The 57,479-nt window shown below is 59.1% G+C and carries 53 protein-coding genes (1 of these 53 running past the window's edge); 28 read left to right on the forward strand and 25 right to left on the reverse strand.

Annotation, left to right across the window (positions count from 1 at the left end):
* The 4 genes from relA to D8U18_RS18435 form a co-directional block, all read left to right on the forward strand.
* Positions 1-2,207, forward strand: a 2,207-nt coding sequence (gene relA, locus D8U18_RS18420; RefSeq protein WP_131108143.1) for a GTP diphosphokinase, incomplete at its 5' end; no start/stop codon positions are given.
* Positions 2,208-2,333: 126 nt separating this feature from the next.
* On the forward strand, positions 2,334-3,167 hold the full coding sequence (gene mazG / locus D8U18_RS18425) for a nucleoside triphosphate pyrophosphohydrolase (RefSeq protein WP_056853121.1): 834 nt from the start codon (positions 2,334-2,336) through the stop codon (positions 3,165-3,167).
* Between the two features lie 28 nt (positions 3,168-3,195).
* Positions 3,196-3,738 (forward strand): DUF2058 domain-containing protein, encoded by a 543-nt coding sequence (locus D8U18_RS18430; RefSeq protein WP_056853120.1) that lies wholly within the window; start codon positions 3,196-3,198, stop codon positions 3,736-3,738.
* Positions 3,739-3,924: 186 nt separating this feature from the next.
* On the forward strand, positions 3,925-4,872 hold the full coding sequence (locus D8U18_RS18435) for a hypothetical protein (RefSeq protein WP_131108144.1): 948 nt from the start codon (positions 3,925-3,927) through the stop codon (positions 4,870-4,872).
* 67 nt (positions 4,873-4,939) lie between these two features.
* Here D8U18_RS18435 and D8U18_RS18440 read toward each other — a convergent pair whose 3' ends face one another.
* The 6 genes from D8U18_RS18440 to D8U18_RS18465 form a co-directional block, all read right to left on the reverse strand.
* Positions 4,940-5,128: a hypothetical protein gene (locus tag D8U18_RS18440; RefSeq protein WP_056853118.1), complete on the reverse strand. Its 189-nt coding sequence runs from the start codon at positions 5,126-5,128 to the stop codon at positions 4,940-4,942.
* Positions 5,129-5,513: 385 nt separating this feature from the next.
* A complete protein-coding gene (gene fabB, locus D8U18_RS18445; RefSeq protein ID WP_007974551.1) occupies positions 5,514-6,734 on the reverse strand; it encodes a beta-ketoacyl-ACP synthase I in 1,221 nt (406 codons plus the stop codon).
* Between the two features lie 11 nt (positions 6,735-6,745).
* Positions 6,746-7,261, reverse strand: coding sequence for a 3-hydroxyacyl-[acyl-carrier-protein] dehydratase FabA (fabA, locus tag D8U18_RS18450; protein ID WP_003227150.1), 516 nt, complete (start codon positions 7,259-7,261; stop codon positions 6,746-6,748).
* A 247-nt stretch (positions 7,262-7,508) separates the two neighbouring features.
* Positions 7,509-9,410: an ATP-binding protein gene (locus D8U18_RS18455; RefSeq protein ID WP_131108145.1), complete on the reverse strand. Its 1,902-nt coding sequence runs from the start codon at positions 9,408-9,410 to the stop codon at positions 7,509-7,511.
* The gene (locus D8U18_RS18460; RefSeq protein ID WP_130907414.1) at positions 9,407-10,339 is read right to left on the reverse strand and encodes an ABC transporter substrate binding protein; all 933 of its coding nucleotides are present in this window, start codon (positions 10,337-10,339) and stop codon (positions 9,407-9,409) included. The genes D8U18_RS18455 and D8U18_RS18460 overlap by 4 nt, the downstream gene beginning before the upstream one ends.
* A 1-nt stretch (position 10,340) precedes the next feature.
* The gene (locus D8U18_RS18465; RefSeq protein ID WP_131108146.1) at positions 10,341-12,464 is read right to left on the reverse strand and encodes a TonB-dependent receptor; all 2,124 of its coding nucleotides are present in this window, start codon (positions 12,462-12,464) and stop codon (positions 10,341-10,343) included.
* A gap of 196 nt (positions 12,465-12,660) precedes the next feature.
* Here D8U18_RS18465 and D8U18_RS18470 point away from each other — a divergent pair, with 196 nt between their 5' ends.
* The 10 genes from D8U18_RS18470 (at position 12,661) to D8U18_RS18515 (ending at position 21,254) form a co-directional block, all read left to right on the forward strand.
* Positions 12,661-13,686 carry an NAD(P)H-dependent glycerol-3-phosphate dehydrogenase gene (locus tag D8U18_RS18470; RefSeq protein WP_130904803.1) on the forward strand — a complete coding sequence of 342 codons (1,026 nt, stop codon included), beginning with the start codon at positions 12,661-12,663 and terminating at the stop codon, positions 13,684-13,686.
* A 30-nt stretch (positions 13,687-13,716) separates the two neighbouring features.
* On the forward strand, positions 13,717-14,064 hold the full coding sequence (locus tag D8U18_RS18475; RefSeq protein ID WP_056853113.1) for a DUF4389 domain-containing protein: 348 nt from the start codon (positions 13,717-13,719) through the stop codon (positions 14,062-14,064).
* Positions 14,061-14,516, forward strand: a complete 456-nt coding sequence (sixA, locus tag D8U18_RS18480) for a phosphohistidine phosphatase SixA (protein WP_056853112.1) — start codon at positions 14,061-14,063, stop codon at positions 14,514-14,516. Before D8U18_RS18475 ends, sixA begins: the two co-directional genes overlap by 4 nt.
* A gap of 191 nt (positions 14,517-14,707) precedes the next feature.
* Complete coding sequence (locus tag D8U18_RS18485) at positions 14,708-16,363, forward strand: AMP-binding protein (RefSeq protein WP_131108147.1); 1,656 nt, start codon at positions 14,708-14,710, stop codon at positions 16,361-16,363.
* A 31-nt stretch (positions 16,364-16,394) separates the two neighbouring features.
* Entirely contained in the window at positions 16,395-16,838 is a 444-nt protein-coding gene (locus D8U18_RS18490; protein WP_056853110.1) for a hotdog fold thioesterase, read from the forward strand.
* Positions 16,839-16,951: 113 nt separating this feature from the next.
* Positions 16,952-17,758, forward strand: coding sequence for an alpha/beta hydrolase (locus D8U18_RS18495; RefSeq protein WP_056853109.1), 807 nt, complete (start codon positions 16,952-16,954; stop codon positions 17,756-17,758).
* On the forward strand, positions 17,755-18,609 hold the full coding sequence (locus D8U18_RS18500) for an alpha/beta hydrolase (RefSeq protein WP_056853108.1): 855 nt from the start codon (positions 17,755-17,757) through the stop codon (positions 18,607-18,609). Before D8U18_RS18495 ends, D8U18_RS18500 begins: the two co-directional genes overlap by 4 nt.
* Positions 18,610-18,659: 50 nt before the next feature.
* Positions 18,660-19,319, forward strand: a complete 660-nt coding sequence (locus D8U18_RS18505) for a glutathione S-transferase N-terminal domain-containing protein (protein ID WP_056853107.1) — start codon at positions 18,660-18,662, stop codon at positions 19,317-19,319.
* A gap of 8 nt (positions 19,320-19,327) precedes the next feature.
* On the forward strand, positions 19,328-20,134 hold the full coding sequence (locus D8U18_RS18510) for a DUF4892 domain-containing protein (RefSeq protein ID WP_056853106.1): 807 nt from the start codon (positions 19,328-19,330) through the stop codon (positions 20,132-20,134).
* Positions 20,135-20,201: 67 nt separating this feature from the next.
* Positions 20,202-21,254, forward strand: a complete 1,053-nt coding sequence (locus tag D8U18_RS18515; RefSeq protein ID WP_130904799.1) for an AI-2E family transporter — start codon at positions 20,202-20,204, stop codon at positions 21,252-21,254.
* A gap of 135 nt (positions 21,255-21,389) precedes the next feature.
* Here D8U18_RS18515 and D8U18_RS18520 read toward each other — a convergent pair whose 3' ends face one another.
* The gene (locus D8U18_RS18520) at positions 21,390-22,706 is read right to left on the reverse strand and encodes a putative porin (RefSeq protein WP_131108148.1); all 1,317 of its coding nucleotides are present in this window, start codon (positions 22,704-22,706) and stop codon (positions 21,390-21,392) included.
* A gap of 282 nt (positions 22,707-22,988) precedes the next feature.
* Here D8U18_RS18520 and D8U18_RS18525 point away from each other — a divergent pair, with 282 nt between their 5' ends.
* Positions 22,989-24,113, forward strand: coding sequence for a GNAT family N-acetyltransferase (locus tag D8U18_RS18525; protein ID WP_056853103.1), 1,125 nt, complete (start codon positions 22,989-22,991; stop codon positions 24,111-24,113).
* Between the two features lie 140 nt (positions 24,114-24,253).
* On the opposite strand, the gene D8U18_RS18530 is transcribed toward D8U18_RS18525, so the two are convergent.
* From D8U18_RS18530 to D8U18_RS18545, 4 genes are all read right to left on the reverse strand, one after another.
* Positions 24,254-26,086, reverse strand: a complete 1,833-nt coding sequence (locus D8U18_RS18530) for an ABC transporter ATP-binding protein (RefSeq protein ID WP_130904798.1) — start codon at positions 26,084-26,086, stop codon at positions 24,254-24,256.
* A gap of 92 nt (positions 26,087-26,178) precedes the next feature.
* Complete coding sequence (locus tag D8U18_RS18535) at positions 26,179-26,736, reverse strand: peptidylprolyl isomerase (RefSeq protein WP_056853101.1); 558 nt, start codon at positions 26,734-26,736, stop codon at positions 26,179-26,181.
* A 3-nt stretch (positions 26,737-26,739) separates the two neighbouring features.
* Complete coding sequence (locus D8U18_RS18540; RefSeq protein ID WP_056853100.1) at positions 26,740-27,543, reverse strand: alpha/beta hydrolase; 804 nt, start codon at positions 27,541-27,543, stop codon at positions 26,740-26,742.
* A gap of 14 nt (positions 27,544-27,557) precedes the next feature.
* On the reverse strand, positions 27,558-28,481 hold the full coding sequence (locus D8U18_RS18545; RefSeq protein WP_056853099.1) for a LysR family transcriptional regulator: 924 nt from the start codon (positions 28,479-28,481) through the stop codon (positions 27,558-27,560).
* A 50-nt stretch (positions 28,482-28,531) separates the two neighbouring features.
* Between D8U18_RS18545 and D8U18_RS18550 the strand changes: the two genes are divergently transcribed.
* From D8U18_RS18550 to D8U18_RS18565, 4 genes are all read left to right on the forward strand, one after another.
* Entirely contained in the window at positions 28,532-28,861 is a 330-nt protein-coding gene (locus tag D8U18_RS18550; RefSeq protein WP_130904797.1) for a 3-phosphoglycerate kinase, read from the forward strand.
* A 150-nt stretch (positions 28,862-29,011) separates the two neighbouring features.
* Positions 29,012-29,611, forward strand: coding sequence for an FMN-dependent NADH-azoreductase (locus D8U18_RS18555; protein WP_056853097.1), 600 nt, complete (start codon positions 29,012-29,014; stop codon positions 29,609-29,611).
* A 263-nt stretch (positions 29,612-29,874) separates the two neighbouring features.
* The gene (locus D8U18_RS18560) at positions 29,875-30,753 is read left to right on the forward strand and encodes a carboxylate/amino acid/amine transporter (protein ID WP_056853096.1); all 879 of its coding nucleotides are present in this window, start codon (positions 29,875-29,877) and stop codon (positions 30,751-30,753) included.
* Positions 30,750-31,250, forward strand: coding sequence for a MepB family protein (locus D8U18_RS18565; protein WP_131108149.1), 501 nt, complete (start codon positions 30,750-30,752; stop codon positions 31,248-31,250). Before D8U18_RS18560 ends, D8U18_RS18565 begins: the two co-directional genes overlap by 4 nt.
* 21 nt (positions 31,251-31,271) lie before the next feature.
* Here D8U18_RS18565 and D8U18_RS18570 read toward each other — a convergent pair whose 3' ends face one another.
* Complete coding sequence (locus D8U18_RS18570) at positions 31,272-32,570, reverse strand: mechanosensitive ion channel family protein (protein ID WP_130904795.1); 1,299 nt, start codon at positions 32,568-32,570, stop codon at positions 31,272-31,274.
* Between the two features lie 192 nt (positions 32,571-32,762).
* Here D8U18_RS18570 and D8U18_RS18575 point away from each other — a divergent pair, with 192 nt between their 5' ends.
* Positions 32,763-34,103: a DEAD/DEAH box helicase gene (locus D8U18_RS18575; protein WP_056853093.1), complete on the forward strand. Its 1,341-nt coding sequence runs from the start codon at positions 32,763-32,765 to the stop codon at positions 34,101-34,103.
* Between the two features lie 166 nt (positions 34,104-34,269).
* Here D8U18_RS18575 and D8U18_RS18580 read toward each other — a convergent pair whose 3' ends face one another.
* Both D8U18_RS18580 and D8U18_RS18585 read right to left on the reverse strand, forming a co-directional pair.
* Entirely contained in the window at positions 34,270-34,545 is a 276-nt protein-coding gene (locus D8U18_RS18580) for a hypothetical protein (RefSeq protein ID WP_056853092.1), read from the reverse strand.
* 69 nt (positions 34,546-34,614) lie between these two features.
* Complete coding sequence (locus D8U18_RS18585) at positions 34,615-35,346, reverse strand: thioredoxin family protein (protein ID WP_130904794.1); 732 nt, start codon at positions 35,344-35,346, stop codon at positions 34,615-34,617.
* A 172-nt stretch (positions 35,347-35,518) separates the two neighbouring features.
* On the opposite strand from D8U18_RS18585, the gene D8U18_RS18590 reads away from it, so the two are divergent.
* A complete protein-coding gene (locus D8U18_RS18590; protein ID WP_056853090.1) occupies positions 35,519-35,908 on the forward strand; it encodes a hypothetical protein in 390 nt (129 codons plus the stop codon).
* 56 nt (positions 35,909-35,964) lie between these two features.
* Here D8U18_RS18590 and D8U18_RS18595 read toward each other — a convergent pair whose 3' ends face one another.
* From D8U18_RS18595 to D8U18_RS18605, 3 genes are all read right to left on the reverse strand, one after another.
* Complete coding sequence (locus D8U18_RS18595) at positions 35,965-36,834, reverse strand: DUF6279 family lipoprotein (protein WP_130908207.1); 870 nt, start codon at positions 36,832-36,834, stop codon at positions 35,965-35,967.
* A gap of 77 nt (positions 36,835-36,911) precedes the next feature.
* On the reverse strand, positions 36,912-37,634 hold the full coding sequence (locus D8U18_RS18600; RefSeq protein ID WP_056853088.1) for a TorF family putative porin: 723 nt from the start codon (positions 37,632-37,634) through the stop codon (positions 36,912-36,914).
* A 208-nt stretch (positions 37,635-37,842) separates the two neighbouring features.
* Positions 37,843-38,031 carry a hypothetical protein gene (locus D8U18_RS18605; protein ID WP_017337097.1) on the reverse strand — a complete coding sequence of 63 codons (189 nt, stop codon included), beginning with the start codon at positions 38,029-38,031 and terminating at the stop codon, positions 37,843-37,845.
* A gap of 348 nt (positions 38,032-38,379) precedes the next feature.
* Here D8U18_RS18605 and D8U18_RS18610 point away from each other — a divergent pair, with 348 nt between their 5' ends.
* The 4 genes from D8U18_RS18610 (at position 38,380) to D8U18_RS29235 (ending at position 41,552) form a co-directional block, all read left to right on the forward strand.
* On the forward strand, positions 38,380-39,216 hold the full coding sequence (locus D8U18_RS18610; protein ID WP_056853087.1) for a S1-like domain-containing RNA-binding protein: 837 nt from the start codon (positions 38,380-38,382) through the stop codon (positions 39,214-39,216).
* 150 nt (positions 39,217-39,366) lie between these two features.
* Positions 39,367-40,299: a DMT family transporter gene (locus D8U18_RS18615; RefSeq protein ID WP_130904791.1), complete on the forward strand. Its 933-nt coding sequence runs from the start codon at positions 39,367-39,369 to the stop codon at positions 40,297-40,299.
* A 91-nt stretch (positions 40,300-40,390) separates the two neighbouring features.
* Complete coding sequence (locus tag D8U18_RS18620) at positions 40,391-41,284, forward strand: LysR family transcriptional regulator (RefSeq protein ID WP_056853085.1); 894 nt, start codon at positions 40,391-40,393, stop codon at positions 41,282-41,284.
* 139 nt (positions 41,285-41,423) lie between these two features.
* Positions 41,424-41,552, forward strand: coding sequence for a PA1414 family protein (locus D8U18_RS29235; protein WP_007914492.1), 129 nt, complete (start codon positions 41,424-41,426; stop codon positions 41,550-41,552).
* A 138-nt stretch (positions 41,553-41,690) separates the two neighbouring features.
* Here D8U18_RS29235 and D8U18_RS18625 read toward each other — a convergent pair whose 3' ends face one another.
* The 5 genes from D8U18_RS18625 to speB form a co-directional block, all read right to left on the reverse strand.
* Complete coding sequence (locus D8U18_RS18625; RefSeq protein WP_130904805.1) at positions 41,691-41,942, reverse strand: acyl carrier protein; 252 nt, start codon at positions 41,940-41,942, stop codon at positions 41,691-41,693.
* Between the two features lie 194 nt (positions 41,943-42,136).
* Positions 42,137-43,516 (reverse strand): sodium:solute symporter, encoded by a 1,380-nt coding sequence (locus tag D8U18_RS18630; RefSeq protein WP_056853083.1) that lies wholly within the window; start codon positions 43,514-43,516, stop codon positions 42,137-42,139.
* Between the two features lie 189 nt (positions 43,517-43,705).
* Entirely contained in the window at positions 43,706-45,217 is a 1,512-nt protein-coding gene (locus D8U18_RS18640; RefSeq protein ID WP_241664338.1) for a cytosine permease, read from the reverse strand.
* Positions 45,218-45,268: 51 nt separating this feature from the next.
* The gene (locus D8U18_RS18645) at positions 45,269-45,691 is read right to left on the reverse strand and encodes a nuclear transport factor 2 family protein (RefSeq protein ID WP_056853081.1); all 423 of its coding nucleotides are present in this window, start codon (positions 45,689-45,691) and stop codon (positions 45,269-45,271) included.
* Positions 45,692-45,700: 9 nt separating this feature from the next.
* Entirely contained in the window at positions 45,701-46,651 is a 951-nt protein-coding gene (speB, locus tag D8U18_RS18650; protein ID WP_056853080.1) for an agmatinase, read from the reverse strand.
* 334 nt (positions 46,652-46,985) lie between these two features.
* On the opposite strand from speB, the gene D8U18_RS18655 reads away from it, so the two are divergent.
* Positions 46,986-47,879, forward strand: coding sequence for a LysR family transcriptional regulator (locus D8U18_RS18655; RefSeq protein ID WP_056853079.1), 894 nt, complete (start codon positions 46,986-46,988; stop codon positions 47,877-47,879).
* A gap of 5 nt (positions 47,880-47,884) precedes the next feature.
* Entirely contained in the window at positions 47,885-48,478 is a 594-nt protein-coding gene (locus D8U18_RS18660) for a DTW domain-containing protein (protein WP_056853078.1), read from the forward strand.
* A gap of 141 nt (positions 48,479-48,619) precedes the next feature.
* Here D8U18_RS18660 and D8U18_RS18665 read toward each other — a convergent pair whose 3' ends face one another.
* The 3 genes from D8U18_RS18665 to D8U18_RS18675 form a co-directional block, all read right to left on the reverse strand.
* On the reverse strand, positions 48,620-49,984 hold the full coding sequence (locus tag D8U18_RS18665; protein ID WP_056853077.1) for an HlyD family type I secretion periplasmic adaptor subunit: 1,365 nt from the start codon (positions 49,982-49,984) through the stop codon (positions 48,620-48,622).
* Between the two features lie 181 nt (positions 49,985-50,165).
* Positions 50,166-52,325, reverse strand: coding sequence for a type I secretion system permease/ATPase (locus D8U18_RS18670; RefSeq protein WP_131108151.1), 2,160 nt, complete (start codon positions 52,323-52,325; stop codon positions 50,166-50,168).
* A 133-nt stretch (positions 52,326-52,458) separates the two neighbouring features.
* Positions 52,459-53,817: a TolC family outer membrane protein gene (locus D8U18_RS18675; protein ID WP_056853075.1), complete on the reverse strand. Its 1,359-nt coding sequence runs from the start codon at positions 53,815-53,817 to the stop codon at positions 52,459-52,461.
* A 590-nt stretch (positions 53,818-54,407) separates the two neighbouring features.
* Between D8U18_RS18675 and D8U18_RS18680 the strand changes: the two genes are divergently transcribed.
* Positions 54,408-57,479: part of a retention module-containing protein coding region (locus tag D8U18_RS18680; protein WP_131108152.1), annotated on the forward strand (this coding region is incomplete at its 3' end). The annotated region continues 3,283 nt past the right edge of the window; the window shows 3,072 of its 6,355 annotated nt.

Raw genomic sequence — 57,479 nt, forward strand, 5'->3', positions numbered from 1 at the left:
ACGGCAGTATCAATCTCGAGGCTTGGCTCGATCATGCGGTCAGTGTCGATCTGGCGCTGGATCGCGAAGCCTTGAAAGAGGCTTGCGAGTTCGCTCGCGAGTCTGAGCAGCAGGCCAATGCGGCCAAGAATTTATGGTCGGAAGGCAACTCGAGTTTCCGTACCGGCCTTGAAATCGCCGAAATTCTCGCCGACCTCAAACTCGATCAGGATTCGCTGGTCGCTGCGGTCCTGTACCGAGGCGTGCGCGAAGGTCAGATCCCGTTGCCGGCGGTCAGCCAGCGCTTTGGTCCGGTGGTCGCCAAACTCATCGATGGCGTGCAGCGCATGGCGGCTATCAGCGACAGTCTGAGCCCGCGTAAATCCATGGTGATGGGCACTCAGGGGCAGGTCGAAAACCTGCGCAAGATGCTGGTGGCGATGGTCGACGACGTGCGTGTCGCCTTGATCAAGCTGGCCGAGCGCACCTGCGCGATTCGTGCGGTGAAAACCGCCGACGACGAAAAGCGCAACCGCGTGGCCCGTGAAGTCTTCGACATCTACGCGCCGCTCGCCCATCGTCTGGGTATCGGTCATATCAAATGGGAGTTGGAGGACTTGTCCTTCCGCTACCTTGAGCCCGATCAGTACAAACAGATCGCCAAATTGCTGCATGAACGGCGACTCGATCGCGAGCGTTTCATCAGCGAGGTGATGAGCCAGCTGAAAAACGAATTGCAGGCTACCGGCGTCGATGCAGACATCAGTGGCCGCGCCAAACACATCTACTCGATCTGGCGCAAAATGCAGCGCAAAGGTCTGGAGTTCAGCCAGATCTACGACGTTCGCGCCGTGCGTGTGCTGGTGCCGGAAATGCGCGATTGCTACACCGCGCTCGGCATCGTCCACACCCTGTGGCGGCACATTCCCAAAGAGTTTGACGACTACATCGCCAACCCCAAGGAAAACGGCTACCGCTCGCTGCACACTGCTGTGATCGGTCCGGAGGGCAAGGTGCTGGAAGTGCAGATCCGCACCCACGCCATGCACGAAGAAGCCGAGCTGGGGGTTTGCGCACACTGGAAGTACAAGGGCACCGACGTCAAATCCGGTTCCAATCACTACGAAGAGAAAATTTCCTGGTTGCGGCAGGTGCTCGAATGGCACGAGGAACTGGGTGACATCGGTGGCCTGGCGGAACAGTTGCGGGTCGATATCGAGCCTGACCGGGTCTATATCTTCACCCCGGACGGTCACGCCATCGACCTGCCGAAGGGCGCGACGCCACTGGACTTTGCCTACCGCGTGCACACCGAAATCGGTCACAACTGCCGCGGCGCCAAGATCAACGGGCGCATCGTGCCGCTCAACTACAGCCTGCAAACGGGTGAGCAGGTCGAGATCATCACCAGCAAGCACGGCACCCCGAGTCGTGACTGGCTCAACCCGAACCTGGGTTACGTCACCACCTCGCGGGCGCGGGCGAAGATCGTTCACTGGTTCAAGCTGCAGGCCCGCGACCAGAACGTCGCGGCCGGTAAAACCCTGCTTGAGCGCGAGCTCAATCGCCTCGGTCTGCCGGCGGTGGACTTCGACAAGCTGGCCGAGAAGGCCAACATGAAAACCGCCGAAGACCTGTTTGCCGCGCTCGGTGCCGGTGATTTGCGCCTGGCGCAGTTGGTCAACCTGGCGCAGCAACTGGTCGAGCCGGAACGCGGCAACGAACAGTTGGAACTCATCCCGCGCAAGGCGACCGGTTACAAGCCGGGCAAGCGCGGCGACATTCAGATCCAGGGCGTCGGCAACCTGATGACCCAGATGGCCGGCTGCTGCCAGCCGCTGCCAGGGGACGCAATCGTCGGTTACATCACCCAGGGCCGTGGCGTCAGCATTCACCGCCAGGACTGCGCATCGGTGTTGCAATTGGGCGGACGCGAGCCAGAGCGGATCATCCAGGTCAGCTGGGGGCCGGTGCCGGTACTCACGTATCCCGTCGATATTGTCATTCGGGCCTACGACCGTTCCGGTTTGCTGCGTGACGTTTCGCAGGTATTGCTCAATGAGCGGATCAACGTGCTGGCGGTCAACACCCGTTCGAACAAGGAGGACAACACGGCGCTGATGTCCCTGACCATCGAGATTCCGGGGCTGGATGCATTGGGGCGATTGCTGGGGCGGATTTCCCAATTGCCGAACATCATCGAAACCCGGCGTAACCGTACGCCGTGAAGAACGACGCCGATCAACTGTGGGAGCTGGCTTGCCAGCGATGGCATCACCTCGATTCTCCTCAGAGATCGAGTTGTCCGCATCGCCGGCAAGTCAGCTCCCACAGGTCTTGTTGAGACTGACCCGATGTATTCACTTGAAGACTTGCTTCATCTGATGAACCGCCTGCGCGACCCGCAGTACGGTTGCCCGTGGGACATCAAGCAAACCTACGCCACCATCGTTGCGCATACCCTTGAGGAAGCCTACGAAGTCGCCGACGCCATCGAGCGTGGTGACTTCGATCATTTACAGGGCGAACTCGGCGATTTGCTGTTCCAGGTGGTTTATTACAGCCAACTGGCCCGGGAGGAAGGGCGCTTCGAGTTCGACGGTGTGGTCGACAGCATCACCCGCAAACTGATCCGCCGGCATCCCCACGTGTTCCCTACAGGTGATCTCTATGCGCCGCTGGATGTGCCTCGGTTGACCGAAGAGCAAGTCAAGCAACGCTGGGAAGAGATCAAGGCCGAAGAGCGCGCGGAGAAATCTGCGGCACCGCTGCAGCTGTCGTTGCTCGATGACGTGCCCGCTGCATTGCCGGCGTTGTCACGCTCGGCAAAATTGCAGAAACGCGCAGCGCAGGTGGGTTTCGACTGGCCCGACGCTCTGCCGGTACTCGACAAGGTGCGCGAAGAACTCGATGAAGTCCTCGAAGCCATGTCGCAAAACGATCCCGAGGCGGTGGCTGGCGAGATCGGCGACCTGTTGTTTTCCGTGGTCAATCTTGCGCGTCATCTGAAGATTGACCCGGAAACCGCACTACGTGGCGCCAATGGCAAGTTCGAGCGACGTTTCCGTTTTATCGAACAGGCATTGCGCGACACCCACCGACCCATGGAAGATTGCACCCTCGAAGAGTTGGACGCCTTGTGGGGCGAAGCCAAACGTCAGGAAAAGAATTTGCCCAGCTGCGGTTGAGCAGTTGCCTAAGTGAGTAATAAGCACCATGAGCATTTCCCTTCGCGACCAGTTGCTCAAAGCAGGGCTGGTCAACCAGAAGCAGGCCAAGCAGGTCAGCAAAGACAAACAGAAGCAACAGCGTCTGGCCCACAAAGGCCAGGTCGAACTGGATGATTCCCAGCAGCGTGCAGCCCAGGAAGCCATGGCCGAGAAGGTCAAGCGCGATCAGGAGCTCAATCGCCAGCAGAAGGAAAAAGCCGAAGCCAAGGCCCGTGTCGCGCAAATCAAGCAATTGATCGAGGCCACGCGCCTGCCGAAGCTGACGACTGAGGATTACTACAACTTCGTCGATGACAAGAAGGTCAAGCGTCTGTCGGTCAATACGCTGATGCGCAACAAGCTCAGCAATGGTTCGCTGGCCATCGTGCATCATGCCGGTGGTTATGAAGTCATTCCCCGTGAAGCGGCGCTGAAGATCCAGGAGCGTGACCCTCAGCGCATTGTGCAGCTGAACGTGAAGACGGAAGAAGTCGCAGCCGAGGACGATCCGTACGCGGCATACCAGATTCCTGATGATCTGATGTGGTAATCCATCTGTCTTGTTAGCGAACTTACATGTTTGCTGGCAATTCACTTGATTTTTATATTGAGCCCGAAACATCGTATCGATACGATCTTTCGGGTTTTCTTTTGCCAAAAATACTTTACTTGCAAGTGAAGTTGCACAGCGGAGAAAACCCAATGGAATGAATTTTATGACATAAGGATATGTTTGATGTTGATCAATATTGCTTCGTTGCGCCAACCTACTTTTAAATCACAATTTTCCAAACAAAGACCGTCCTACCTATCCATCAATGATTACCTGACGAGCGAACTCGATGCGCGGGTTGATCATGTGCGCTGGAAAATAAAGGTCGCAGCCAAGGCCGCTCGCGAGCGGCATGCGGGTGCCGCCTGTCTGTTCTTTACCCTGCCCGAGTTCTTCTGGAACATACCCTGGCACGTCGTGCAGAGTGAGGAGGAACTTCACGAACTGAACTCCGCTTACCTTGAAAAGCTATCGGCTGCTGTCATGACGTTGATGGAGGATCTCCCGGTTGAGCATTATGGGAAAATCGTTTTGCTGGGAGGAAGTTGCGCAAGCCTTATAAAAATTGAGCAGAGCGACTCCAATCATTACGAGGCCATCAATTATCTGCTGGTCATCTCCAACAAAGAGTATGAGGTGGATAAACCGCTTATTTCGATGTGGCCAAAACGTTATGTGTCAGGTATCGATTTTGGCCGGCATGTCGGGACATCGGCGGGGTATTGGTACTTTAATCTTTTCGGTGACTTTGTTGTAAAGGTCAAGGCGCTCAGCAGTGTGCAAGCCGAACACAGTTACTTCGACAGTTATGAAGGAAGATTTTTGAACAATCTTGTTCCCGGCTGTCCGTTCGGCGTCAATCTGTGCCTTGATTATTCGCTGCTTAAAGAGGGCGAGCGAGACGAGGAGATTGAACTGAAAAATTCGAAGATCGATTTTCTGATTGCTTGCGGCATGGGCTTCGACTACAGCAAACGGCACCTGCCATCGATACAGTACTCCATCAGGAACGATGGTTTCGACGATGGGGAATGCGAGGTGGTCAGACATGATGCGGGACAGATCGTCGGGGTTGTCCCCTCAGTGGTGATCGATGGTGATGTTCATCTGGCTTCCATACGCATTGCGTAAAGTATCTGATTTCGTTGCAGCTCACCGTGAAGGAAAGGGCGAGCTGCAGCGAGGGCACGTTTCGTGTTCAGCCAGTCATGAGTTCGCGTTCATGTTCCAGCATTTCCAACTCGGCCTTGTAATTCTGGGCGTCGGTCTCGCTATGGAACATCCCCACCAGCAATTCCTGTTGATGTACATCCCAGATCCGGATACCGGCGGCTACGCCTTCATGGGACATTTTTGAATCGTCGCGTTCAGTTACTTTTACAGTCATCTGCTAGCTCCAATCTCTGTTATCTGCAGCAAGGCATGTGCAGGACTCTGTTATATGTTTTGGTAGCTTGCTAAGTAAACGACTGGCTTTGGAAAGGGTTTGTTGCAGAATTGGAAACAGTCCTGCAGCCCACGGAAACCGCGACATTCAGTCGCAGGGCGGATGGTTGCATGACAAAAGCTTCATCTTCCATCGACATATTTCATCCTGTGGGAGCTGGCTTGCCAGCGATAGCGGTGTGTCAGCCGATGCTGATGTTTGCTGTGCCGACGTCATCGCTGGCAAGCCAGCTCCCACAGGTAATATGTCAGCCTGGTTAATTCAAAAGGCAAAAAAAAACGCCCCGAACCAGTCGGGGCGTTTTCATGTGTGGCTCAGCGGGGAATTACTTGCCTTCCCAGCGCTTCAGTACCAGCGTGGCGTTGGTGCCACCGAAACCGAAACTGTTGCTCATCACAGTGTTGATGGTGGCGTTCTCGCGGGTCTTGGTCAGCACCGGCAGGTCGGCCACTTCAGGGTCCAGCTCGTCGATGTTGGCGGAGCCGGCAATGAAATTGCCTTCCATCATCAGCATGCAGTAGATCGCTTCGTGAACGCCGGCGGCGCCCAGGGAGTGGCCCGACAGGCTCTTGGTGGAGCTGATGGCCGGAGCCTTGTCACCGAACACTTCACGCACACCTTTCATTTCCGCGACGTCGCCGACCGGAGTCGAGGTGCCGTGGGTGTTCAGGTAGTCGATCGGGGTGTCGACGGTGGACAGTGCCTGCTGCATGCAGCGAATCGCACCTTCGCCGCTTGGGGCGACCATGTCATAGCCGTCGGAAGTCGCGCCGTAGCCAACGATTTCCGCGTAGATCTTCGCGCCGCGAGCCAGAGCGTGTTCCAGCTCTTCGACCACGACCATGCCGCCACCGCCGGCGATGACGAAACCGTCACGGTCGGCGTCGTAGGCACGGGAAGCTTTTTCAGGGGTGTCGTTGCGCTTGCTGGACAGGGCGCCCATGGCGTCGAACAGGAACGATTGGCTCCAGTGCTCTTCTTCACCGCCGCCGGCGAAAACGATGTCCTGCTTGCCCATCTGGATCTGTTCCATGGCGGTGCCGATGCAGTGCGCACTGGTGGCGCAGGCAGAAGCGATGGAATAGTTCAGGCCCTTGATCTTGAACGGAGTGGCCAGGCAAGCGGAAACGGTGCTGCTCATGGTCCGCGTTACGCGGTACGGGCCGACGCGCTTGACGCCTTTCTCGCGCAGGATGTCCAGCGCTTCCATCTGGTTCAGCGTGGAGGCACCACCGGAACCGGCGATCAGGCCGGTACGCGGGTTGGACACTTGCTCTTCGGTCAGGCCGGAGTCAGTAATGGCGTCTTTCATGGCCAGGTAGGCATAAGCTGCCGCGTGGCCGACGAAACGATAGATCTTGCGATCGATCAGTTCTTCGAGATTGAGGTCAATGGAGCCGGAAACCTGGCTACGCAGACCCATTTCAGCATATTCCGGGTTGAACCGGATGCCAGGGCGGCTTGCACGCAGGTTAGCGGAGACGGTCTCTTTGTCATTGCCCAGGCACGAAACAATGCCCAGACCAGTGATAACGACGCGGCGCATGCGAATAACCCTTAGAAGTTGTCAGTGGAGGTGAACACGCCGACCCGGAGGCCTTCGGCGGTGTAGATTTCGCGACCGTCGACAGTGACCGAACCGTCGGCGATGGCCAGGTTCAGCTTGCCCTTGAGGACGCGTTTGATATGGATGTTATAGGTGACTTTCTTGGCGGTCGGCAGGACCTGGCCGAAGAATTTCACTTCGCCCGAACCCAGCGCACGACCGCGGCCCGGCAGGCCTTGCCAGCCGAGGAAGAAGCCGACCAGTTGCCACATGGCATCGAGGCCCAGGCAGCCCGGCATCACCGGATCACCTTCGAAGTGGCAAGCGAAGAACCACAGGTCCGGATTGATATCCAGCTCGGCGACCAATTCACCTTTGCCGTACTTGCCACCCTCTTCGCTGATCAGCGTGATGCGATCAACCATCAGCATGTTCGGGGCGGGCAGTTGCGCGTTACCTGGGCCGAACAGCTCACCGCGACTGCAGCGCAGCAGATCTTCCCGGGTAAAGGCGTTTTGTTTGGTCATGCGAGCTCCTCAATAGTCCCATGCGGCAGGTGGGGCAAATCTTCCCGACCGTCCGAAGCATTCATGCCTCGAACCGGCAGCCTACTCATAGACTATTGCGTTGTGGTGAAAGTCACAGCACCAAGGACATGAATGTACACTTGTGCACTGAAATTTTTATTCAAGCCCCTTTATGGGCCTGTTCGGGTGTCTAAGACTGCCGCACTTTCGCCTTTGACGCCAGTCACAGATGGTCGAAAGGCCTGTACTACCGCACCCAGCGCTGCAGAATTTGCTGTAGATCATTACGTTTGAATGGCTTGGCCAGGTAATCGTTCATCCCCGCCGACAAGCAGGCTTCGCGGTCGCCCTGCAAGGCATTAGCCGTCAAGGCGATTATCGGCAAGTCGGTGCAGCCGGGTAACTGGCGAATCTGTCGGGTGGCTTCATAACCGTCGATGATCGGCAGGCGGCAGTCCATCAGGATCGCTTCGAAAATCAGACTTTCGGCACTGCGCACCGCCTGCGCGCCATCGGCAGCGACGCTGACAGTAAAGCCCAGACTGCGCAACATTGCTTCGATGACGGTTTGATTGACCGGGTTGTCTTCTACCAGCAGGACATTGCGGCCCTCACCGTCGCCATCGCCCGCAGGCATGCGTGAGGTCAGCGCCGGTAATGATTGTTGACAGAGTGCCAGCGGGATCTCGAGGGTGAACACCGAACCACGACCTTCTTCGCTCTGGGCACGCAAAGTCCCGCCCATGCGCTCCGCAAGCGTGCGGGCAATCGGCAGACCCAGGCCGGTCCCGCCGTAGCGTCTGGAAATTGAGCTGTCGGCCTGTTGGAATGCGTTGAACATCAATTCCAGACTGTCGGCCGGAATGCCGATTCCGCTATCGCGCACGCTGCAGGTAAACCACAGCAATTCATGATCCAGTGATTGCCACTGCGGTTCGATGGTTACGCGGCCCTGCTCGGTAAACTTCAACGCGTTGCCGACCAGGTTCACCAGAATCTGCCGGATCCGCGTCGGATCGCCTCGTACCTGCAATGCGCGCATGTCCTGAGGAATCTGCAACTGCAGCTCGAGCCCGCGTTGCGCAGCGCTGTGCTGGAAGGATTGGGCGCAGGCGCTGATCAGGTCGGCCAGGTTGAACGGGATATGCTCCAGCTCCAGTTCCGAGCGTTCGATACGCGAGAAATCGAGAATGTCGTTGATGACCTTGAGCAAATGTTCGGTGGACTCCGAGGCCAGTGCCGCGTACTCGACCTGTTCCTCGGTCATCTCGGTGGTTTCCAGCAATTGCAGCATGCCCAGCACACCATTCATCGGCGTACGCAATTCGTGGCTCATCATGGCCAGGAAGTCGGACTTGGCGTTGTTGGCCTTTTCCGCTTCTTCGCGGGTCTGGATCAATTGCTCCATGGCTTGCTGCTGTTCGCGGCTGGCCTGTTCGAGACCGCTGGCGAGATTGTTGATGTGTTGCGACAACGCGCCCAGTTCAGTGTCGTCGACGATCGGCAGCGGAGTCTTGTAGTCGCCTTCCTGAATCGCCTTGACTGCGTTGCCGATATCACGGATCGGTTGTGACAGGCTTGCGGCCAGGCGTCGGGCCAGCAGGAAAGTAAACAGCAGGGCGAACAGTGCCAGAATGGCCGCCTTGAGCAGGATTTCCTGCTGGCGCTGACTGAACGCATCATTGGACAGGCCGACGATCACCCGACCCAGATAGTCCTCGACAGGAGCGGTGGTGGCGACCTTGCTGTTCTGGAAAAAATCGTTGTGCAGCGGCACCCGTTGCAATCGCACGGGCGCCTGGAATACTTCGACCTGATGCGGTCGATTGTGGTTTGCCGACGGCTGCTCGACGTACACCAGGATCCGGTTGGCGCTGTCCTGGACCTCCAGAAAACGCACGTTGGGCGTGGCGAGTGTGGCTTTGAGCAGACTTTCCAGCGCTTCGTTGTTGCCGGAAATCACCCCGTATTCCGTGGCCGGAGCGAGCTGGTTGGCGATGAGTTGGCCGGTGTGGTTGAGCTCCTGACGCAGGTCCTGGATCCGCACGAACGTGAAGAAACTGATCAACAGCAAGGTCAACAGCAGGGCAGGGCCGAGGCTGATGATCTGGGTGCGGGTATTGATGTCCCAACGGCGACGGAAGGTCATGGGCGGCGTTCTCCTTCGGCCAGCAGGGTTGCAACAGAAGATTCATTGATCTGCTCAATACCTAGTGAACGAGCCACCTGCGGGTTACTTGAGACTTTGAAACGGTGCGGGTAATACGTGCGCGGCCAAGCGGCGGGTGGCTGGTCGAGCAATTGATCAAGCATCGCCAGCCAATCGTTTTGATCGCTGTAACTGCTGGCCAGGCTTCCAGCCTTGACGAATCCGGCGTTGGGGCCGATCAGCGCCAATTGTCGGGCATAGCTGCTGAGCAACAGGTTTTTCGCGGTTTTCGAGTTGTACAGATCAGGGTCATCGAGGCCGAGCAATACGTCGCTTTTGTTGAGCAGCGTTTGCAAGGGGCGACTGTCCTGGGTGTTGTCCCAGCGCTCGCTGACCACCTCAAGCCCCAGTGGCCGGGCGGCCTGGCGCAGTTCTTTCAAGAGGAACTCGCTGTGACTGTCATACAGCACGCCAATGCGTTTCACTTGGGGCAACAGGATTTGAATCAGGCGCATCTGGCGGTCCGCAGGTGGATCGCTCCAGAGCAGACTCAGCTGTGCAGGCACCGCGTCACCCAAGTGTTGCCGGGCTTGCAGACGGCTGATACGCAACACCAGGGTCGGCGGGCCTTGGCTGTCCTGCAGGCGCCAGTCGAGGCTCGGCAAATCGAGCAGGATCAAACGGATGTCCACCGGCAGTTTGCCCGGTGCCGGCAAAGTGGCCAACGGCTGGAAACGCACGTTATCGGCAGGTCGCAACTCGCGCAGGGCCTGAACGAAGGATTGCACCCCGGAGCTGTCTTCTGCCCCGGTCAACAGAATGTCCGCGGCGTTGGCCGAAAGGCTGCCGAGCCAGCCACTGACCACCAGGCACAGCATGGCCAGCAGATGGCCCAGGCCTGGCGTCTGGCGTGGCGGACAATAAGCCATCTTAAAGTGCCAGCTCCGCGCTGAAGTACATCACTTGGCGCTCGTCATAATTATTGTCAATGAAGGTGGTCGGTTGATGATCGAGGCGGTGCTGGAGCACGCCAGCCAATTCCAGGCTGGCTTTGCCCAGACGGATACGTTTGGCGATGCGCGTGTCGATCCGTTCGAAGCGGTAGCCGTTCAAGGCGTCGTCACCGTAGTAGAAAAGCGCGCTGTTCCAGCCTTTGCCCCAGTCGCGCATCCAGCCGGCGGAACCGCTATTGCGAGCCGTCTGTTGTGCGTCCTGGGGATTGCTCGCGTCGACATCGACGTAGGCGTAGGTAAAGCGCAAACGGTCAGCGTCGTCGACACGCCAGTCGAGCTGGGTTTCCGCTCCGGAAAATCGTGCGGTGTTGGCGTTACTGGCGATGAACTGATTGTTGCGCAGCGGTTCGCTGATCATGCCGGTGATTTCGTCATGGAACAGCTTTACGTCAAGAGCGAGCCTCTGTCCGGCGAAGTATCCGTTATAACCCAGTTCGCGAGAGCGCATATGTTCCTGGTCGAGATTGCCGGGGCCGCGGGTCTTGACGAAGTAACGGGCGCTGGACTGGCCATAGGCCGTCGGTTGCAGGTTGGTGACGCGGTAACTCCAGTTGACGCTGTTTTCGAACATGTCCGGCGAACGGATGGCTTCGGAGTACACCGCCCGCAAGCCATGGCGCGGGTTGATCAGGTAATTGACCGCCACCCGCGGCGTCAGTGAGTTGCCGATCAACTGCGTATCTTCGAACATCGCGCCGCCTTGCAGCAGCCAGTGTTCGCTGGCGCGCCACTCGAGTTGGCCGAATGCCCGCCACGTGGTGTCATCAAGGGTGCCATTGAAGTAAGTCTCGGAATCTGCCCGGTCGTAACGATAGTTCAAGCCACTGACCAGTCGCAGACTATCGGACAGACTCAGGGTGTCCTGCAGTTCAAGATCGTAGCGGGTCTCCCGGGTGCTTTGATCGATGTCGCCGCAAACGGTCTGCCGGGCACCATTTCGCCATTGATCGAGCGCCTGGTTGGCCAATGCTTGCTCGGTGGCCTCGCCGGGAGGGGCGCCGGGGCCGGTAAAACGTTCGATATTGCGTGCCAGGCGTTCGGTGTAGTTTGGGTTGAGCTGCCAGAGTTCGGTCAGTTGCGGACTGAACGAGATCTCGGCATCGCACGCGCGCCAGGTTTGCTGGCGATCCCAATGCTGGGCTGAGCTCTGGACATACAGACTGTGGTCGGGATTGATATCGAGGTTCCAACGCAACGAGCCGGCGTAATCCTTGGCGGTGACGTCAGAATTGTCGCCGGCACGGGTAATCCCCGAAAACACTGGACGGTAGGTATACGGCCGCTGATTACTGCCTTCTTTGGCGTTCAATTGCCAATCGATGCTTTGGCGTTCGTCGAGCGCTTGGCTGACGGCCAGATTGAAGCGATTCAAACGGCGGCTGTCGCGATAATCGGCGCCGTTGCGGTCGGTGTCGAAGCCGTCGTCCTGCTGGCCGGACAACGACAGGCGTAGATCTCCGTCATTCCAACCCACGCCCTGGCTGGCGTAAAAATCGTTGATGCCGCGTTGGCCACGAGTGACTTTCATCCGCGTGCCATGGCTGTCGGCCGGGTTGCGCGTAATGATATTGACCACCGCCATCAGCGCATTGGCGCCATAGCTGACGGTGTTCGGGCCGCGGAAAACTTCGATGCGCTCGATATCCTCCATGGCCACCGGAATGTCGCTCCAGTCCACCGTAGCCAGGCCGGCGCGGTACACCGAGCGACCGTCGATCAATACCTGCATGCGCCGCGCTTCGCTGGCGCTGGTGCCGTGATAATTCACCGTCGCCTGGTTGCCGCTGATGTTGCCGACCATCATTCCGGGCACCAATCGCAGCACTTCACTGATGTCCCGGGCACCCGTGGCATTGATCAGCGCACTGTCGATCACGGTCATGCTTCCCGGAACGGCCGCTGGCGACTGTTTAAGGCGCGTGGCCGTCAGCACCTGCGGCAACGGTTCGCTATCGAGGAACAAGTCGTCTGCCAGCAATGGCGAGCTGAAGACCAGCGCCAGCACCAACGGCGAGCGAGGTGAAGGAGAACCCAGTGACACAACACATCCTTGTCAGCAATTGATGGCGCGCATGTTAACCGAGGCCGATGACTTTTCCAGTCACGATGTCAGCATTTTCCTGGGGTTTTATCCTGCACCTTTCAACTTGCGCCGGTAATTGACACAGGGGCTGGCCGACACTGGGGCGCTCCGTATAATGCCGACATCGCCACTGGTATGGATTAACGGATTACATATGACTGAACAGCGCCCGATTGCGGTCCTGGGAGGCGGAAGTTTTGGTACCGCCGTGGCAAACCTGCTGGCCGAAAACGGTCACCAGGTCCTGCAGTGGATGCGTGACCCTGAACAGGCCGAAGCCATTCGGGTCAATCGTGAGAACCCGCGTTATCTCAAGGGCATCAAGATTCTGCCCGGCGTGACGCCGGTCACCGATCTGCAAGCCACCCTTGAAGCCTGCGATCTGAGTTTCGTTGCGCTGCCATCCGGCGCGTTGCGCTCGGTGCTGGCGCCGCACGCCGAGCGTCTGCGCGGCAAGATGCTGGTGAGCCTGACCAAAGGCATCGAGGCTCATACGTTCAAATTGATGAGCCAGATTCTCGAAGAAATTGCCCCGCAAGCACGCATCGGCGTGTTATCCGGGCCGAACCTGGCACGCGAAATCGCCGAACATGCGCTGACCGCCACGGTGGTTGCCAGTGAAGACGAGGAACTCTGCGAGCGGGTTCAGGCCGTGCTGCATGGCCGCACCTTCCGTGTGTACGCCAGTGCGGATCGATTCGGCGTGGAACTGGGCGGCGCGTTGAAAAACGTCTACGCAATCATTGCCGGCATGGCCGTGGCACTGGAGATGGGCGAAAACACCAAGAGCATGCTGATCACCCGGGCGTTGGCGGAAATGACCCGCTTTGCGGTCAATCAAGGCGCCAACCCGATGACTTTCCTCGGCCTGGCGGGCGTGGGCGATTTGATCGTGACCTGCTCCTCGCCGAAAAGCCGCAACTATCAGGTCGGTTTTGCCCTCGGTCAGGGCTTGAGCCTGGAAGAGGCGGTCAATCGCCTGGGTGAAGTGGCCGAAGGCGTGAACACCCTCAAGGTGCTCAAGGCCAAGTCCCAGGAGGTGGGCGTTTATATGCCGCTGGTCGCCGGGCTGCATGCGATTTTGTTCGAAGGGCGCACGCTGGAACAGGTGATCGCGCTGTTGATGCGTGGTGAACCCAAAACCGATGTCGACTTTATTTCCACCAGCGGTTTCAACTGAGCCCACCCCTTAACCGGAACGGAGTGAGACATGAACGATCAGAAAGTAGAAGCCAAGTACGAATCCATCCTGCTGCGGGTGTTGTGGATGGTGGTTTTTGTGCTGGTCTGGCAAGTGGCGCAATTCATCCTGGGTGCCGTGGTGCTGGTGCAGTTGATCTATCGTTTGATTTACGGCGCCCCGAGCGCCAGTTTGATGAACTTCGGCGACAGTCTGAGCCAGTTCCTGGCTCAGATCGGTCGGTTCGGCAGTTTTCACAGCGACCAGAAGCCTTGGCCGTTCGCCGATTGGCCGACGCCGCGTACGCCGGAAGGTGAAGCGCCGCACGTCGTGGCGCCAGCGCCGCATCCGGCCCGAGATGAGGAACCCAAGCTATGAAACTCTGGGTATTGCGTCATGGTGAAGCCGTACCACACGGCTCCCGCCCCCACGATTCGGAGCGGGAACTGACGGACCACGGTCGTGAAGAAGTATTGCGCAGTGCGGCACTGCTGATCGGCCAGCCGCTGACCGCGATCTACGCCAGCCCCTACCTGCGCGCACAGCAAACAGCGCAGTTGGTGCGCGAAGCGTTGGGTTTCGAACCGGAAATCCGCACTGTCGATTGGCTGACACCGGACACTGATCCGGACAAAGTGGCCGAGCAGATGGTTGCGGTGAGTGACGTACTGCTGGTCAGTCACAACCCGTTGGTGGGCAATTTGCTGAGCTATTTGCAACACGGTGCCGGACACCCACCGGAGCGGATCAGCACTGCCGGGCTGGCGGAACTCGAAGGCAGTGAACTGCTGGTCGGCTCGATGAGGCTCAACAGCGTCAAGCACCCATAGCCGTCTTTGATTTTTCTTATGCAGGAGCGAGGCTTGCCCGCGAAGCTTTTGGCAATTCAGAGGCTCCCTTCGCGGGCAAGCCTCGCTTCTACAGGCAGAGAGGGCTTGAAAAAAATCGTACAAAATAGCTAACCAAGCACTTGCTTGGTTGACTACGCTTGCTCCAGAACAAAAAAACAGGAGCGAGTCGCATGTCTGCTGCTTTTCGTTTGCCGCTGGACGTTTTCTACGAGCGTGAAGCCCGTCATCCACGCCAGCGCTTTTTGGTGCAGCCCGTTGGCGGTGGGCAAGTCGAGACCCTGACCTGGGCCGACGTCGGCCATCAGGCCCGCTGTGCAGCACATTGGTTGCGAGCGCGGGAGTTGCCACAAGGCAGCCATATCGCCCTGATCTCGAAAAACTGCGCCCACTGGATCATTGCCGACCTGGCGATCTGGATGGCTGGCCATGTCTCGGTGCCGCTGTACCCGAACCTGACGGCCGAATCCGTGGCCCAGGTGCTGGAGCATTCTGAAGCGGTCCTGGCCTTTATTGGCAAACTCGACGACTGGCCCGGTATGTCCCGAGGGGTGAGCCCGGACTTGGTGACGATCAGCCTGCCGCTGCATCCGCCTGGCACCTTCGATTTCAGCTGGGCCGATCTGCAACGCAGCTCACCGATCCAGGACGATCCCAAGCCTGCCGCCGATCAACTCGCGACGATCATCTACACCTCCGGCACCACCGGCATGCCAAAGGGCGTGATGCACAGTTTCGGCAACCTTGGGTTTGCGACCACACGTGGCACTTCGTTGTTCGGCCTCAACGAGTCGGACCGACTGTTGTCCTATTTGCCGTTGTGCCATGTGGCGGAACGGATGTTCGTCGAACTGGCCTCGATCTATACCGGGCAAACCGTTTTTTTTGCCGAGTGTCTCGATACTTTTCTCACCGACCTGAAACGTGCGCGACCGACGGCGCTGTTTGGCGTACCGCGGATCTGGACCAAATTCCAGATGGGCGTGTACAGCAAGATCCCGGCAAAACGCCTCGATTTTTTGCTCGGCTTGCCGTTTATCGGCAAGCGGGTAGGGCACAAGGTGCTCGCCGGGTTGGGGCTTGATGCGTTGCGCGTGGCCTTGTCCGGTGCCGCGCCGGTGCCACAGACCTTGTTGCTGTGGTACCGCAAATTGGGCCTGGACGTGCTGGAGGTTTACGGCATGACCGAAAGCTGTGGTTACTCGCACATATGCCTGCCGGGCCAGAACAAACCCGGCTGGATCGGCAAGCCATGCCCCGAGGTGGAAGTGCGCATTGAGGAATCGGGCGAAGTGCTGGTGCGCAGCGGCGCGACCATGCTTGGCTATTTCAAGGAACCGCAGAAAACCGCTGAAACCATCACCGAGGACGGTTTCCTGCGGACCGGCGACAAAGGCGAAGAGGACGCCGAAGGCAACTTGCGCCTGACTGGGCGTTTGAAGGAAATCTTCAAGACCAGCAAGGGTAAATACGTGGCACCGGCACCGATTGAAAATCGCCTGGCGGTGCATTCGCGCATCGAACAGGTTTGCGTGGTCGGCGATGGCTTGAGTGCGCCGTTGGGGCTATGCGTACTCTCGGCCGTCGGGCAACAGGAGGCGCGCGCGGGGTTGCATTCAAGCCTGGAAAAACTGCTCGAGGAGGTCAATGCCGCACTCGACAAGCACGAACGTCTGCGGCGTCTGGTGGTGGTCAAGGACAGCTGGGCCGTGGAAAACGGCTTCCTCACGCCGACCTTGAAGATCAAGCGCAACGTCATCGAAGCGGCTTACGGTGGGCAATTCGAAGAATGGAGCGAGCGCAGCGAAGCAGTGCTGTGGCAGGATTGAGTCACGAACAAAACCAACAAGGAATCCAGTGATGAGTTTGTGGCGCACCACCCCCAACATCGAACAGTTGAATGCAATCCAGAAGAACACTATTGGCGAAGTGTTGGACATCCGCTTCGAAGCCTTTGATGAAGAGTCGCTGACCGCGAGCATGGTCATCGACCACCGCACCCACCAGCCTTATGGCTTGCTGCACGGCGGCGCTTCGGTGGTGCTGGCTGAAACCGTCGGCTCCATGGCCAGTTACCTGTGCATCGACGCCAGCAAGTTTTACTGCGTGGGCCTGGAAATCAACGCCAACCATTTGCGCGGCCTGCGAAGCGGGCGAGTGACGGCGGTGGCCAAGCCGATTCACATCGGGCGCACGACCCATGTCTGGGACATCCGCCTGACCAGTGATGAGGGCAAGGCCAGTTGCGTGTCGCGCTTGACCATGGCGGTGGTGCCGTTGGGCGAGAATCCGCCGGCACGTTGAGAGCAGTCCATAGCTTTGACCGGACTGTCATCATTCCTGTCAGTTACGGTCATTGCTGTAGTACGTGGTCTTACGGACAATCAACACCTGTTTTCGCTCATGGATTTGCCGGTATGTCGCAACAGATATTTTTCGCCCACGCCAACGGGTTTCCTTCGGGTACCTACGGCAAACTGTTCGCGGCGCTGGCGCCCGAGTATCAGGTGACGCATCTGGAGCAGCACGCCCATGACCCGCGGTTTCCGGCGGACGACAACTGGTACAACCTGGTGGATGAGTTGATTCATCACCTGGAGCAGCAGCCGGAACCGGTTTGGGGTGTCGGCCATTCCTTTGGTGGCGTACTGCACCAGCACGCTGCGTTGCGCTGTCCTCATCTCTATCGCGGCGTGGTGATGCTTGATTCCCCCGTGCTGACCCGGACTGATCAATGGGTGATCCGTGCGGCCAAGCGTTTGGGTTTCATCGATCGCCTGACCCCGGCGGGTCGTACCCTGGGGCGGCGGGAAGAGTTCGCCGATCTCGACAGTGCCCGCCGCTATTTCGCCGGCAAAACCCTGTTTCGCAGCTTCGATCCGGAATGTTTCGACGCCTATCTGCAACACGGCTTGCACAAGGTCGGTGACAAGCTGCGCCTGCGCTTCGACCCGGCCACGGAAATCAGTATCTACCGTGGCGTACCCCACACCAGCCCCGGCCGCACGCGACAATTGAAAGTGCCGCTGGCGGTGGTGCGCGGGCGCAGCAGCCGGGTGGTGATGCGCCACCACGCCAGTTCGGTCGGGCGCATGCCTTTGGGAGAGTCCCTGACCATGCCTGGTGGCCACATGTTTCCCCTCGAACGTCCGCAAGACACCGCCCTGTTGCTGAAAAACCTGTTCAGCAAATGGGAAGGACGCCGCCCACAGGATTGCGCATGAGTCACGTCGTTGAAGAAGTCCGCCTGAGCCTGCCGCACATCGAGCTGGCGGCGCATCTGTTCGGCCCGGAAGACGGATTGCCGGTGATTGCCTTGCACGGCTGGCTCGACAACGCCAACAGCTTCGCCCGACTGGCGCCGAAGCTTAAAGGTCTGCGCATCATTGCACTGGACATGGCAGGGCACGGCCATTCCGGGCATCGCCCGCCCGGCGCGGGGTACGCCATGTGGGACTATGCCCACGATGTACTGCAAGTCGCCGAACAAATGGGCCTCAAGCGCTTTGCCCTGTTGGGGCACTCCATGGGGGCGATCGCGTCCTTGATCATCGCCGGGTCTTTGCCGGAGCGAGTCACTCATCTGGCCTTGATCGATGGCGTCATTCCGCCTACCGACAAGGGCGAAAATGCGGCCGAACGCATGGGCATGGCCCTGCAAGCGCAGCTGGATTTGCAAGAAAAACGCAAACCGGTCTACGACACCCTCGATCGAGCCGTCGAGGCTCGAATGAAAGGGTTGGTGGCGGTCAGTCGCGAAGCCGCCGAACTGCTGGCGCAACGTGGCTTGATGCCGGTGCCGGGCGGTTACACCTGGCGCACCGATAACCGCCTCACGCTGCCATCGCCGCTGCGTCTTACGACCGAACAGGCAATGGCATTCGTCAAGCGGGTGAGTTGTCCGGCAAAACTGGTGGTGGCCGCCGACGGCATGCTCGCCAAACATCCAGAATTGCTGGAGCGTCTACCCTTTAGCCGTGAACAGCTGCCTGGTGGCCACCATTTGCACTTGAACGACGAGTCCGGTGCCGACCTTGTCGCAGACTGTTTCAATCGGTTCTTCGCCATTCCTTGACTTGCACCAGGCAACTGTCGAGGCTGGTCGGGTTGAAATGGGAGACAACCATGATAGATCTGTACACCGCTGCGACCCCGAATGGCCACAAGGTCTCTATCGTGCTCGAGGAACTCGGCCTGCCCTATAAGGTGCATGCCCTGAGTTTCGACAAAAAGGAACAGAAGTCCGCGGACTTCCTCAAGATCAATCCCAATGGGCGTATTCCGGCGATCGTCGATCGCGCCAACGGCGATTTTGCCGTGTTTGAATCCGGTGCCATCCTGATTTACCTCGCTGAAATGACCGGCAAGCTTTTGCCAGCCGACCCCAAGGGGCGTTCGGTGGTATTGCAGTGGCTGATGTTCCAGATGGGCGGCATCGGCCCGATGCAGGGCCAGGCCAACGTGTTTTTCCGTTATTTCCCGGAAAAGCTGCAGGGTGCAATCGATCGCTATCAGCACGAAACCCGTCGCCTCTACGAAGTCCTCGACACGCGCCTGCAAGCCGTCGAGTTCCTTGCCGGCGACTACAGCATCGCCGATATCGCGACGTTCCCCTGGGTACGTGGCTACGAGTGGTCCGGTGTCTCGGTGGAAGGTTTGACGGCGTTGCAACGCTGGATGGCAACCATGGAGGCGCGTCCTGCGGTGCAACGTGGCTTGCTGGTGCCACAGCGCGCCGATGAAGCGAGTGTCATCAAGGGTGCCCAGGCCATGCTGATCCGATGAGTCTATCGATGCGTTCCCTCAGTCTGTTGGCACTGTGCAGTTTCAGTCCCGTGTTGTTGGCCGCTGATGTGCCTGGCAGTCAGGATTTGCCGATCGTGCCGCGCATGGCCGATGCGCAGATCGTCGACTATCGCGTTCCGGTCGACATCGAGCGAATTTACCCACTGGGTTCGATCCGCAAGATCAGCGGCCAGCTGCGCTTCGATGGCCAGGTCAGCGCCCGTGGCAATGCCACGTCAGTGACCTACGAGCTGCCACCGGAGCATTCATCCACCGAAGCATTCACGGCCGCCCGCGAAGCCTTGCAGAAACAGGACGCCCAGTTGCTGTTCTGGTGCCAGGCCCGTGATTGCGGTGAAAGCAGCCTGTGGGCCAACGAAGTCTTCGGCAACGCCAAGCTCTATGGCGCCGACAATGAGCAGGCGTACCTGCTGTTGCGCCTGGCTGCTCCGAAAGACAACACACTGGTGGCGCTCTACAGCATCACCCGCGGCAATCGCAAAGCCTACCTGCACGTCGAGCAGTTCGATGCCGCTGCGCCGCTGGGCGATTTGCTGCCGACCTCGGCGACCTTGCTGCGTGAACTCAAAAGCACCGGCGAACTCGACTTTCCCAAACTCACGGATGCACCGGATGACACCTGGCTGCGTTTGATTTCCCGTGGTCTGAACCTGGACACGACGTTGCGGGTCAGTGTTTCCGGGCCTGCTGCCGAAGCCTGGCGGCAGGCGCTGATCGCTCAGGGCGTGCGTGCGGCACGGCTGGAAACCGGCAGCGTCGAAGGCTCTGGCCTGCACATCCAGCTATTGCGCTAGGCTTTAACCCGGCGAACGCGCGTAACGCGTTCGCCAACTCTTTCGAACTGATTTTTTGAGACTTTAGATGATCAATAATGATCGGCTGTTGGTGCAGATCCTGCTCCTGGTGCTGTTTGGCGCGAGCTTTTGGGTGATGGCACCGTTCTGGTCAGCGTTGTTCTGGGGGGCGGTGCTGGCGTTTGCCAGTTGGCCACTGATGCGCTTGCTGACCCGTTGGCTAAATGGTCGCGAATCCCTGGCGGCGGCGCTGTTGACCGTGGGCTGGATGGTGCTGGTGGCAGCGCCTCTGGTCTGGCTGGGCTTCAACCTGGCGGACCATGTGCGCGACGCCACGGCGTTCATCAAGGATGTGCAGGTCGATGGTCTGCCGCAAGCGCCGGACTGGCTGGGCAGCATTCCGCTGGTGGGTGAGCGACTGCTGGGAATCTGGAACAGTGTCGATCAGCAGGGCGCGGCCATGATGGTGTCGCTCAAACCCTACTTCGGTCAGGTCGGTAACTGGCTGCTGGCGCGCAGTGCGCAGATTGGTGGCGGCATTCTCGAACTGACTTTGAGCATTGTTTTCGTGTTCTTTTTCTATCGCGACGGTCCGCGGCTGGCGGCGTTTGTCCATGGCTTGCTGGAGCGCCTGATCGGTAAACGGGCCGGGTACTACATCGAATTGGTGGCGGGCACGGTGCAGCGGGTAGTGAACGGCGTGATCGGTACGGCAGCGGCCCAGGCCGTTCTGGCGCTGGTCGGCTTCCTGATTGCCGGTGTGCCGGGGGCTTTGGTGCTCGGCATCGTAACGTTCATGCTTAGCCTGATTCCCATGGGGCCACCGCTGGTGTGGATTCCAGCCACCGCCTGGCTGGCATGGAGAGGTGACTACGGGATGGCAATATTCCTCGGCATCTGGGGCACCTTCATCATCAGTGGCGTGGACAACGTGCTCAAACCGTACCTGATCAGCCGCGGCGGAAACCTGCCGCTGGTGATTGTGTTGCTGGGCGTGTTTGGCGGGTTGATTGCGTTTGGCTTCATCGGGCTGTTCATCGGTCCGACGTTGCTGGCAGTGGCGTACAGCTTATTGAACGACTGGAGCAAAAGCCATTCGCGGGTGGGAGATCGTCGTTGATTGCACAAGGCAGGCTGCAAGGTCGGTAAAACAGACTCGCGTTGGTCCGGCGCACGGATGATGGGGACCGTCGGGCCAACGCCAGGCTGTAAAAGCGCCTCGGGCCTCCCTGCCCGAGTCGTGTAGCGGGGTGAATCAGAACTTCGCTTCAGCATCCAGTTGCAGGGTGTTGATGTCGGAGTCTTTGAGCGTGGCGTTGGTGTAGTCAGAGTTGGCCATGAAGTACGTCGCGCCGAGGTTGAAGTTCTTGTCCAGCTCGTAGCTCACTTTCAACTTGCTGCCGCGCGAACCGGTGAAGCCGTTGGCGAAGTCGGAGTCAGTGAACGCGCCAACCACAGCGTTACGCTGCACGTCGCGGTAGTTGTAGTCGATGGCGAAACCGTAGACCTTGGTCTTCAAACCGGCCAGCCAGGCGGTATCCTGATCGTTGCTGGCATCGTCGTTGTTGACGTACTGGCCGTACAGCGAGAGCGGCATTGGCAGGCCGCCGATGTCGAGCTGACCGAAACCTTCGAACAGCTTGAATTGTTCGTTCGGGCTGTTGCCGTTGATGGCCAGTGCAGCCGGGATCGAGGTACCGCCGGGGATGATGTCGTCGTCGTTGTCGTAGCCGTAGACGCTGCCACCCAGGGTCAGCTTAAGGTTGTCGGTGATGCCGAAGCGTGCACCCAACTGGCCCGCGTACAGGCGCAGGTCGTGTTTGAACTGCACGCCGTCGCCATCGACGTTGTCCTTGAGGGTGTAGTGACCGGCGCTACCGAACAGCTCGGTACTGCCGCTCAGCGGGTACTTGTACGACACCGACAGGCCTTCCGGGCTGATGTCGCTATCCCAAATCACGTCGCCCATGCTGACCCATTGTTGTGGCATCTTGCCGCCCACCAGGTGCAGGTTCTTGATCGCGTCGGGGTGGTAGTCGACGTAACCCTGATCCAGCCAGATCTGCTTCTTGTCAAAGTAGTTGTCCATGCTCTGGTTGGTAGAACGCGCGTCGTCGTTGTTGCCGGTGGCGATTCGGATACCGGTGTCGACTTGCGGGTTGATTTCGGTATAGGCACCCAGGCGGGCACGAATGCGCTGACGATCCTGGTCTTTGTTGTTCGACACGCCATCGTTGTGCACGTTTTCCTGGCGGAAACGCACATCGCCCTTGAACTGGGTCTTGGCAGCCCACGCCAGTTTCTGGTCGAAGGTGCTCAGTTCGTTGGTTTTCTTCGCGGTCGCTGCGATCTGCTCGTTAGTCTCCTGTTGAGCCTGGCGGGCGATTTGCTGTTCTTTCTGATCCCGGGCCAGCTCGGCTTGCAGTTCACTGTACTGCGCGTTGGTAATCGAACCGTTTGCCTTGAGCATGTCGAGCAGTTTGGCGTCGACTGCGGCGCTGGCCGGAACACTCATGGCCAGCAACAGACCGCCACACAGGGCTGCCGCAGTTTTCGTGGAAGCAAGACGCATATCAATCTCCGAAGATGAGAGTGGATGGCTGAGCCATCCAGGGCACAACCGACCATTGATGGACGGAAAACAGTGGCCGGGTTAGAACCCGACGCTCTAAAAACAGGCGCCAGTATCGCGATGGTTTATTACAAGGAAGTGGCAATGTGATGGCATGTCGATGACGATGCCGAGTCGTCGCGAACTCTTGATTTAGAGCGCTGTCGTCGAATTGATCGTGTGCAACGGATGGCGATGGGCGATACTCGCAAAGCTTCATGCCATCGATGAGAGAGATGTGTAATGCCGTTGCAGCGCCTGCAAAGTCTGTCTGAAATCACTGCGCAAACATGGGATGCGTTGGTACCCGAGACACAACCATTTTTGTCTCACGCGTTCCTGAGCGCATTGGAGGACAGCGGCAGCGTCGGACCTCACTCCGGTTGGCAACCCGAGCATTTGTTGCACACCGAAGGTGATCGACTGATCGCCGCATTGCCCAGCTACCGCAAGTGGCATTCCTACGGCGAGTACGTGTTCGATCACGCGTGGGCCGATGCCTGCGAACGCGCGGGCATCGATTACTACCCGAAGCTTTTGACCGCAGTGCCTTTCAGTCCAGTCAGCGGGCCGCGTTTGTTGGCGGCCACAGTGGAGGATGGTTCCGAATTGCTGAAAAGCCTGCCGGGTTATCTGGAGATCGAACAACTCTTGAGCGCGCACATCAACTTCACGGACCCGTTCACTGACGCGGCGCTGGCCGAGCAGCCGGGCTGGCTGCAACGTGTCGGCTGCCAGTATCACTGGCAAAACCGCGGCTATCGGGACTTCCAGGATTTTCTCGATGTACTGAGTTCACGCAAGCGCAAACAGATGCGTAAAGAGCGGGAACAGGTGGCGGGGCAGGGTTTCGATTTCGAGTGGCTCGAAGGTCGTGAGTTGAGTCAGGTGCAGTGGGATTTTGTCTACGCCTGCTATGCCAACACCTACGCAGTGCGTCGGCAACGGCCCTACCTGACGCGAGCGTTTTTCAGCCTGTTGGCCGAACGCATGCCGCAATCGATCCGCGTCGTTTTTGCCAAACAAGGTTCACGGCCGGTAGCCATGGCTTTCAGCCTGGTGGGGGGCGACAGTTTTTACGGCCGTTATTGGGGATGCCTGGCAGAGTTCGATCGCCTGCATTTCGAGACCTGTTTCTATCAGGGCATGGACTACGCAATCGCCAACGGCTTTCAACGCTTCGATGCGGGTGCTCAAGGCGAGCACAAATTGATTCGCGGGTTCGAACCGGTGATTACCCATTCCTGGCATTACCTGCGCCATCCAGGCCTGAAAGCGGCGGTTAAAGACTTTCTGCAACAGGAGCGGCTGGGGGTGTTGGCGTATGCCGAAGAAGCGCGGACAGCCTTGCCTTACCGGCAGGCGTAATTGGCAAGGAGTCTTTGTGGGAGCTGGCTTGCCAGCGATAGCGGAATATCAGTCAACATCAATGTTGAATGTGAATCCGTCATCGCGGGCAAGTCGAATCGTCGCACCGTCGCTCCCACAGGGGTCAGGGTGATCTGAAGTTAATCGATCCCGACAAACCCACCCGTCTGATGCTGCCACAGCCGCGCATACAACCCACCCAATGCCAGCAATTCGGCATGGCTGCCGGTTTCGGCAATCTTGCCGTTTTCCAGCACAACCAGGCGGTCCATGCGGGCAATGGTCGAGAGCCGGTGCGCGATGGCAATGACGGTTTTGCCCTGCATCAGGGTCTCGAGGCTTTCCTGGATTGCCGCTTCGACTTCCGAGTCCAGTGCCGATGTGGCTTCGTCCATGATCAGAATCGGCGCGTCCTTGAGCAGCACGCGAGCGATGGCGATGCGCTGACGCTGGCCACCGGAGAGTTTCACACCGCGTTCACCGACGTGGGCATCGAAACCGACACGGCCTTCAGCGTCCGAAAGCATTGGGATAAAACCGTCGGCCCGGGCCTTGTGCACCGCTTCCCAGAGTTCGCTATCGGTGGCGTCGGGTTTTCCGTAAAGCAGATTGTCGCGGATCGAACGGTGCAGTAACGACGTGTCCTGGGTGATCATGCCGATGCGTTCACGCAGGCTTTCCTGACTGACATCGGCGATGTTCTGGCCATCGATGAGAATCCTCCCGCCTTCCACGTCATAGAGACGCAGCAGCAGGTTGACCAACGTTGATTTGCCGGCACCGGACGGACCGATCAGGCCGATCTTCTCGCCGGGTTTGATCGTCAGGTTGAGCCCGCCGATGATCCCGCTCTGTTTGCCGTAGTGGAAATCCACGTCTTCGAAACGCACTTCGCCACGGGCCACGGCCAGGGGTTTGGCCTGGTCTCGGTCGGTGACGCTGACCGGTTGCGAGATGCTCTGCAGGCCGTCCTGAACCATGCCGATGTTTTCGAAGATGCCGGTGACCACCCACATGATCCAGCCGGACATGTTGACGATGCGGATCACCAGCCCGGTGGCCAGGGCGATGGCGCCCACGCTGATCAGCGACTGCGTCCAAAGCCACAGGGCCAGGCCGGTGGTGCCGACGATCAACAGGCCGTTCATGCTGGTGATCACCACGTCCATACTGGTGACGACGCGGCCGGCCAGTTGGGCCTTTTCGGTTTGTTCCTTGATCGCTTCGCGAGCGTATTGCTGTTCGAAGTTGGTATGGGCAAACAGCTTCAGGGTGGTGATGTTGGTGTAGCCGTCGACGATCCGCCCCATCAGTTTGGAGCGCGCATCGGAGGACACCACCGAGCGTTCCTTGACTCGCGGTACGAAGTAATACAGTGCACTGATGAACGCGACGATCCACGTCAGCAGCGGGATCATCAGGCGCCAGTCGGCTTCGGCAAACAGCACCAGCGAGCTGATCGCGTAGATCAGCACATGCCACAGGGCGTCCACCGCTTGTACCGCTGAATCGCGCAAGGAGTTGCCGGTTTGCATGATGCGCTGGGCGATACGGCCGGCGAAGTCATTCTGGAAAAAATTCAGGCTCTGCTTGAGCACATAGCTGTGGTTTTGCCAGCGAATCAGGCTGGTCATGCTCGGGCTCAAGGTCTGGTGCACCAGCAGATCATGCAGGCCGACGAAAATCGGCCGCAGGACGAGCGCCACCACCACCATCCAGGCCAGTTCAAGGCCGTGCACCTTGAAAAAGTCAGCGTTGGGTGTGCCTTGGGCCAGGTCGATGATGCGGCTCAGATAGCTGAACAGCGCGACTTCGATCAGCGCGCCGAACAGGCCGACGATCAACAGGGCGACGAAACTTGGCCAGACCTGTTTGAGGTAATAGGTATAGAAGGGCAGGACGCGATCCGGCGGAGCGGCCGAAGGGGCGTCGCGGAAGATGTCGATCAGTTTTTCAAAACGGCGATAAAGCATCGGTGTTTACCCGTTAACGGGCTCTCCTTTGAACGGATTGAGCGTTGCCGACAGAGCCGGCAACCGCTCGGACATCCTTGTCCAGCTTGGTTTCAGTCGATGCGCTTGGCCGACTTGATGAACACCGGATCTGCCGGTACGTCTTTCATGCCGCTGCGAACGGTGGTAGGCGAGTTGACGATGATGTCGACCACATCCATGCCTTTGACGACTTTGCCGAACACCGCGTAGCCGTCGCCCTGGTCGAGGAAGTCGTTGTCCTTGACGTTGATGAAGAACTGGCTGGTGGCAGAGTCCGGCACCGAGGTACGGGCCATGGACAAGGTGCCACGCACGTTGACCAGGCCGTTGTTGTGCTCGTTCTTGATCGGCGCCTTGGTTTCTTTTTGTTGCATTTGCTGGGTGAAACCGCCGCCCTGGACCATGAAGCCCGGAATCACACGGTGGAAAATCGTGTTGTTGTAGAAGCCGCTGTCAACGTACTCAAGAAAGTTCTTGGTACTGATCGGAGCCTTGACCGGGTCCAGTTCGATTTCGATCTGGCCGTTGGTGGTTTCCAGCAGAACATGCGGCGCCTTGGCAGGCGTTGCGGCCATAAGGTTGGCGGCAAACAGAACGGAACCAGCGGCGAGGACGATTTTTTTCAGCATGGGTCAGAGATCCTGATTGGTGGTGTCGACTGCGGTGAGAAATTCGAGCAGTGTCTGGTTGAAGCGTTCGGGTTGATCCATCGGAGTGGCATGACGCGAATCGGCGATCACTGCCAGCCGCGCATCAGGCAACAGTTTTACGTAGTTTTCCTTCAACGCGACCGGAGTGTAGTCACGGTCGGCGCTGATGATGAGGGTTGGACAGGACACCTTCGACAAGCGTTCCTGAACACCCCAACCGACAATGGCATCGAAGCTGGCGAGATAAGCATGTTTGTCGTTTTTTGCCCAGCGCTCAGCCATCTTTTGTCGTAAATCTGCCTGCTCGGGTTTGGGGAACAGCTTGCCGCCCAAGGCCTTGCCGATGGTGCGCAGACTGAGCACGCGCATCAGGCTCCAGCGTTTGAACCATTGCCAATAGTCGTCACGGCTGCGTAATTTGACCTCCGGCGCGCTGTTGACGATGCACAGGCTTTTAAGCAGTTGTGGCTGATCGACCCCGAGTTGAAAGCCGATCATGCCCCCCATGGAAAGTCCGACATAATGTGTCGGACCCAGCTTCAGATGCTCCATCAGCGCGATCAGGTCGGCGCTGAAGCCGGCAATGCTGTAACGCTCGCGGGGTTTGTCGGAGCGACCGTGGCCGCGTACATCCGGGACGATCACCCGATAGCGTGCAGCCAGCGCGGGTATCTGTTTTTCCCAGTCCAGCGTGCTGGAACCCAGCCCGTGGACCAGCAGCAACGGCGTGCCGTGACCATATTCCTCATAGTGCAGGTTGCATCCTTCATGTTCGAAATAGGCCATGCATACACTCCGTGTCAGGCTTGTTCGGGGGCGGCGAACGGTGCGTCTAGTGGTGCAGTGTCGAAGGTGCGCAGCAATTCGACGAGAATCTGTGTGGCTGGCCCGAGGGGTTTGTCTTTGTTCGAATACAGATAGAAGCTCGGGTTACGGCTGCCGCCCTGATCCAAAGGTAGCAGCTTGAGCGTGCCTTCCTTGAGTTCTCGTTCGATCATGTGCCTGGGCAACCAGGCGAACCCCAGGCCGCTGCCGACGAATGTCGCGGCGGTGGCCAGGCTGCCGACCGTCCAGCGCTGTTCGGCGCCGAGCCAGCCGACGTCCCGTGGTTGCTGGCGACCGGAGTCCCGGATGACCACTTGCATGTGGCTTTCCAGATCCTGGAAGCTCAGTTCGCGGTTAAGGCGATGCAGGGAATGTTCCGGGTGGGCGACCGCGACGAATTCGACGTCGCTTAATTCCGCACCCAGGTAGCCCGGAATGCTGAACCCGGTGATCGCCAGGTCGGCGACGCCTTCGAGCAGGACTTCCTCCACACCTGATAGCACCTCTTCGCGCAATCGCACCCGGCAACCTCGGCTTTGCGGCATGAAGGCGGTCAACGCGCGGACGAGGCGAGCGCTCGGATAGGCGGCGTCGACCACCAGGCGCACTTCGGCTTCCCAGCCTTGCTCCATATGGTGAGCCAGGTCTTCGAGCTGACTGGCCTGTTTCACCAGTTGCCGGGACCGTCGCAACAGCACGCCGCCGGCTTCGGTCAGCACTGCTTTGCGCCCGTCGATGCGCAGCAATGGCACGCCAAGCTGATCCTGCATCCGCGCTACGGTGTAGCTGACGGAGGATTGCGAGCGATGCAGCGCTTCGGCGGCCTGGGCGAAACCACCGTGGTCGACCACGGCTTGAAGTGTTCGCCATTGATCAAGGGTCACGCGGGGCGCTTTCATGATGTGCTCCTCTTGTCCTAAGCTGGGCAGTTCTTATTGGAGACTGCTCAATGAAAAAAATGTGTTGTCTGGTATCAGGTTGCGTACTGCTGGGCCTGTTGCCGCTGACTGCGTCTGCTTACCCGATCGATGTGAAAAAAGACCTCAATGGCCTGAAGATCGATTACGAAACCTTCGACACCGATAGCGATATCGGCTCCATTCGGGTGGCCAACTATGGCGATGTCGATGCCAGCTGCAAGGCGGTTTTCAGCAACGGCCCGGAAGCTCCACGCACCCGAAAGATCGATGTACCGGCTGGCAAACACAAAAACGTCACCGCCAAGTTCAGCCGCAACATCATCAAACTGCGCATCGAGCTGAGCTGCACCCCGAAATGACACCGAACGGAGCAAACCTGACGGGCATGCTCCGCTTATAAACGAATTTATTGATGGGTTATAGCAATTATTTGCGCTTTTTCATCGATATGACTCTGTTTAACCTTCACTCCATCGACTTACAGCATTCTCAGATGGAGCCTACATCCCATGTCCCGCGTTCTGATCATCGAAAGCAGTGCCCGTCAGCAAGACTCGGTTTCCCGTCAACTGACCCAGACGTTCATCAAACAATGGCAAGCCGCTCATCCGCAGGATCAGATCACGGTTCGTGACCTTGCCGTCAACCCGGTACCGCATCTGGACATCAACCTGCTGGGTGGCTGGATGAAGCCCGCTGAACAACGCAGCGACATCGAACAGGTTTCGCTGGAGCGGTCTAACCAGCTGACAGACGAATTGCTGGCCGCAGACGTACTGGTGATGGCCGCGCCGATGTACAACTTTGCAATTCCCAGCACCCTCAAAGCCTGGCTGGACCATGTGCTGCGCGCCGGCGTCACCTTCAAATACACAGAAACCGGGCCTCAAGGTCTGCTCAGCGGCAAGCGCGCTTATGTGCTGACGGCGCGCGGCGGTATCTATGCCGGCAGCACGGCGGATCACCAGGAACCGTACCTGCGTCAGGTCATGGGCTTCATCGGTATCCACGATGTGACATTCATCCATGCCGAAGGCATGAACCTGGGTGGCGACTTCCAGGAGAAAGGCCTGAACCAGGCCAATGCCAAGCTATCGCAAGTGGCCTGACCTGTTAATCGCCAGATAATCGCTCGATGGTCTAGTGACCTGGCGCAACCCTTCAAGCCTGTACGCGCATCGAACCTCCCTTTGCACTTATTGCTCCTGAGTGCCGTAGCCCGATTGAACGCTTTAGCGAGATCGGGCTTTTTTTTGCCCACGATTTGATGGGGTGGCATAAAAGCCCGCTTCCACAGGTTTTTGTATTGTTTGACTGGTCGCGATCATTGGCAAAACCCGCTATCGTCGCCGCCATTCGAAACGAGGCGAGCATGGGCTATCTACTTTTTGTCACGCTGATCCAGGCGTTTTCCTTCAGTTTGATCGGTGAGTACCTGGCCGGTCATGTCGACAGTTACTTCGCGGTGCTCGTGCGCGTGCTGCTGGCGGGGCTGGTGTTCATTCCGTTGACGCGCTGGCGTTCGGTGGAACCGGCGTTCATGCGCGGCATGCTGCTGATCGGCGCGTTGCAGTTTGGTGTGACCTACGTCTGCCTGTATCTGAGCTTTCGCGTGCTGACGGTGCCGGAAGTGTTGCTGTTCACCATCCTCACGCCCTTGCACGTGACCCTGATCGAAGATGCCCTGAACCGTCGCTTCAATCCCTGGGCCTTGATCGCGGCACTGGTGGCGGTCGCGGGCGCCGCGGTGATTCGCTTCGACCGGATCAATCCCGACTTCTTCATGGGGTTCCTGCTGCTGCAGCTGGCCAACTTCACCTATGCCGCCGGGCAGGTGCTCTATAAGCATCTGGTCGCACGACACCCGAGTGATCTGCCGCATTATCGGCGCTTCGGCTACTTCTACCTCGGGGCACTGGCCGTGGCGTTGCCGGCGTTCCTGCTGTTCGGCAAACAGAATTTCCTACCCGAAGCACCGTTGCAATGGGCTGTGTTGTTGTTCCTCGGCCTGGTCTCGACCGCATTGGGGCTGTACTGGTGGAACAAGGGCGCTTGCCTGGTCAATGGCGGGACGCTGGCAGTGATGAACAACCTGCATGTGCCGGTGGGGTTGCTGATCAATCTGCTGATCTGGAATCAGCATGAGCAGTTGGGGCGGTTGTTGCTCGGTGGCTCTGTGATTTTGATGGCGGTCTGGATCAGCCGGTTGGGCGTCAGGCGAGAAGTGTTGCCGTTGCGGAGTCGGACATGAAGGGCTTGATCGCCGCCATTGAGCAGATCTACAAGCGCGCAGGTTTGGCGTTGACGGATGAAGCGCGGCGCGAGGAGGAAAGTGCCGAGTATGGCGCCTTCCGTTTCGGCCTCGATGGCCAGGTGATCGTCTTCCGGGTGGCGAAAACCACGCCGACCAAGATTGGCCAGTTCGTCACGTTGTGGAAACGGCCAACGCCGACCAGCGAGATTGCACCACTCGATCGCGACGATGGCGTCGCCTTTGTGGTGGTGAGCGTTGGCGATGAAACCCATAACGGGCAGTTTGTGTTTGACCGGGAGATATTGGCTGCCAAAGGTGTCATGTCGATTGCCGGCGAAGGCGGTAAGCGAGCGATTCGCGTGTATCCGCCGTGGTCCCGGCCCGTCGCCCGGCAAGCTATCAAGACGCAGCAGTGGCAGCTGAAGTATTTCCTCGCTATTGACCCAAGCGGGAATGCCGACCCCGTTGATGTGCGGCGACTCTTCAAAACCTAGCCACTTGACCTGTTGAACCCCTTACATACGGTTTTTTTCCGGCTCGGGAATGTGGCTTGAACCCAGCAGGGCCGGCAACAACCCGGCCCGCAAGTCGCCGCCACTGGGCTGCTGATAAAGGCTCAAGCCAAACTCCGGCAGCACCGCCAGCAAGTAGTCGAAGATATCCCCCTGGATCCGCTCGTAATCGGCCCACGCCGTGGTTCGGGTAAAGCAATAGATTTCCAGCGGAATGCCCTGTGCCGTGGTCTGCATCTGCCGGACCATGCAGGTCATGTTCGGCTGGATCTGCGCGTGGCTTTTCAGATAGGCCAGTGCATAGGCGCGGAACGTGCCGATGTTGGTCATGCGTCGGCGGTTGGCCGACATGGCGGCGAGGTTGCCTTGGGCTTCATTCCACGCTTTGAGTTCGGCCTGCTTGCGGGACATGTAGTCGGTCAGCAGATGCACCTGCGCCAGTTTCTGCTCTTCTTCATCACGCAAAAAACGCACACCGCTGGCGTCGATGAACAGACTGCGCTTGATCCGGCGGCCGCCAGAAGCCTGCATGCCGCGCCAGTTCTTGAACGATTCGGACATCAGGCGCCAGGTCGGGATCGAGACGATGGTCTTGTCGAAGTTCTGCACCTTGACCGTATGCAGCGTAATGTCCACTACATCGCCATCGGCGCCGACCTGTGGCATCTCGATCCAGTCGCCCACCCGCAGCATGTCATTGCTGGTGAGCTGCACACTGGCGACGAATGACAGCAGCGTGTCCTTGTAGACCAACAGGATCACCGCCGACATGGCACCCAAGCCTGACAGCAGCAACAGCGGTGAGCGATCGATCAGCGTAGCGACGATGATGATCGCGCCAAATACGTACAAGACCATTTTCGTCAGTTGCACATAACCCTTGATCGAGCGGGTGCGGGCGTGTTCGGTGCGGGCGTAGATGTCCAGCAAGGCATTGAGCAGCGCGCTGATCGCCAGGATCAGGAACAGCACGGTGAATGCCAGCGCCACATTGCCGAGGAAAATCATCGCGGTTTTACTCAGTTCCGGCACCAGGTGCAGGCCGAACTGGATCACCAGCGATGGCGTCATCTGCGCCAGGCGTTGAAACACCTTGTTGTGACGAAAGTCGTTGATCCAGTGCAACGCAGGCTGGCGGCCAAGCATTCGGCTGGCATGCAGGATCAGGTAGCGCGCCACTCGTCCGAGCAGCAGCGCTATGACCAGCAGCATTGCCAGTGCCAGGCCGGCATGCACGACGGGATGTTGATCGAGTGCACCCCAAAGGTCTTGGGCGTTGAGCCAGAGCTGTTTGATATCCATGGGTAAAAACGATTCTTCTGTGAGACGCGACGGGCGATTAGAGCATTTAAGACGCTTTGGATTACCTTCGGAGACAAATCAGGCAACAAAAAAGCCACTGTTTACTGTCGTTTGCATAAAGAAACTCGGCCTCGGCGCTCGAAACCGTTACCCTATGCAGCTGATTTTTTGTATTTCTTCGAGGTAGCACCCGTGTTTTCCCAATTCGCCCTGCACGAACGCCTGCTCAAAGCCGTGGCCGAGCTGAAATTTGTCGAGCCAACGCCTGTGCAAGCAGCGGCCATTCCGCTGGCGCTCCAAGGGCGTGACCTGCGGGTGACAGCGCAAACCGGTAGCGGCAAGACCGCTGCGTTCGTTTTGCCGATCCTCAACCGCCTGATCGGGCCGGCCAAGATCCGCGTCAGCATCAAGACCCTGATCCTGCTGCCAACCCGTGAACTGGCCCAGCAGACCCTGAAAGAAGTTGAACGCTTCTCGCAGTTCACTTTCATCAAATCCGGCCTGATCACCGGCGGTGAAGACTTCAAGGTCCAGGCCGCCATGCTGCGCAAGGTGCCGGACATCCTGATCGGTACGCCCGGGCGGATGATCGAGCAATTGAACGCCGGTAACCTCGACTTGAAAGAAGTTGAAGTGCTGGTGCTCGACGAAGCCGATCGCATGCTCGATATGGGCTTCGCCGATGACGTGCAGCGTCTGGTCGATGAGTGCACCAACCGTCAGCAGACCATGCTGTTCTCCGCTACCACGGGTGGCTCCGGTCTGCGCGAGATGATCGCCAAGGTCCTGAACAATCCTGAGCACCTGCAGCTCAACGCGGTCAGCCAGCTGAACGAAACCACCCGTCAGCAAATCATCACCGCTGACCACAACCAGCACAAAGAACAGATCGTCAACTGGTTGCTCGCCAACGAGACCTACCAGAAGGCCATCGTGTTCACCAATACCCGGGCGATGGCCGACCGTATCTATGGTCGTCTGGTGGCTCAGGAATACAAAGCGTTCGTGCTGCACGGCGAGAAAGACCAGAAAGATCGCAAACTGGCGATCGACCGGCTGAAGCAGGGTGGGGTGAAAATCCTCGTGGCGACCGACGTCGCCGCTCGCGGTCTCGACGTGGACGGCCTGGATCTGGTGATCAACTTCGATATGCCGCGCAGCGGCGACGAATATGTACACCGCATCGGTCGTACCGGCCGCGCTGGCAACGATGGCCTGGCCATCTCGCTGATCTGCCACGGCGACTGGAACCTGATGTCGAGCATCGAGCGCTACCTCAAGCAGAGCTTCGAGCGCCGCACCATCAAGGAAGTCAAAGGCACCTACGGCGGACCGAAAAAGGTCAAGGCTTCGGGCAAGGCCGTCGGCGTGAAGAAGAAAAAGACCGACGCCAAGGGCGACAAGAAGAAAACCGCCGCCAAGACCCCGACCAAACGCAAGAGCGTCAATCGCCCGAAAAGCGATTCGCTGGTGAGCAAGGACGGTATGGCCCCGCTGAAACGTCGCAAGCCGGAAGCACCGGCGGCTGAATAAAGCGCCGTAGCGTTCTGGAAAAAACCCGGACAAAGTCCTGATTCTCTTCACCTAAGGACGAACATTGTACTTGTGGCGAGGGAGTTAGCTCCCTCGCCACAGGTTGCTGACGTTCTCTTACGTGAACAGCATCAAGGGCAAAGCCCGGGTTTTTTTATGTCTGTTTTCAGCTGTCGGCCTTCTTCTCTGCCGTTCCCAGCTCTTTCAAACGCTGATCGATCAACTGGCACTTGTCCGGCAGGTCTTTCGCAGCCGTTCCCAGGTCCATTTTTTGCAACTCATCGTTGATTTCCTTGGCCTTGGCCGGGTTCTGTTCGGTGAGCCTGGTGACTTCCTTGGCCAGTTGTTCGCGTTTGGCCGTGGCCTCTTCGGGCGTACAGGCCCAGGCAGGCAGTGCGCAAGCGAGGGTGGCGGCGAGGGTGAGCTTGAGCAGGTTTTTCATGTGTCAGGCCTCAGTTCCGGTTAAGGCGGGTTAACCGGTTGAGGCCTCAAGCATGGAAAAAGTTCAGATTCACCCATGGCAGCAACTTGCCGGGGCATTATCGTCATATTTATCGTGATGCTTCACCCACTCCATGATCTCCTCTTCATTTCGCCCCTTGGGCGTCAAATCCAGGTAGTTGTAGGCACCCACCAGCATGTCCAGGCCTCGGGCATAGGTTGAGTAGGTGTGAAAAATTTCGCCATCCTCGTTGCGATAAAACACGCTGAGGCCCGGAAGTTCTTCCTCGGAGCCGTCAGTTTTTTCGTAGTTGTAGGTGGCCTTGCCGGCGGCGACATCTTCAGCTCTGGCCGAGACGCCAAAGTCGTAATTGAAATCGCAGCCCTCTGACGAGACCCAGTCAAACTTCCACCCCATGCGTCGCTTGAATGCCTGGAATTCGGCGAAAGGTGCGTGGGAAACCGCCACCACTGCAACGTCATGGTGGGCCAGGTGCTGATTGGCGCCATCGATGTGGTCGGAAAGAAACGAACACCCGGGGCAACCTTCGTCCCAGCCCTCGGCGAACATGAAATGGTAAATGATCAACTGACTGCGGCCGCCAAACAGGTCGGCGAGCTTCAATTCGCCGTTCGGACCTTGAAAGTGGTAGTCCTTGTCGATTTTCACCCAAGGCAAGGCGCGGCGTTCGGCGCTGAGTTTATCCCGTTCCTTGGTGAAGGCTTTTTCGTGGGCCAGGTGTTGCTTGCGGGCGGCGAGCCATTCTTCCCGCGACACGACGGGATGGTTCTGAACGTTCATTGTTTTTTCTCCTGCGTGGGGCTGGGAGTGACTTACACAGCCTAGTCGTTTGGCATGCCTGGAATTCGACATGCCGCCGGTCGGTCGGGCTGAAAAATCCAGGGTGAACGGCCCCCCGGCCTGCCGGTCACACACTATGAAGCCCCCACTCACGGGCACCGGAGGTTGCAGGATGACGACTTATAACTGGGATTTGATCGAGCGCTTGCTGCACGAGGTGCAGCGCGGCGAAGCCAGCTTTACCCCACGGCCCTATGCCGAGCAATACGCAGCAGAAAAGGCGTCGGAGGGTGAACAGACAGAGAACCTTGACCATCTGAAAGCGGTGGCGGGCGAATATGAAAAGCTCCTGCTGGAGCGGGGCTACATCGAACCTCGGCCTGAGGAACAGGGCGGCACCGGTGCCAACTACATTCTGACGCCCCGGGGCTCGAGTTTATTGAGCCTGATCGACAGCAGCATTCCGGGCAATGAGCATCCTCGGCAAGTGCTCGATGAACAGGAAGATGCGCTGGATGAGCTGACGTTTGATGAGGTCGCGTCGAAAGCGCAGATCGCCTGAATCACTAGTTTGCAGTCTGCGGCACACGGCATCCGCAGGCTGCGATCTTTTGATCTTCAACCCTGCTTTGCCGCTTTCAGGCACTTCAGATCACTGAAGTCTTTCTTCACGCCTTCAATCTTTGTCAGCAGCCGTTGACGTTGTTCCGGCGTGCTTTCTGCCATCAGGTCGACAAACAGCGAACGCGCTTGCGCTTCGGTTTTGGCAAAGGCCTGCCGATAAGCCGGTGTCCACAGGCGTTCTCGGTCGACCAGAAGCGTCTCGATTCGCTGTGGGAATTCTGGGCTCTGACGTTGGGCTACCGCTGCGCTGAATTGCTTTTGCCAGTGAGCACGGTTGGCAATCCACTCCGTATTCTGGTCGCCCAAGGCATTCGACCACGCCGCTACTCGTTGCCGCTGGGCCTGACTGAGTGGTCCGAGCCAGTCATTCAGGCGCTTTTCCATGCGTTCGCCGCGATCCTTGATCTGCTGATCAAGGGAGGGGTTTAGGTATTTCTCCTGACGTTTGCGCTGGTCTTTGGCGAACGCCTCGTTCATCTCTGCCACCTGTTTGTCATCCAGCCCCCGCAGCAACTGGACCGCTGACGGAGTGATTTCCCGCGCGGTTTCGGCGATCGCCTGCTTGGCTTCGGTGGCGCGGTCCTGCAGTGCGGCATCGGTGACCTGATTGCTGGCGACCATGTTTTGCAAGCGGTCCAGCCAGTCAAGGTAGCCGGGCATTTGCGTGGAGCAGTGCCAACTCAAATGTTCCTTGAGGCGCTCGTTAAACCAGCCTTTCTGCTCGCCGTTCATGTCCAGGTAATCGCTGAGCGTCCAGGGAATGATCACATCGAGGTTGCGATAGGCCAGGCCCATGCGACTGCACGCGCCCAGGGTCAGGCTGCAAATGAGTGCACAGGCGATGTATTTTAACCAGCGAGACATGGGCGAATCCTTGCGAAGGCCTGGCTTCGGAATCTGATTCTCATGTGAACGCAAGAGGAGGCCGGCAGTTCAGCCGATCAATAGAAGCTGCGTTCGGCCTTGAGTGTGACAAGTCCGTCACACTGGTTGTTGTGCCCGGAATAGGCTGAACAAGTGCTGCCACTGAGGCTGGAATCACTGTAGATCAGGTCAAGGTCGATTCCCATGAAGGGGCGGGACAACTTCACCGACCAATCAGTGAAACTGCCTACGTAACCACCGTCCACAGCCACCGGAGTATTCAACTGGTGGGTGGTGTATTTCATACTGATCCCGATGCCGAAGGGCTCATTGCCGCTGAGATTGGCGAACAGGGTGCTGTTCTGTTTGTCCGGGTCGTTGCTCAACGCAACGCCGAAACGGCTGCCCAGCAAGGTCAAGCCTGCGAACAGTTCCTGACTGTCGAGGGTTTCCACTTCGGGATAGCTGTAATGAATGATGCCCACTTCGTAACCGAGCGTTTGGTCGAAGGGCTGTTTAAAGCCTGCGTAGGAATCGATTTCGAGATTTTTCCCGGGACTGATTCCCATGCTGGGTGACCATTGGCCGAAGTAGAAACCGCTGTCATGGGTCAGGTCCAGGCCACCATGGAATGAACCGACGGCGGAAGGTTTGACCAGACCCTGGGCCATGCTGCGAGCTGGGTTGGTACCGAGTTTCAGGTCGAAATCGCCCAGCTCGCGCTGAAAAACCTGACCTTGGGCAACGGAGCACGCCAGTAGACCGCCGAGTAGTAAGCAAAGGCAGGAGAGTTTTTGCATGCGTCACTCCATGAACAGCGAGTGCAGGCGGTTTGGCCTGCTGAAACGCTTGATCTAGACGCGTGCAAGGATACCGGCGAATGACAGGCATCGAGGGCCGTTCGTCGATTTTTACGAGATTGGTGATGTTGGGGGGGAGGCTATTGCAGAGTTCCAGTCCAGACGCTTCGAAGCTCAAAGCGCCCAGGGACCAGGTGAGGCGTGGTTTTTACTTTTTGCCCAGCGTGATCTGCTTGGACGGGCCGAACGTCTGGCCGCTTACGCCTTTGGCAATTTGCTGGATTTCACCGCCGGATTTGAGGAATGCAGCGATCTGGTTATTGATCGATTCGCTGGTTTCGACGGCTGGAGCTGGCTTTGCTTTGCTGTTGGATGCTTTTACGCGCATGGCGGCCATTAACCTGTAGAAAATTAACTTGGCCAGGCATCGTACAGGAAATGCCTGCAATTTGCTTGGCAAATATCCCCTGAAGCATTCGATGTACAGGAAAAATAAACGGCGGTTAATTGTTGGAGTTTTTTCCTAAGTCGCTGTTTTAAATAAAAACAGCTCTCGAAAAAGGCGTTTTATGCGCTGCTTGGGGCGCCATGAAAGTGGACAGATCGATCAGACGAGCGGCCAGCGGTCGTGGCCGAACCCAGAAAAATTGCGGCCTTCAGAGGTTTTTCTCCCACCACCGGACCGCCCACCGAACGCGGCCCGCAAAACCGGGTAGAATGCCGCCACGTAATGAGGGTATTGGACATGGCTTTAGTCGGGCGTTACAACAGTTTGCAAGTGGTTAAACACACTAACTTCGGTTTATATCTGGACGGTGGTGCGGACGGCGAAATTCTTTTGCCGAATCGTTATATTCCAAAAGATGTTCCAAGCGAAGATGAAGACTGGCTCAACGTATTTGTATATTTGGACAGCGATGACAAACTCATCGCAACAACTGAAAAGCCGAAAGTTCAAGTCGGTGAATTCGCCAGTTTGAAAGTTGTTGAAGTCAACAGCATTGGGGTGTTCCTGGATTGGGGCTTGCCCAAGGATCTGTTGCTGCCGTACTCGGAAGAAAAGCGTCAGATGTCAGCGGGTGAATACGCCGTGGTGCACGTCTATCTCGACAAACACACTCGCCGCATCACCGCGACGGCGCGTCTGGACCGCTACCTGGACAAAACTCCGGCCAACTACACGCCCGGCCAGGAAGTTGATCTGCTGGTTGCCGAAGCCACGGACATGGGCTTCAAGGCAATCATCAACAACAAGCACTGGGGCCTGATCCACAAGAACGAAATCTTCAAGTTCATGCGCGCCGGCAAAGAAGAGAAGGGCTTCATCAAGGAAGTTCGTGCCGATGGCAAGATCAGTCTGAGCCTGCAACCGGTTGGCCAGGAAGCGGCGAGCAGCCTGAACTCGAAGATCCTCGCCAAGTTGCGTGAGAACAACGGCACTTTGCCAGTCAGCGACAAAAGCGACCCAACCGTTATCAGCAGCATGTTCGGTGTCAGCAAAGGCAACTTCAAGAAGGCCATTGGTGCGTTGTACAAGAACGGCCAGATCGTCATTCATGCCGATCGTATTGAGCTGAGCTGATTGCTGCTTGTAGTCAACACTTCAGGGTGTTGCCTGCGAGGTCACCCTACAGCCTGAAATCCGCCCCGGCACCGCTTGGCCAACAAGCAGGCCGGGGCTTTGCTTTAACTGTCGAGCCACCGCCATGTTTTGTGATGTCGAGGTTTCAAGGTGAGCGCCACCCGGCGCAGCGCCGATGGATTTGCCCTGCAGGTGATGCTGGGGTTGTGCCTGGTCTGGGGTGTTCAGCAGGTGATGATCAAGTGGGCGGCACCCGACATCGCGCCGGTCATGCAGGCGGCAGGGCGGTCGGGCATGTCTGCATTGCTCGTAGGATTGTTGATCTGCTGGAAGGGCGGTTGGGACCAGGTCGGCTCCACGTGGCGAGGCGGGCTGTTGGCCGGTGCCTTGTTTGGCCTGGAGTTTTTCTTCATCTCAGAAGGCCTGCAACTGACCACTGCAGCGCACATGTCGGTGTTTCTTTATACCGCGCCGATCTTCACGGCGTTGGGCGTGCATTGGTTATTGCCCAGTGAGCGTTTACGGCCGGTGCAATGGCTGGGGATTATTCTGGCATTCATCGGGATCGGCATCGCGTTTGCCGGTGGGGTTTCGTGGGATAACCTCGATCGCCGCATGCTGCTCGGTGACGCGCTGGGCGTAATGGCGGGTGCGGCCTGGGGCGCGACGACAGTAGTGGTGAGGGCTTCGCGGCTGTCTGAGGCGCCCGTGACACTGACGTTGTTCTATCAATTGGTAGTCGGTTTTGTCGGCCTGCTGTTGATCGCGCTGCTCAGCGGTCAAATCACCCATGTCAGCCTGACCACCGTGGCGGTCACCAGCGTGCTGTTCCAAGGTGTGGTGGTGTCGTTCTTCAGCTATCTGATCTGGTTCTGGCTGTTGCGCCGTTATCTGGCGGCAAACCTGGCGGTGTTTTCGTTCATGACGCCGCTGTTCGGTGTCACGTTCGGCGTGTTGCTCTTGGGCGAAGAGCTGAGCCTGAACTTCGTGATTGGCGCGGTCCTGGTGTTGTTGGGCATCACCTTCGTCAGCGCTGAGCAGTGGGTTCGCCGCCGATTGCGCAGGGCGCTGGGTCAAAGCTGAGCGAGAAGACAGGCAACCGTCAGGTCGGGATTGATTGACTTTCTTCATAGATGAACAATAGTGGCTGACTTGTTCATTTTTGGAGAAAGGTGTGGAATTCAGTCAGTTGCGGATCTTCCAGGCGGTGGCGGAGGAAGCCTCCATCACCCGTGCCGCCGAACGCCTGCACCGGGTGCCATCCAACCTGTCGACACGGCTCAAGCAACTCGAAGAACAACTCGGCGTTGAATTGTTCGTACGCGAGCGTCAGCGGCTGCAGTTGTCGCCTGCGGGAAAAGTCCTGCTGGACTACACCGCCAGGTTGTTCGCCTTGCACGACGAAGCCCATGCAGCGGTGCAGGGCGGTCAACCGGCCGGCGACTTCGTTCTCGGCACCATGTACAGCACTGCTGCGATTCATCTGCCGGCGTTGCTGGCCCGCTATCACCGGCGCTACCCGGCGGTGAACCTGCAAGTGCAGTCCGGACCCAGCGGTGAGCTGCTGGAAGGTTTGCTCACCGGCCGCCTCGATGCGGCACTTGTGGATGGGCCGCCAGAGTTGGCAGTGATCGACGGCGTGCTGTTGTGTGAGGAACGACTGGTGCTGATCAGCGAAGCCGACCACCCGCCGGTGCGTAGCGCGCGTGACGTGGAAGGGCGTTCGGTATTCACCTTTCGCCAAGGGTGCTCTTATCGGATGCGCCTGGAGTCCTGGTTCTCTCACGATCACGCGGCCATGGGCCGGGCGATGGAAATCGAGTCCTACCCGGGGATGCTCGCGTGCGTGATTGCCGGCTCCGGCGTGGCATTGATGTCGGAGTCGATGCTGGCCAGCCTGCCGGGGCGTGAAAGCGTAGCGGTGCACCCGCTCCCCGAGCCTTTTGCCAGCGCAACCACATGGCTGATGTGGCGCAAGGGCATGGTGGGGGCCAACCTGAATGCGTGGATCGAGGAACAGCAAGCGGTCTATCCGTCGGCACAAAGCCAGGCCCGGGCGATTGCATGATTTAATGGCGCTCGATTGTGATCCATTCAGTAACAGATCATTGCCACTTTGGGCGAGCATTGCTCAGGACTTCGGACTATTATCAGTGCGAAGGGGCTACAGAATTTTGGCCGCTCGGCACTACCCTGAAGGGGGCATCATGAAAGAGAAAATCCAAAATTGGCTGCACGACCTGGGTGTCGCACTCGGTCTGATCGAACCGCCTCTGCAACCTGTGCCCATCCGTACGGACGACGAACAGCGCCGACGCCAGCAGCGCCGCCGGTAGTCCTGCAGGAGCGAGCACGCTCGCAGTGGACGTTGACAATGCTGTCGGCTGCCTGAAAGTACGTGGCGCTTGGAGTTTTTTGCGAGCAGTTTCGCTGCTACAGGTGCGCGTACAAGGCATAGGGCGGTGATCAGGCTGTCAATGCCGCCCGATCTCAATTAAAAACCGACTCAGGTCATTTGCCGTTCTGGCGGTCTTGAGCATCGTGTCTTCTTCGGCGGTAAAAGCCGTCAAACCGAATTCATCTTCCAGATGGAAGATCAAATCTTCGATATCCGCTTTATCCAATCCCAACTGCGCCAGACTGGCGTTGTCGTCGAAATCATCCCGGCCTTCCAGCAAGCGGCTGATGAATTGATGCACGGCGGCACGCACGGCTGCTTTGTTCATGGGGACACGCCAAATCGATTGTCGTCCCTGCTGGATGGGTTCCTGGTATTGAGTACAGCAGGCTTGCGCCATGCTGGCGTTACCACTCGTCAATCACGTGGCTCTTCATACGACATTTTCTCCAGGTGAAAAAAAACGGGTGAGGCAACCGACGCCACACCCGTCGAAGAAAACATCAATTCGTTGTGTTCAGCTTAGGCAGCGCTGGCCAGTGTCACCGGACGACGGGACAGCAGGCTGACCACGACGAAGCTCACCAGGCCAACAGCCAGGCTGTAGTAGATCGGGGTGTTGGCATCCAGACCGTCCTTGACCATGAACACCAGCGCAGTGACGAAGCCCAGGCCCATGCTGGCGATGGCGCCGGCGGTGGTAGCGCGTTTCCAGAAAATCGCACCGATCAATGGGATCAGCATGCCACCTACCAACAAGTTGTAGGCCAGGGTCAGGGCGCTGATCACGTCGTTCACCACCAGGGCGATCCCGAGTACCACGATACCGGTGAGCATGGTGACCAGGCGGTTGAGGCCCAGGCTCGATTGCTTACCGCCACGCAGTTTCGGCAGCAGGTCTTCGGTCAGGGTGGTGGCAGCGGCGAGCAGGCCGGCGCTGGCGGTGGACATCATGGCCGCGAGTGCTGCAGCGATTACCAGACCGCGGATACCGTCCGGCAGGGACAGTTTCACGATGGCGGCGAAGGCGTTGTTGACGTTGTCCAGATCCGGAATCAGTACGTGTGCAGCCATGCCGATCAAGGCGCAGGCCAGGCCGTAGAGGATGCAGTAGATACCGGCAGCGGTGCCGGCAACCTGAGCGACTTTGGCGGTCTTGACGGTGAACACCCGCTGCCAGATGTCCTGACCGATCAGGATGCCGAAGAAGTAGATCATGAAGTAGGTGATGATGGTGTCCCAACCAATGGTGGTGAAGCTGAAGCTCGCCGCCGGCAGTTTCAACACCAACTCATCCCAACCACCGACGCGGTACAGGCAGATCGGCAACAGGATGAACATCAGGCCAACGGTCTTGATCACGAACTGGACGATGTCGGTCAGGGTCAGCGACCACATGCCGCCGATGGCCGAGTAAACCACTACCACACCACCACCGAGCACTACCGAAATCCAGAACGGCAACCCGAACAGCACTTGCAGTACGGTGCCGATCGCCAGGATCGAGGTCACGCCGATCATCAGGGCATAGGCCAGCATGATCACCGCGCTCGCCGAGCGGGCCATCGGGTTGTAGCGTTTTTCCAGCACCTGGGTAACGGTGTAGATCTTCAGTTTCAGCAGCGGCTTGGCGAGGAACAGGTTCAACGCCACGATCCCGCAACCCAGGGCTGCGCACAGCCAGAAACCGGAGATGCCATGCACGTAGCCCAGACGCACGGTGCCCACGGTGGACGCGCCGCCCAGGACGGTGGCCGCCATGGTGCCCATGTACAGGCTAGGGCCGAGATTGCGACCGGCAACCAAAAAATCTTCGTTGGTCTTGGCCTTGCGCATGCCGTAGTAGCCGAGTATCAGCATCGCGGCGGCGTAGATGAGTACGACGAATAAATCCAAAGCCATGATGGCGTGTCTCCGATTGTCTTTTTTATGTGAGGCTGAAAATCAATTCCTGTGAATGTATTGCTGTAGGAGCGTGGCTTGCCCGCGAATGGGGTGCCGCGGTGAGTCAGCCTGACCGCGTCATCGTTCTTCGCGGGCAAGCGTCGCTCCTACAGGTCATGCGTTGTCCACAGGTTCGTGCGTTTTTTTTCAGGCGACTTGCCGCATCGCCGGTTTAACGAGCGGGTCCGTGCTCTTGCTGCGTGAATCGTTCGGGCCGAACACCGCGTGCGCTTCCGGGAACATCTTGAGCAACATCAGGTACACCACCGAGGCCAGGCCCAGTGTCACCGGCAGGCTGATGTCGATGCCATCGGCCAGGTTGCCCAGCGGACCGACAAACTGCCCCGGCAGGTTGACGAAGCACAGGCCGACGGCCGCGCTCGGGATCCAGGCGCCCATGCCACGCCAGTTCCAGCCGTGGGTGAACCAGTAGCGGCCACCTTTCTCGCCACGGGTGAACACTTGCAGGTCATCCGGGCAGTAGAAGCCGCGACGCACCAGCAGGCCGATGATCATGATCACCATCCACGGGGTGGTGCAGGTGATGATCAGCACGGCGAAGGTCGACACGCTCTGCACCAGGTTCGCCGCGAAGCGACCGATGAAGATGAAGGCAATCGACATCACACCGATCAGCAGCGTGGCCTTGACCCGCGACAACACCCGTGGGAACACGCTGGACATGTCCAGCCCGGTGCCATAAAGCGACGTGGTGCCGGTGGACATGCCGCCGATCACCGCAATCAAACACACCGGCAGGAAGAACCAGGTGGGCGAAACCGCCAACAGCCCGCCGACATAATTGTTGGCCGCAATGTAGTCCGGTGCCTTGATCGCCACGATCGTCGCGGTGGCGAGGCCGAACAGGAACGGAATCAGCGTCGCCAGTTGCGCGGCGATCACCGCGAGCATGATCCGGCCTTTCGGCGTTTCACGCGGGATGTAGCGCGACCAGTCGCCGAGGAACGCACCGAAGGAAATCGGATTGCTCATGGCAACCAGTGCTGCGCCGATGAACGCTGCCCAGAAACCAGCCTGACCCATGGCCACGGTACCGGCGTACTGACTGTCGAACGCCGGGGCGAACGCGAAGATGCCCAGCAGGAACAACAGGCTCGCCGCCCACACCGCGATGCGGTTGACCCACAACATGAAACGGAAACCGTAGATGCACACTGTCAGCACCAGCAGCGCGAACAAACCGTAGGCCAGACCCAGGGTCAGGTCGGTTTCCGGCAGGTCGATCAAGCGTTTCGCGCCGCCCACCAATGCGTCCCCCGAACTCCAGACAGAGAGCGAGAAGAACGCGATAGCGGTCAACAGGGACAGGAAGGAGCCGACGATCCGCCCGTGCACGCCGAAGTGTGCACCGGAAGACACCGCGTTGTTGGTGCCGTTGATCGGACCGAACAGGCCCATCGGCGCCAGGATCAGCGCACCGAGCACGACGCCCAGGACAATCGCCCAGACGCCCGCCTGGAAAGACAGGCCGAACAGAACCGGGAAACTGCCGAGCACGGCGGTGGCAAAGGTGTTGGCGCCGCCGAAGATCAAGCGAAACAGGTCGCTGGGCCGGGCGGTGCGCTCATTGTCCGGAATCTGTTCGACCCCGTTTGTTTCGATGCTAAGGCTTTTTTCTTTGTTGTTGTTATTCATGATCTGCTCCGATCATAAAGGCGCGCTCATCGTGTGTGAGCGTCACCTGTTTGGCTAAGGGGGTGGCAGCCCTTCCGGCATTGCGGACAAATGTTCGTGACAGGCCAGCCATAGGCCTTGTTGTTCTTGGCCAGACGCTTGTTTCTTGAAAACAATCGTCTCGCGCTCCTGGCTGAAGTGTTGCTCCCCTTGCATGCGCAGCTCGGTGGCAACGTCATGAATGAAAATCGCCACGTCACCCTGCAGGCTGACGAAGGCGTTGCTCGACGTGCACGACAGCACCTCGAAGCCATCCTCGGCACGCCAGCTGTCCCACAACGCCTGGTAGGCATCGCGCGACAGCAGCGGCTGGCCGAGGGTGTAGAAAACAAAGCTGGCATCGGCGCTGAACGCACCGAAGTAGGCTTCTCGATCGTTACGGGCGAAGGCGGCGACCAGATCGGCCGCCGCGTTCAAAACCTGATCACGTTCGTTCATGACCGATCCTCAGCGATGGACCACGCCAGGCAGTACGCAGAGCATTTCGTACAGCAGGTTGGCGGCCAGCAGCGAGGTGTTGCCGGTGGTGTCGTAAGCGGGCGAGACTTCTACCAGATCGCAACCGATCAGGTCGAGGCCTTGGCAGCCGCGAACGATCTCGATCGCCTGAATGGTCGTCAGACCGCCGATTTCCGGGGTACCGGTGCCGGGTGCCCAAGCCGGGTCGATGCCGTCGATGTCGAAGCTCAGGTACACCGGACCACCGCCGACTTTCTCGCGGACTTCGGCCATCAATGGCGCCAGGGATTTGTGCCAGCACTCTTCGGCCTGGACCACACGGAAGCCCTGGTTACGGCTCCAGTTGAAGTCGTCAGCGGTGTAGCCCTGGGCGCGCAGACCGATTTGTACAACGCGGTCCGGGTCAATCAGGCCTTCTTCTACGGCGCGGCGGAAGGTGGTGCCGTGGGCGATTTTCTCGCCGAACATGTGATCGTTGACATCGGCGTGGGCGTCGATGTGCACCAGGCCGACCTTGCCGTGCTTTTTATGGATGGCACGCAGGATCGGCAGGGTGATGGTGTGGTCGCCGCCGAGGGTCAGCGGGATCACGTCGTGTTCAAGGATGTTGTCGTAGGACTCTTCGATGATCCGCACGGCATCCAGCAGGTTGAAGGTGTTGATCGCCACGTCGCCGATATCGGCAACCGACAGCGAATCGAACGGTGCAGCACCGGTGGCCATGTTGTACGGGCGGATCATCACCGATTCGGCGCGGATGTCACGTGGTCCGAAGCGGGTACCGGGGCGCAGCGAAGTACCGATGTCCAGCGGCACGCCAACGAAGGCCGCGTCGAGGCCGGCAGCAGTCGGTACATGGGGGAGTCGGAGCATGGTGGCGATGCCGCCGAAGCGCGGCATTTCGTTGCCGCCCAGTGGTTGGTGAAGAATCTTGTCCACGGGTAGGGCCTCATCGTCGTTGTTTTATTTATTGGGTTTCGCCGTTCACGCAAGCACGGGCGAACCTTGTGGCGGCGATTCTGCGAAATGTAGTGGCCGGGAAGAATCGCTACGGGCAAATACTTAGTTCAGATTTTTCTAAACTAATGGCGGGGAGGGAGATAGACTTGAGGCGGTCTACGGAACCCCGTGGCGAGGGAGCTGGCTCCCGCTGGGGGGCGAAGCACCCCCAAACCATTCACCCAAGTCCGGCAGACAAACCACATGAGCAGGTTTACGACTGCTGCGCAGCCGAGCGGGAGCCAGCTCCCTCGCCACAAGAGCAGGAGTGCCCATGGCCAACGCTTTACCCGACCTGAAACTTTTGCGCATCTTCGTCAGCGTCGTGCGTCATCAGGGGTTCGCCAACGCCCAGCAGGAGCTCAATCTATCGACATCGGCTATCAGCACTTACATGAGCCAGCTCGAATCGGCGCTGGGCCTGGTGCTTTGCCATCGCGGCCGTGGCGGGTTCAGCCTGACCAGCAAGGGTGAGTTGTTCCATCAGGAAACCCTGCGCCTGCTGGGCGAGCTGGAAGGTTTCGAGCAGTACGCCGCCGCGCTCAAGGGCGAATTGCGAGGCACGCTCAACCTGGGAGTGATCGACTCCACGGTCAGCGACAAGGCCCTGCCGTTCGCTGAAGCCATTGGCGCCTACAGTCAGGAACACCCGGCGGTGCACTTGCACCTTTCGGTCATGAGCCCTTATGAGTTGCAGCTCGGCGTGCAGGACAACCGTCTTGACCTGGCCATCGGCGCATTCTCCACGCGCATGAGCGGTCTGGTGTACATGCCGTTGTATCGCGAACAGCACTGGCTGTATTGCAGTTCGCGGCATCCGCTGTTCAACGAGCGGCGCATTCCCGAGCAGGTCATTACCCAGCAGCGCATGGTCGGTCGTGGTTACTGGAGCCAGGCGGAACTGGCCCGCCACGGTTTCAAGCACAGCGCCGCGACGGTGGAAAGTATGGAGGCGCAGCTGATTCTGGTGTTGTCCGGCGCCTACATCGGTTACCTGCCGGAGCACTACGCCCAGGCCTGGGCCGACAAGGGTGATTTGCGTGTGCTGCTGCCGGCGACCTTCGGTTATCAGGCACCGTTTTCCATGATCATGCGCCGGGGACGCAGCCGCGAGCCGTTGATCCAGACCTTCCGCGATCTGCTCAAAGCACAACTCAATCAGGCCTGAAGAGCATGTCCAGAATTCAATGTCCGCGTTGTCTGCGCCCGCAAAGTCATTGCTTGTGTCCGCTGATCCCGAGTCTCGACAGCCGCACCCGGGTGCTGTTGTTACAGCATCCGAGTGAAGTGAATCATGCGTTGAACACCGCACGTCTGGCGGCACTCGGGTTGCAGAATGCCGAGTTGATCGTCGGTGAGGTGTTTGCGGATTTGCCGGCGCTGTTGCATCAGCCAGGGTATCGGGCGCGGTTGTTGTTTCCCGGTGAAGATGCACAGCCGCTGCAGACGTATGCCGCGTCTGACGAGCCGTTGTTGCTGGTGGTCCCGGATGGTACCTGGCGTAAGGCACGCAAGATGTTGCATCTCAATCCGTTGCTGGCGGCATTGCCCAGAGTGACGCTGGCCGAGGGTGGCGTGTCGCGCTATCGACTGCGCAAGGCGCCGGGGCCGGGAGCGTTGTCGACGGTGGAAGCGATTGTGCAGGCGCTGGAAACCCTGGAGGCACCGGCCTCGTTTGCGCCTTTGCTGAAACCGTTCGAGGCGTTGATCGAGGGGCAGATTGCGGCGATGGGGGAGGAGGTTTACCAGCGCAATCATGGCGGATGACCCGTTGTGGCGAGGGAGCTAGCTCCCGCTGGAGTGCGAAGCGCGCCCCAAACCAGCGAATTCGATAGACCGGACACACCACTTGGGGCTGCTTCGCAGCCCAGCGGGAGCAAGCTCCCTCGCCACAGGAAGGATTCAGGACTATCTTTCCCGCATCGCCTCGGTGCGGGCCTTGAGCACCGGCTTAAGCAGATAATCCAGCACTGTCTTTTCCCCGGTAATGATGTCCACAGTCGCCACCATCCCCGGAATGATCAGCAACGGCTTGGCGTCCCCGCCCAGATGGTTTTTATCGGTACGCACCTGGATCAGATAGAAGCTGTTGCCCTTGTCATCGGTGATGGTGTCGGCGCCGATCAACTCCAGTTTCGCGCTCAGGCCACCGTAGATCGTGTAGTCGTAAGCGGTGAACTTGACCATGGCTTTCTGGCCAGGATGCAGGAACGCAACGTCTTGAGGCCGGACCTTGGCTTCGATCAACAGGTTGTCTTCCAGTGGCACGATTTCCACCATGTCGCTGCCTGGCTGGACCACGCCGCCGATGGTGTTGACCTTCAAAACCTTGATGATGCCTTTGACCGGCGAGGTCACTGTGGTGCGGGTCACGCGGTCGTCGATGGCGATGCTCGATGCGGTGATTTTCGACAGGTCGGTGCGTTTCTCGTTGAGCTCCTTGGCCGCATCCGAACGGAAGGATTGTTCCGACTCGTCGATCTTGCTGCGGATCTCGGCGATCGCTGACTCAGCACGAGGTATCGCCAGCGTCGTGGCGTTCAGCGAGCCACGGATTTCCACGGCGCTGCGCTTGAGCCGCAGAATCTCCACCGGCGATACGGCACCGGTTTTCACCAGTGGCTCGGACATGTTCATCTCTTGATTGACCAGCGCCAGGCTTGAACTGTATTGCCCGGCTTTCGAGCGGAACTCTGCCAGCTCCTGGGTTTTTTGCCGAAGTTGTTCGGTCAGGGTGCGTTGCTCGCTGGCCAGTCGGCGTTGTCGTTGTTCGTACAACGAGCGTTCGTCCTCGGCCACTTGCGGCGCCTTGGCAATCACTTCCTCCGACAGCTTGAAAGGCCGGCCTTCCGCTTCAGCCGACAGCCGCTCGACTTGCGCGGTCAGGGCATAGCGATCGGCCTCGCTTTCGCCCTTGTTCGACAGGTAGCGCGTGTCGTCGAGGCGCAACAAGGTATCGCCCTTGCTGACCATTTGCCCTTCACGCACGAAGATTTCACTGACGATGCCGCCCTCCAGGTTCTGGATGACCTGGACTTTGCTTGACGGAATCGCCTTGCCTTCGCCCATGGTGACTTCCTGCAACACGGCGAACTTGGCCCAGACCAGCGCACTGATCAGCAACGCGGCGGCCAGCCACACGGTCACCCGCGACCAGCGCGGCGAGTCCTGCAACGAAGCGCCGGCGGTTTCCGGCATGAACTCGACTTCGGCGCTTTTGCCGAAGCTGTTGAAGTAGCCTCGGGGCGCTGAATCTGGCGTTTGAGCAGACATGGGCGATACCCGTCAGTTAAGAGAAATAGTGCCGAACACAACCCTGTGGCGAGGGAGCTTGCTCCCGTCCGGCGGCGAAGCCGTCGCAAAAACTGCTGACGCGATCCAGGTGACACAACCAGGCGGCTGCTTCGCAACCCAGCGGGAGCAAGCTCCCTCGCCACAGGTTGTGTATTCGCATCTAGACAGCCGCCGAGCCGACGCGGCCCTTGCGCAATGCATCGATGACCGCTTCTTTCGGTCCGTCGGCAACGATTCGCCCGTTGTCGAGCACCACCAGCCGATCCACCAGGCTGAGCATCGAGGTGCGGTGCGTGACCAGCAGCACGGTTTTGCCCTGCACCCAGCCGTGGAGTTTTTGCCGCAGTACATCCTCGCTGCTGTTGTCCATGGCGCTGGTCGGCTCATCGAGCAACATGATCGGCGGGTCGAGCAGAAGCGCCCGGGCCAGCAACACAGCCTGGCGTTGACCACCGGAGAGCAATTGCCCACGCTCGCCGACGGGCCGGTCGAAGCCTTGCGGGTGTTGCCGGGCCAGTTCGGTGACGCCGGTGAGCTCGGCGACTTCAAGCATGCGAGCGTCGCTGATGTAGCGTGCGCCGAGTGTCAGGTTGTCGCGCAGGCTGCCGGCCAGCAACGGCAAGTCATGGGCGACATAGCCGATCTGATGGCGCAGGTCGGCGACGTCCAGTTGCCGCAAGTCCAGGCCATCGAGCAGGAGCTGGCCTTCTTCCGGCTCGTAGAACCCCATCACCAGGCGCCCCAGCGTGCTTTTGCCCGAGCCACTGCGGCCAATGATGCCGATGCGTTCACCAGGTTTGACGCTGAAGCTGATGTTGGCCAGCGCCGGGGCGGCCTGGCCGTTGTAGTGGAAGGTCACGCCGACCACATCCAGTGCACCTCGCAGTTGCGTGCGTTCAAGCGGCCGCTGCCGGGCATCGCGCTCCTGGGGCAGCGACATCAGGGCGTCGGTACTCTTCATGGTCAACTGCGCTTGCTGGTAGCGGGTGATCAGCCCGGCGATTTGCCCCAGCGGTGCCAGCACGCGACTGCCGAGCATGTAGGTCGCCACCAGTGCGCCGACGCTGAGGTTGCCGGCGATGATGCTGTAGACCCCGGCAACGATGGTCGCCATGCCGGAAAACTGCTGGATGAACAGCGTGCCGTTGGTGGCCAGCGCCGAGAGGTTGCGCGCATGGCTGTCCAGGCGAGTGAGGGCGCCGTGGGTGCTTTCCCATTTGTGCTGGCGCTCGCTTTCGGCGCTGCAGGCCTTGAGGGTTTCCAGGCCTCCGAGGGTTTCGATCAGCAGCGCCTGGCGTTCGGCGCCGAGGCTCAAGCTTTTTTGCACGGTGTCGCGCAGACGAGTCTGAATGATCATGGCGAAGATGATCGTGATCGGAAACGCCAACACCGGAATCACCACCAGCCAGCCGCCGAGCAGTCCGATCACCACCAGCATCAGCAACGCGAAAGGCAGGTCGATCAGGCTGGTCAGGGTCACCGCCGTAAGAAACTCCCGCAAGCCCTGGAAGTCATGAATGCTTTGGGCGAATCCGCCAATGGTCGCAGGCCGCGCTTTCATCGCCATGCCGGTTATGCGTTCGAACAGGGTCGCCGAAAGAATCACATCGGTCTTCTTGCCGGCGGTGTCCAGCAAGTGCGCGCGCACCACCCGCAGCACCAGCTCGAAACCGGTGCCGATCAGCAGGCCGATGGACAGGACCCACAAGGTCGAGGTGGCCTGGTTCGGCACTACGCGATCGTAGGTCTGCATCACGAACAGCGGCACCATCAAACCCAACAGATTGATCAGGAAGCTGGCGAGGATTGCATCGCTGTACAGCCATTTTGACAGTTTCAGCGTGTCTCTGAACCACGCCTGTACGCGGGGAACGAGGGGCGAGCGCAGGTCTTCGAGTTCATGCCGTGGCCGGGCGAACAGGGCCTGGCCGCTGTAGTGTTCGGCCAGCTCTTGCGGGCTGATCCACTGTTCGCCACCGTCGGCTTCACTGGGCAGGATCAGCACCCGACCGTCTTCGCCGTAACGGCGCAGGACAGCGGTGCGTCCATGGCTGAGCAGGAGCATCACGGGAAGGTTGAGTGGAGAAATGTCTTTGAGCTCGCGACGTAGCAGGCGTGCCTGCAATCCGGCCCGGGCCGCTGCGCGAGGCAGTAGGTCCAGGCTCAGGCGTTGGTGTGCCATTGGCAGCCCGGCACTCAGGCTGGCGCGACTGACCGTCGCGCCATGGAGTTTGCAGAGGATCAGCAGACCGTCCAGAAGCGGGTCATCGAAGCTCAGGCGCGGATCAACGCCTGTGTTGCCAGGTTCCATGCTGGTCAATGTGATCGCTCCGGTTGCGCTACATCAATGGGTAACGGTTTCTGCACGTCCCCCTGCAAGCGTTACCGCAGGCTGCGATCTTGAACAGTTCAAATCAAAAGATCGCAGCCTGAGGCAGCTCCTGCAGGGGGGGTTATTTGAGATCAGGCAAACGGGCTTCGCTTTTCACTTCGGTCTGGGCGATGGCATCGGCTGGCAGCACGACCCGCTGTTTGCTCAACAACTGGCCCATGTTCGCCAGTATCCGGTACATCGAATATTCCTCGGTGTAGCGCACTTCGGTGTAGCGGCGGTTGGCGTTGTAGAGCTCGTTTTCACTGTCCAGCAGATCGAGCAGGGTGCGCTGGCCGAGGCCGAACTGGTCCTGGTAGGCCATGCGCACGCGTTTGCTGGTATCGGCGTACTCACGGGCGGTCGGGGTTTGCTTCTTGGCGTTGACCATGGCGTTCCAGGCCAGATGAATGTTCTCGTTGAGCTGGCGCAGGGCGTTGTTGCGGATGTCCATCGCCTGATTGATCTTGTGCGCGTCCGATTGCAGGCGCGCCTTGTCGCTGCCGCCGCGGAACAGGTTGTAGTTCATCACCACGCCGACCCGCCATTCGTTGTCATGGCCTTCTTCACCGGCGATGTTGTTGTTGGCGCCCACCGCCGCTTCAGCGTCGAAGCGCGGGTAGAACGGCGACTTGGCGACTTCGTACTGGCTCTCGGCCGATTGCACGTCGGCCTGGGCTGATTTCAGGTACGGGTTGTTTTCCACCATGCTCTGCTGGGCTTCCGTCAGGGATGCAGGCACTTCGCCGCGAATCGAGGGCGGTGCTTCCAGTTCATCGGGCAGGCGCCCAACGACGGCGGCGAAGTTCGATTCGGCGTCGGCCAGGTCGACTTCGGCGGTGTCGAGGTTGTTCTCCGCCAATGCCCGACGGGCACTGGACTGGTCGGCGTCGGCGTTGCTGCCGACTCCGCGCTCGGTGCGCAGGCCGATCTGATCGTTGACGCGCAAGTGTGCCTGCAGGTTGTTCTTGGCCAGCGTCACCAGCTCACGGCGCTTGAGTACTTCGAGGTAGACCTCGGTGGTGCGCAAAGCCAGATCCTGGGCGGTGCCCTGGGCGTAATAGGCGCGGGAGTTGACTACGCCTTTGGTGCGTTCGACTTCGTTGGCAGTGTTGAACCCGTCGAAGAGCATTTGCCGCAACCGCAGTTCCGACTGGGTGTAATTGAGGATTTCCGTGTGGTGTTTGCCGAGCGCCCGGGTGTTGGTGTTATCGCTGTACCCGCGCCCGTATGCGGCATTCAAGTCCACCGACGGATAAAAGCCCCCCTTCGCGACTTTCACGTCTTCGTCAGCCGACAGACGGCTGTCCACTCGTGACGCCAATTCCGGGTGAGTGGCAATGGTGCTCTGGATGGCTTCGGTCAGCGACATGGCGTGAGCTTGAGAAGTGCAGGCCATGGCCAATAGAACTGCGCTGCAGAGGGGGGTTAAAAGGCGCATGGTGCTTCTCCCTGAAGTCCTGATGGTGCTTAATCAGTCGCCAATTATTTGACGAAATTTATAGGTAAACCGTTTCACGGGTTTTACAGAAGAGCTAAGAACATTCTGGAGAGAACCTAAGAAGTTTTTCTCATAAGCCCTATGCCGAAAAAAACTTATGCGCTCCGCAAAATCCAGCACATTGTTCATTACCAAAGCCCTTGATTTATGAGCTTTAGGGCGCTCATCGGGGCAAGTGAAAAGTTCCGATCCACTTATCGACATAGGGCGGAGAAGTGCTGGAGGGGAGGGAGGCGTAGCGGAATTATGTGACGGTTTTTTGTCACTCGGTTGATTCAGCTCCGTTACGCATTGCTCGCAGGGCAGCGTATTTGCGATGTATTCCCGATGCCTTTGATTGCAAAGGGGTTTGTTGCGCAACCAAACGTGACCGTGAGCAACGCCGGCGAGATCGTCGCCAGGGCAGCGGCTTACTCAGGTAAACCCGCTGGCCGGTAGACGATCCGCCAGGCACTCGGTAAACCGTCCATCAAGCATTGCTCCGCGCAATAAAAAAGTGCCGACAGCGGTTGGCAGCGGAGGAAATGCACATGGCTACGCTCATCGGTATCGTCAGTAAGGTCGTCGGGCAGGTGTTCGCGGTGACAAGCGACGGCACGCGTCGCGTCCTGATCGAGGGCGACCGCTTGTTCGCCGGTGATCAACTGTCGACCGGAGCCGAGGGCGCGGTAGCGGTGCATTTGCAAAATGGCCAGGAACTGACCCTTGGACGGGGAAGCAGCCTGCAACTGACGCCGCAGTTATTGACTAATCACATCCCCCGCGTCGACACCGCCGAAGCAGTGACGCCGAGCCAGGCGCAACTGAGCGATGTCGAACAACTGCAAAAAGCCATTGCCGCGGGTGACGACCCGACGCAAACCGCGGAAGCCACCGCGGCGGGACCATCGACTGGCGCGCCGGGTGGTGAGGCGGGAGGCGGGCACAGTTTCGTGATGCTGGAGGAGGTCGGTGGGAGAGTCGATCCGATCATCGGTTTTCCCACTGCCGGATTCAATGGCATTCCCGAGTTTCCGGAAGGTCGCCGCGAAGGCGATACGGATACCGACGATGGCAGTCTGACGCCGGTTGCCCCAGGGATTCCTCCGGTTGTCATCCCGCTGGTACCACCGGTGGCGGACAACCCGGTCAGCCTCGACGGCCTGTCGGTAGAGGGCGGTGAGCTGACCGTCAAGGAAGCCAACCTTTCCAACGGCTCGGCCAGCAGCCCAAGTGCCCTGACGCAGAACGGTACGTTCACCATCAACGCCCCCGACGGCTTGAGCAGCCTGAGCATCGGCGGGATCAACGTGATCAGTGGCGGTGTAGCCAGCGGTTTCCCGCAGTCGATCACCACAGCGTTGGGTAGTACCCTGACCATCACCGGATACAACCCGGCCACTGGCGTTGTGAGCTACAGCTACACCCTCAATGGCAGCGAAACCCACACGAGCGGCGACGGCACCACCCTCAGCGAACACTTCACTGTGGTCGCCGGTGACAGCAATGGCGACACCGCTACCGGGTCGCTGGACGTCAACATCACCGACGATGTGCCCAAAGCCATCGACGACGATAACGGCGTGGCGTCGGAAACCCAGCTGACCCTCAACGGCAATGTGCTGACCAACGATATACAAGGCGCGGATCGCGTGCCGGTCGGTGAAAACAGCGGCCCGATCACCCCCGGTACGTTCGTCGGGACCTACGGCACTCTGGTGCTGAATGCCAATGGCACTTACACCTACACCCTGAACACCAGCGATGCGGATTTCAAAGCGTTGCACGGCGGTGGCAACGGCACCGAAACGTTCACCTACGTACTCACCGATGCCGACGGCGACAGCAGCACCGCCAACCTGGTGCTGAACATCCACAACAACGACGACGGGGTGACGATCAACGGCCTCGACGTCGAGGGCGGCGAACTGACCGTCTACGAGAAAAACCTCGGCGACGGCACCAGCCCCAACGCATCGGCGTTGACCCAGAGCGGCACCTTCACCATTACCGCCCTCGACGGTGTGCAAACCCTGACCGTCGGGGGCATCGCCGTCGTCACTGGCGGTGTGGCAGCCGGTTTTCCGCAATCGATCGTCACCCCGTTGGGCAGTACGCTGACCATCACCGGGTTTGACCCGGTCACTGGCGTGGTGAGCTACAGCTACACCCTGGCCGACAACGAAACTCACCCGACGGGCAACGGCACCAACAGCCTTTCCGAGCCGTTCGCCGTGGTGGTAGTCGATGACAACAACACCACCGCCAACGGTGAATTGAACGTCAACATCACCGACGATGTGCCCAAAGCCATCGACGACGATAACGGCGTGGCGTCGGAAACCCAGCTGACCCTCAACGGCAATGTGCTGACCAACGATATACAAGGCGCGGATCGCGTGCCGGTCGGTGAAAACAGCGGCCCGATCACCCCCGGTACGTTCGTCGGGACCTACGGCACTCTGGTGCTGAATGCCAATGGCACTTACACCTACACCCTGAACACCAGCGATGCGGATTTCAAAGCGTTGCACGGCGGTGGCAACGGCACCGAAACGTTCACCTACGTACTCACCGATGCCGACGGCGACAGCAGCACCGCCAACCTGGTGCTGAACATCCACAACAACGACGACGGGGTGACGATCAACGGCCTCGACGTCGAGGGCGGCGAACTGACCGTCTACGAGAAAAACCTCGGCGACGGCACCAGCCCCAACGCATCGGCGTTGACCCAGAGCGGCACCTTCACCGTCACCGCTCTCGATGGCCTGCAAACCCTGACCGTGGGCGGCATTACCGTAGTCAGCGGTGGCGTGGCCGCCGGTTTCCCACAAACGATCACCACTCCGTTGGGCAGCACCCTGACCATCACCGGCTACAACCCAACCACCGGCGTGGTCAGCTACAGCTACACCCTGGCCGATAACGAAACCCACCCGACTGCCAACGGCGCCAACAGCATCACCGAGAACCTCAACGTCATCGCAACCGACACCGACGGCAGCACCGCATCGGGGCAGATCAACGTCAACATCGTCGATGACTTGCCGAGCGCCAAACCCGACGCGGACTCCGTGCAGGAGGGCGGCACCGTCAGTGGCAATGTGCTGAGCAATGACATTGGCGGCGCTGACGGCCCGGCCGCCAGCGGTGCAGTGGTCGGCGTGCGCGCCGGTTCGGATACCTCGACCTCGGCTATCGGTGGCCTGAACAGCCAGATCAACGGCACCTACGGCTACCTGACCCTCGACGCCAGTGGCAACGCGGTTTATCACAGCAACCCGAACGCTGTGAGCGGCCCCGGTGCGGTGGATGTGTTCACCTACACCGTGCGCGATGCCGACGGCGATGAAAGCACCACCACCATCACCATTGACGTCTACAACAGCTGCCTGCAAGCGGTGAGCGACGCCGACGCCACCGTCTACGAAAAAGCCCTCGACCTGAACAAGGACGGCCAGGACCTGGCGGCCGGCAGCGTCACCGGCAGCGAACCGGGCCACACCGGTGAAACCGCGTCCGGCACCTTGGTCGGCTCGGTCAGCGGCGCCGTCGGTGCGATCACCTACGCACTGGTCGGCAGCGCCACCGGGGCCTATGGTCAAATCGTGCTCAACCCC

The sequence above is a fragment of the Pseudomonas sp. Sample_10 genome (genome assembly GCF_004321495.1).
Classification (GTDB): domain Bacteria; phylum Pseudomonadota; class Gammaproteobacteria; order Pseudomonadales; family Pseudomonadaceae; genus Aquipseudomonas.

Excerpts from the sequence above, each read along its gene's own strand:
- mazG (WP_056853121.1), top strand. The coding sequence starts at position 2,334 with ATGTATTCACTTGAAGACTTGCTTCATCTGATGAACCGCCTGCGCGAC.
- D8U18_RS18430 (WP_056853120.1), top strand. The coding sequence starts at position 3,196 with ATGAGCATTTCCCTTCGCGACCAGTTGCTCAAAGCAGGGCTGGTCAAC.
- D8U18_RS18435 (WP_131108144.1), top strand. The coding sequence starts at position 3,925 with ATGTTGATCAATATTGCTTCGTTGCGCCAACCTACTTTTAAATCACAA.
- D8U18_RS18440 (WP_056853118.1), bottom strand. The coding sequence starts at position 5,128 with ATGACTGTAAAAGTAACTGAACGCGACGATTCAAAAATGTCCCATGAA.
- fabB (WP_007974551.1), bottom strand. The coding sequence starts at position 6,734 with ATGCGCCGCGTCGTTATCACTGGTCTGGGCATTGTTTCGTGCCTGGGC.
- fabA (WP_003227150.1), bottom strand. The coding sequence starts at position 7,261 with ATGACCAAACAAAACGCCTTTACCCGGGAAGATCTGCTGCGCTGCAGT.
- D8U18_RS18455 (WP_131108145.1), bottom strand. The coding sequence starts at position 9,410 with ATGACCTTCCGTCGCCGTTGGGACATCAATACCCGCACCCAGATCATC.
- D8U18_RS18460 (WP_130907414.1), bottom strand. The coding sequence starts at position 10,339 with ATGGCTTATTGTCCGCCACGCCAGACGCCAGGCCTGGGCCATCTGCTG.
- D8U18_RS18470 (WP_130904803.1), top strand. The coding sequence starts at position 12,661 with ATGACTGAACAGCGCCCGATTGCGGTCCTGGGAGGCGGAAGTTTTGGT.
- D8U18_RS18475 (WP_056853113.1), top strand. The coding sequence starts at position 13,717 with ATGAACGATCAGAAAGTAGAAGCCAAGTACGAATCCATCCTGCTGCGG.
- sixA (WP_056853112.1), top strand. The coding sequence starts at position 14,061 with ATGAAACTCTGGGTATTGCGTCATGGTGAAGCCGTACCACACGGCTCC.
- D8U18_RS18485 (WP_131108147.1), top strand. The coding sequence starts at position 14,708 with ATGTCTGCTGCTTTTCGTTTGCCGCTGGACGTTTTCTACGAGCGTGAA.
- D8U18_RS18490 (WP_056853110.1), top strand. The coding sequence starts at position 16,395 with ATGAGTTTGTGGCGCACCACCCCCAACATCGAACAGTTGAATGCAATC.
- D8U18_RS18495 (WP_056853109.1), top strand. The coding sequence starts at position 16,952 with ATGTCGCAACAGATATTTTTCGCCCACGCCAACGGGTTTCCTTCGGGT.
- D8U18_RS18500 (WP_056853108.1), top strand. The coding sequence starts at position 17,755 with ATGAGTCACGTCGTTGAAGAAGTCCGCCTGAGCCTGCCGCACATCGAG.
- D8U18_RS18505 (WP_056853107.1), top strand. The coding sequence starts at position 18,660 with ATGATAGATCTGTACACCGCTGCGACCCCGAATGGCCACAAGGTCTCT.
- D8U18_RS18510 (WP_056853106.1), top strand. The coding sequence starts at position 19,328 with ATGCGTTCCCTCAGTCTGTTGGCACTGTGCAGTTTCAGTCCCGTGTTG.
- D8U18_RS18515 (WP_130904799.1), top strand. The coding sequence starts at position 20,202 with ATGATCAATAATGATCGGCTGTTGGTGCAGATCCTGCTCCTGGTGCTG.
- D8U18_RS18520 (WP_131108148.1), bottom strand. The coding sequence starts at position 22,706 with ATGCGTCTTGCTTCCACGAAAACTGCGGCAGCCCTGTGTGGCGGTCTG.
- D8U18_RS18525 (WP_056853103.1), top strand. The coding sequence starts at position 22,989 with ATGCCGTTGCAGCGCCTGCAAAGTCTGTCTGAAATCACTGCGCAAACA.
- D8U18_RS18530 (WP_130904798.1), bottom strand. The coding sequence starts at position 26,086 with ATGCTTTATCGCCGTTTTGAAAAACTGATCGACATCTTCCGCGACGCC.
- D8U18_RS18535 (WP_056853101.1), bottom strand. The coding sequence starts at position 26,736 with ATGCTGAAAAAAATCGTCCTCGCCGCTGGTTCCGTTCTGTTTGCCGCC.
- D8U18_RS18540 (WP_056853100.1), bottom strand. The coding sequence starts at position 27,543 with ATGGCCTATTTCGAACATGAAGGATGCAACCTGCACTATGAGGAATAT.
- D8U18_RS18545 (WP_056853099.1), bottom strand. The coding sequence starts at position 28,481 with ATGAAAGCGCCCCGCGTGACCCTTGATCAATGGCGAACACTTCAAGCC.
- D8U18_RS18550 (WP_130904797.1), top strand. The coding sequence starts at position 28,532 with ATGAAAAAAATGTGTTGTCTGGTATCAGGTTGCGTACTGCTGGGCCTG.
- D8U18_RS18555 (WP_056853097.1), top strand. The coding sequence starts at position 29,012 with ATGTCCCGCGTTCTGATCATCGAAAGCAGTGCCCGTCAGCAAGACTCG.
- D8U18_RS18560 (WP_056853096.1), top strand. The coding sequence starts at position 29,875 with ATGGGCTATCTACTTTTTGTCACGCTGATCCAGGCGTTTTCCTTCAGT.
- D8U18_RS18565 (WP_131108149.1), top strand. The coding sequence starts at position 30,750 with ATGAAGGGCTTGATCGCCGCCATTGAGCAGATCTACAAGCGCGCAGGT.
- D8U18_RS18570 (WP_130904795.1), bottom strand. The coding sequence starts at position 32,570 with ATGGATATCAAACAGCTCTGGCTCAACGCCCAAGACCTTTGGGGTGCA.
- D8U18_RS18580 (WP_056853092.1), bottom strand. The coding sequence starts at position 34,545 with ATGAAAAACCTGCTCAAGCTCACCCTCGCCGCCACCCTCGCTTGCGCA.
- D8U18_RS18585 (WP_130904794.1), bottom strand. The coding sequence starts at position 35,346 with ATGAACGTTCAGAACCATCCCGTCGTGTCGCGGGAAGAATGGCTCGCC.
- D8U18_RS18590 (WP_056853090.1), top strand. The coding sequence starts at position 35,519 with ATGACGACTTATAACTGGGATTTGATCGAGCGCTTGCTGCACGAGGTG.
- D8U18_RS18595 (WP_130908207.1), bottom strand. The coding sequence starts at position 36,834 with ATGTCTCGCTGGTTAAAATACATCGCCTGTGCACTCATTTGCAGCCTG.
- D8U18_RS18600 (WP_056853088.1), bottom strand. The coding sequence starts at position 37,634 with ATGCAAAAACTCTCCTGCCTTTGCTTACTACTCGGCGGTCTACTGGCG.
- D8U18_RS18605 (WP_017337097.1), bottom strand. The coding sequence starts at position 38,031 with ATGGCCGCCATGCGCGTAAAAGCATCCAACAGCAAAGCAAAGCCAGCT.
- D8U18_RS18610 (WP_056853087.1), top strand. The coding sequence starts at position 38,380 with ATGGCTTTAGTCGGGCGTTACAACAGTTTGCAAGTGGTTAAACACACT.
- D8U18_RS29235 (WP_007914492.1), top strand. The coding sequence starts at position 41,424 with ATGAAAGAGAAAATCCAAAATTGGCTGCACGACCTGGGTGTCGCACTC.
- D8U18_RS18625 (WP_130904805.1), bottom strand. The coding sequence starts at position 41,942 with ATGAACAAAGCAGCCGTGCGTGCCGCCGTGCATCAATTCATCAGCCGC.
- D8U18_RS18630 (WP_056853083.1), bottom strand. The coding sequence starts at position 43,516 with ATGGCTTTGGATTTATTCGTCGTACTCATCTACGCCGCCGCGATGCTG.
- D8U18_RS18645 (WP_056853081.1), bottom strand. The coding sequence starts at position 45,691 with ATGAACGAACGTGATCAGGTTTTGAACGCGGCGGCCGATCTGGTCGCC.
- D8U18_RS18655 (WP_056853079.1), top strand. The coding sequence starts at position 46,986 with ATGGCCAACGCTTTACCCGACCTGAAACTTTTGCGCATCTTCGTCAGC.
- D8U18_RS18660 (WP_056853078.1), top strand. The coding sequence starts at position 47,885 with ATGTCCAGAATTCAATGTCCGCGTTGTCTGCGCCCGCAAAGTCATTGC.
- D8U18_RS18665 (WP_056853077.1), bottom strand. The coding sequence starts at position 49,984 with ATGTCTGCTCAAACGCCAGATTCAGCGCCCCGAGGCTACTTCAACAGC.
- D8U18_RS18675 (WP_056853075.1), bottom strand. The coding sequence starts at position 53,817 with ATGCGCCTTTTAACCCCCCTCTGCAGCGCAGTTCTATTGGCCATGGCC.